A 57,671-nucleotide genomic window follows, 5' to 3' on the forward strand; every position below is an offset into this window, starting at 1 on the left:
ATGCCCACCTTCACCCTTACCCCCATCCCCCTCCCGACCGGCGTAACGCTCGACGTCGCCACCGCCGGCGACCCGGCGCACCCGCCGATCATCCTGCTCCACGGCTTCCCCGAATCGCACCGCACCTGGCGGCACGTCATCCCGCAGCTCAGCGCCGATCATTTCGTCATCGCGCCCGACCAGCGCGGTTTCGCGCGCTCGTCCAAGCCAGCAAATGTGTCCGATTATACCCCCGACAAGATGGTCGCCGACTTGCTCGCGCTCGCCGATCATTTCGGCCTCACCACCTTCACGCTGGTGGGCCATGATTGGGGCGGCGCGATCGCGTGGATGGCGGCGCTGCAAAACCCTAAGCGCATCACGCGGCTGGTGATCGTCAACGCGCCGCACCCGTTCGTCTTTCAGCGCACGCTGTTCGACGACATGGCGCAGCGCGCGGCGAGCCAATATATCCGCGCCTTCCGCAACCCCGATTTCGAAAAGCACGTTGCCGGTATCGGCCTGTCGGCGTTCTTCGACGGCAGCTTTTCGGCGCATACCGATCTCGCCAAGCTGGCCGAGGAAAAGCCCATCTATCTCGACCAATGGGGCCAGCGCGGCGCGCTCACCGCCATGCTCAACTGGTATCGCGCCAGCCCGATTATCGTCCCGGCAATGGACGAAACGCCCGAGCGCCCGGCCTTTCTCGACGCGCCGTTTCCCCCGATCCAGCAGCGACGCTGGTGGTGTGGGGCCTCAAGGACGCCGCCCTCCTACCAAGCCAGCTCGAAGGTCTCGACGCGCTCGTCCCCGACCTGACGCTGGTCAAGGTCGATGCCGGGCATTTCGTCCCCTGGGAAAACCCCGACGCGATCGTCGCGGCAATCCGGGAGTGGGAACCCTAATCCTCCCCGGTACGGGGACGCCACCTAAATCCTCCCCGGAACGGGGAGGGGGACCGTGAGCATTCAGCGAACGGTGGAGGGGGCTCTCCCCAAGCGGTCCGCCCGTGGCAGCCCCCCTCCACCACCAGCCTGAAGAAGGCTGGCGGTCCCCTCCCCGTGCCGGGGAGGATCAAACGCGCACCCGCGCCGCTTCAGGCAACGCGACCGAAGGCAGCGCATCCCCGGACTCTGCCCCCGTATCGACCCACGTCCCATGCGCATGCGCCGTCGCAACCGTCGCCCATTCCCCTGAGCCCGGCCACGACCGCGCCCGCACCACCTGATGCCCGAGCGCCCGATCGGGCTCCATCATCACCCAGCCGAGCGGCCGCTCCGCGCTCGCCCGCGCGCCCGCCGCCTTCATCGCAGCGCGGATGCGCTCGGCCACCGGCTCGGGCAGATATTGCCACACCACCGAATGCATCAGCACGCGCGTCACGCCCGCTTCCTGTGGCTCGGCCAGCCGCGCTTCGATCCAGTCGGCGGCATCGGCCTGCACCAGATCGACCCCGCGTTCGACCTGCATCGCGATCGCCGCGCGCACCCGCACCAGCCGTTCGGGCGTCTCGGGCCAGACATAGGCTGCCAGCCGCGCCGCCACCGTGGGATCGGTCGCATCGAGCGGCTGGACGTCGCAGCCACGCACCGACACGATCTCCAGCGGCACCACCGGCGCAGGCGGCCCGCCCCACTCAGGCGTAATCGTCACCGGCGAGTCGGCAGGCCCATAAAAGGTCCCGCCCAGATCGAAGCGATAGCGGTCGATCAGCAAATTCAGCCCCGCGCTCGACCCGATCTCGAGCAGCTCGATCCTCGGCCCGTGCCGCCGTGCGATCTCGATCAGCCCCAGCAGCAACGCCGCCGATCGCCCCGGCTCATTGGTCTGCGGCGGCCCGTCGAGCCACGGCAGCAGCGCCGCTTCGTGTTCGGCCAGCACCCGCTCCAGCGTGGCGATAATCTCGGCCTGTTCGGTCACGCGTCCCGCAAAGACCGCCGCCAGCCCGTCATCCCTGCCCGCCTGCACCAGCGCATGCAGCCCGCCAAAAAGCGCAGCGGCAACGCATCGCGCGTCGGCTCGCCCGGCCAATCGAGGATGCGCGCGCCCATCGCGGTGTCGCGCGTCAGCCCCGCCGCCACCGCCGCGCACATCCGGCCATAAATCGGCGCGGCATTGGCGTCGCAATAATGCTGCTGAATCAGGAACGCCCCGCGATTATTCTGCTCGCTCGCCATCTGCCATCTCCGTTTGCATATCCGTTCGTTTCGAGCGTCGTCGAGAAACCGGGCCTGGCGCGGCGCTGCTGTTTCTCGACTGCGCTCGAAACGAACGGGGGGGGGTATCGTCCGGCCCCGTTGTTGCGCCCACCCCCGCCCGCAAGTAAAGCCCGGCGGATATGGCCGATCCCATCATCATCGCCGTGCCCAAGGGCCGCATCCTCGCCGAGGCTGTTCCGCTGCTCGAACGCGCCGGAATCGTTCCCGAAGCCGCCTTTCGCGACGAGGATTCGCGCGCCTTGCGCTTCTCGACCAACAATCCCGGCATCGACTTGATCCGCGTCCGCGCGTTCGACGTCGCCACCTTCGTCGCACACGGTGCCGCGCAGCTTGGCATCGTCGGGTCGGACGTGCTGGCGGAATTCGATTATTCGGAGCTTTATGCCCCGGTCGATCTCGGCATCGGCCATTGCCGCCTGTCGGTCGCCGAGCCCGCCGCAATGGCCGCGCAGGACGATCCGCGCGGCTGGAGCCATGTCCGCGTCGCCACCAAATATCCGCACGTCACCGAAGCGCATTTCGCACGCCGCGGCGTCTCGGCGGAATGCGTCAAGCTGAACGGCGCGATGGAACTCGCGCCTTTTGCTCGGCCTCGCCCCGCGCATCGTCGATCTGGTGTCGTCGGGCCGCACGTTGAAGGAAAACGGCCTGGTCGAGGTCGAAGTGATTTGCGAGGTGACCAGCCGCCTGATCGTCAACCGCGCCGCGTTCAAGACGCGCGGGCAAGTGGTGCCGCTGGTCGAGGCGTTCCGCCGGGCGGTTGCGCAGGAGGTGGCGGCGTGAACGCTTGACCCTCACCCTTCCGTCGCTTCGCTCCTCCCTCCCTCTCCCGATGGAGAGGGGTTTTGGCAGCCCTCGACCACCGCGCCGATTTCCCCGCCATCCCCGCAGGCTGGGCGTATCTCGACACCGCCGCCACCGCGCAAAAGCCGCAAGCGGTGATCGATGCGATCACGCGCGGCTATGACACGAGCTATGCCACCGTGCATCGCGGCGTGTACCAACGCTCGGCCGACATGACGCTCGCCTTCGAGGCGGCGCGGCGGCGCGTGGCTGGCTTCCTGAACGCGGCTTCCGAAAACGAAATCGTGTTCGTGCGCGGCGCGACCGAGGGCATCAACCTCGTGGCGCAATGCTGGGCGGGCACCCAGTTGCAGGCGGGCGACCGCATCCTGCTGAGCCAGCTTGAGCACCATTCCAACATCGTGCCGTGGCAAATGGTGGCCGAGCGGCTGGGCGTGGCGATCGACGTCATCCCGCTGACGCCCGACCACAAGATCGACCTCGACGCGATGGCGGCGATGATCACGCCCGCCCACAAGCTGGTCGCGCTGGCGCATGTCTCCAACGTGCTCGGCTCGGTGCTCGATGCCCGTCATGCCGCCGATATCGCGCATTCGGTCGGGGCGAAACTCCTGCTCGACGGTTGCCAGGCGGTGCCGCGCATGGCGGTCGACGTCGCTGCGCTCGATTGCGATTTCTACGTCTTCTCCGGCCACAAGCTCTACGGCCCTACCGGCATCGGCGTGCTGTGGGCGCGGCCCGATTTGCTCGAAGCGATGCCGCCTTATCAGGGTGGCGGGTCGATGATCGACAAGGTCAGCTTCGCCAAGACGACCTATGCCCCCCCGCCGGGCCGGTTCGAGGCGGGCACGCCGCATATCGTCGGCGTGCTCGGGCTCCATGCCGCGATCGACTATGTCGAGAGCATCGGGCTCGACCGTATCCACGCGCATGAAACCGCGTTGGTCACGCTGACGCGCGAGGCGCTGTCGCAGATCAATTCGGTGGCGCTGTTCGGGCCCGAGGATTCCGCCGGAATCGTCAGTTTCAGCATCCAGGGGGTGCATCCGCACGACATCGGCACCATCTTGGACGAAGCGGGCGTCGCGGTGCGCGCCGGGCATCACTGCGCGCAACCGCTGATGGAGACGCTCGGCGTCGATGCGACGGCGCGCGCCAGCTTTGGCGTTTACAACACTGCAGACGATGTTGCCGCGCTGGTGCGCGGGATTGAACGGGTAACGAGGATTTTCGGATGAGCGACCGGATCGAAATCGAGGAAGTGAGCGCGGTCGAGCAGCGCCGCGCGCGCGGGTCGAGGCGGCGGAGGAAACGCCGGGCCAGACGCTCGAGCGCAAGCGCGACTATCTCGAAGGCTTTCTCGCGCAAAAGCCAGCGGGCGATGCGGCGGGCGAGCCTGGCGGCGCGCTGTACGAGGCGGTGGTCGAGGCGCTGAAGGGCATTTACGACCCCGAAATTCCGGTCAACATCTACGATCTCGGGTTGATCTACGGTGTCGATGTGACCGAGGCGGGCCATGCCGTCGTCACCATGACGCTGACCACGCCGCATTGCCCCGTCGCCGAATCGATGCCGATGGAAGTCGAGATGCGCGTCGGCGCGGTGCCCGGCATCGGCTCGTCCGAGGTCAATCTGGTGTGGGACCCGGCGTGGGACCCGGCCAAGATGTCCGACGACGCCAAGCTCGAATTGGGCATGCTATAAAATCCCCCTCCCGCTTTGCGGGAGGGGTTAGGGGAGGGCAGTCCTCGCGAAAGCCGCTGCTCCCCAGATGGAAAGCCCCTCCCCCAACCCCTCCCGCAGGCGGGAGGGGAGAAGAAGGACGAAGCCGATGACCACCACCACACGGGTACGCCCCGCCGCCTTGATCCTGACGGCTTCCGCCGAGGGTCGCATCGCCGCGCTGATGGCGAAGGCGCCCGAGGGCGCGATCGGCGTCAAGCTGTCGACGCCCAAGCGCGGCTGTTCCGGCCTCGCTTACTCGGTCGATTATGTGACCGAGGCCAAGCCGTTCGACGAACGCATCGATACCCCCGGCGGCACCTTGTTCGTCGATGGCGGGTCGATCCTGTATCTGATCGGATCGACGATGAACTGGGTCGAGGATGATTTTACGGCAGGCTTCGTGTTCAACAACCCCAATGCCAAGGGTGCATGCGGCTGCGGCGAGAGCTTCACCGTTTAACCAGGCGTCCGCTGCAACAACGCCGTCCGCAGGCACTCGCACACCAATTCGCTCCGCTGGTTGAACATGCGGTGCTTGAACACCACCAGCCCGGCATCGGGGCGTGATTTGCTCGCGCGCAGCTCGACCACCTCGGTTTCCGCGCGCAGCGTGTCGCCGACGAACACGGGCTTGGGCATCACCACCTTGTCATAGCCGAGATTGGCGACCAGCGTGCCGAGCGTGGTATCGCCGACCGACAGGCCGACCATCAGCCCGAAGGTGAAGATGCCGTTGACGACGATGCGGCCGAATTCGGTCGCGCCGGCATACTCCGCATCCAGATGCAGCGGCTGCGGATTGTGGGTGAGCGTGGTGATCAGCAGATTGTCGGTCTCGGTCACCGTGCGGTGAAGCGCGTGCTCGATCCGGTCGCCGACCGTCCAGGCGTCGAAAAAGCGCCCGCTCATGCCGCACGCCAGATCGCGGATCGAGCACGTGCGGTGTGCCTCACCCTGTATCGGCAGATGCCCTCGCACTCAATCTTCCGCATTCTGCATCCTTTCCTGACGCGCCTCGGCCTTGGCTTGAGGGGACGTCGATCGCATGTCATGGACCTGTCGATAAACCCCGCCCAAGTGGCGGCGTGATCGCGTTCCCGAGGCACCGGCCATGGCCAAGAAATACTATCTGACGGCTACGCTGTCCGACGGCTATGTGAAGACGATCGGTCCGACGTCGCTGGCGTTCACCCATTATTGGCGGATCGTTGCCCAGCTTGGCAATGGCAAGACCGAGGTATTTTGGGGGCACGCCAAATCGCTGGCGGAAGCCCGCAAGAAGCACACCGCCGCCCGCGACGCCGCCACCCAGCGGGGGTGGATCGATTACGCTTTCGAGGTGGTGGAACTGGCGCGCACGCCGGGATGACCGACGTGTCGGTATCATGTCCGGCGGTCTTCGGTGGAGCTGAGCTGCGCTGGTGACCCTCCTTCAGGACGTCTCGAACTTTTTTCAGAGTTCCCTCCATAAATTCGCGAAAGATAGTCGAGCGGTATCGCGCCGCATTTGCTGATGCAGCGTAGCTTTACTCGACATATGCTCAAGATATGGCTTTGGCTGCTTTCGTGGCACCGAACGCGAAGGGTTCATCACTCGGCGGAGCGAGCGTGTAGCACCTCCATACCCAAGTTCAATTGCACCTGCCTGTCCTGCGATATGTATCTGCTCAACCGACACCGCGCTTGATGGCTTCACCCCGCAACGGATGATTGTCGAGCCTCGAAATCGATCTGGGACGAAGATGGTGAGTCGCTTCCGGCCGCGCAAGGGGTAGGGCACTGACGTGCCGCTTTCGGCAGTCTGATGCCGATTTGCGTGGCATGGTGCGTTGCCGCCCCCCCGCCGCATTGATCGGCGCGTCCAACTTCTTCGAGCTGGCGGTCGCTGCCGCGATCAGTCTGTTCGGTCTCAACTCCGGCGCAGCGCTTGCTACCGTCGTCGGCGTGCTGGTCGAAGTTCCGGTCATGCTGTCCCTGGTCAGAATCGTGAAGGCGACACGCCCTTGGTATGAGCGTCGGGTAGCCTACGCCAACCTCGTGCTCATGGCTCAATGCCGTCGAGGTTTTCTTCGCCGGGCTGACCAACCACCGGCTCAAACGGGGCGTCTTCCATTCCTCGTCGACCTTCAGGTCGCCATCAACCGCTTCCTGGATGAGCACAACGAAAGCCCCAAACCCTTCGTCTGGACCGCCGATCCTGATAAAATAATCGCCGCCGTCAGACGCGGGCACCAAGTGTTAGATTCCAATCACTGCGGCCTGCGTCACGAGCTTCGAAATCAGGTATGAGTTGATGGCTTCCGAGCCGCCCTCAGACCCGTAACCGGAGTCCTTGACCCCGCCAAGCGGGAGTTCCGGCAATCCCAGAAGGGTATGGTTGATTGCCAGCATGCCAACTTCAAGCTCGGTCTGAAACCTTTGCGAATTGCGGATCGACGAGGTGAACGCATAGGCTGCAAGGCCATAGGGAAGGCGGTTCGCTTCAGCGATCGCCTCGTCGATCGTATCGAAGGGCGACAGCGTCGCGACCGGCCCGAAGGGTTCCTCGTTCTGGATGCGCGATGAAAGACTGACATCGGTGAGAACGGTCGGGGCTTGAAAGAACCCGGCCCGCGGTGCCGCATCGCCCTCGACCAGCACCTGCGCCCCCTCGCTCACTGCCTCCTGGATAAGGCCGGCGACGGCCTTGACCCGGCGCTCGCTGACCAGCGGGCCCATTGCCGTGGCCGGTTCGAGCCCCGATCCGGTCCGCACCTTCTTCACATGCTCCGCCAGCGCCGCGGCGAAGCGGTCGTAGATGCCCCGCTGGACCAGCACGCGTGTGGGCGAGATGCAGACCTGGCCCGCATTGCGGACCTTTTAAACCCGCAATGGCCGCGACCGCCGCCTCAACATTCGCGTCCTCGCAGACAATGACCGGATTGTGGCCGCCCAGTTCCATCGTGATGCGCTTCATGTGTTTGCCGGCCAAGGCCGCAAGCTGCTTGCCCACAGGCACCGACCCGGTGAAGGACACCTTGCGGATCACCGGATGTGGAATGAGATAGTTCGCGATGTCAGCCGGTTCGCCGTAAACGATGTTGAGAACGCCCGGCGGGAGCCCGGCGTCCAGCAGCGCCTGTGCAAGTGCCGCCGGCGAGGCCGGCGTGTCTTCGGGCGGCTTGGCGACGACGGTGCATCCGACCGACAGCGCCGGACCGAGCTTGCGCACCAGTTGCGACATCGGGAAATTCCATGGCGTGAAGGCCACGACCGGACCCACCGGCTGCTTGAGCACCATCTGGGTCACGTTCGGCGAGCGCGCCGGAATCACCTGCCCATAGGCGCGCTGGCCTTCGCCGGCGAACCAGTCGAGCAGATCGGCGGACGACATCACCTCGCGCGCGCCTCGGCAAGGGGCTTGCCCATTTCCATCGTCATGCACGGCGCGAGGGTATCGGCGCGCTCGCGCAGCAGCACGGCCGCCTGGCGCAGGATGCTGCCGCGCGCATAGGCGCCGGCATCCCGCCAAGCCGCGAAGGCGCTGCCCGCGGCCTGCACCGCCTCCTCCAGATCGGCAGGTTCGGCCATGGCATAATGGCCAATCACCTCTGCGGTTGCCGGATCATAAACGGCTGTTCGCCGCCCCAGCGCGCCATCGCGCCACCGTCCGTCGATCAGGAGTTGAGTATCAGGATAGGTCGTTTCCATGTTGATCCCCCGGGCGCCGCCTTCGTGGTGCCTTCAGTCGAGTCACTTACACACCGGCCAGAATTGCCCTGCCGACGATCTTGCCACCGGCGAGGCTGTTCAGCACGTCCTCAGCCTCGTCCAGCTTGTAGCAGGTGGTGGGAATCGGCTTGATCGCGCCATTGCGGGCAAGCTGCATCAGTTCCGCGAACTCTCCTGGGGAGCCCGTATAGCTGCCGCGGATCGTGAGCGCGCGCACGGCGATCAGGGGAAGCGCCCAGGGGGCAGCCCCGCCGAACAGCCCGACGATGACATAGGTTCCGCCCTTGCCCAGAGCGTCGAAGCCAAGCTCGGCCGTCGCCTCGGCGCCGACGAAGTCGATCGCCGCAAGGGGCGCCTCGCCGGCGGCGGCATGAATCTGCGCCACGGCATCCGCGGCGCGCGGATCGACCGCCGCACAGGCCCCCGCAGCAAGGGCCGACGCCCGCTTGACAGGGTCGATATCGACGAAGACGGGCGCTTGGCCCCCAGCGCCTGCAACAGTTGCGCGCACATCAGCCCAAGGCCGCCAGCGCCGATCACCAGAAGCGCATGGTCTTTCAGCGTGCTTTCCACCTTCTTGAGCGCGCCATAGGCCGTAAGCCCCGAACAGGCCAGCGGTGCGGCGTTTTTCGGGTGGGATATCTCCGATCTCATGAAGATATTTCGGATGCGGCACCCGGATCTGCGTGGCATAACCGCCATCGACATGCATGCCGAGAAACTGCGGTTTCATGCACAGCTGCTCCTGGCCCGAGGCACAGACAGCGCAGGTGCCACAGCCGATCCAGGGATAGACCACATATTTCTTTCCCCTGTCGAGCGTGCCGACATCCGGGCCAGCGGCGACCACTTCCCCGACCGTTTCATGCCCCATCACCAGCGGCAACGCGATCCCGCGCTGGGCGAATTCCAGCTTGCGGCCGTGACCAAGATCATACCCCCCCTCGCGAATATGCAGGTCGGTGTGACAGACGCCGGCGGCGGTCACGGACAAGATGACCTCCGTTCCGCGAGGGGTCATGTCCGGCCTGTCGTCTGGACGCAGGGGTTGACCGAATTCATGAACACATTGGCAATGCATGATGTTTTCCTCCGTTACAGCTCACCAATGATGTAGCTTTTGAATTTGCAGTTGCTGGAATGGGGTGGAAAGCATCACTCGTTTCCGGACGATCGACGCTTTCCGCCTTACCCAAGAATATTTCGATCCACCGCTCCCGCGCCGTTCAGAAGAATTTCGCGAGCCGGAGGGTCAGGGTTGTGTCGCGCTTGAACGTATTCTGTGCGTCCACATCGTGTCCAACTTCCATCATGAACTGCGTTGTCGGGTCGAGCATCTGGGACCAGGCCACTCGAACTGTGGTGGATTCCATGTCCGCGCCCTTGATGCTTCCTACCGTTTCGGCGCCCCCCCGGCTTGTCGTGGCCCCAGCCGAGAGCATCGTCTTATCGCTTGCATTGTAGTTGACCCAGCCGAGCGCGGTATAGCTTGCATCCTTCTCGACTTGCACGCCACCGGGGCCATCGTTGTTGTCCCCATAGATTGTGACCTCCCCCCACAACATCGACCGACCATTTGGGGGCGATATTGAACAGGAAGGCTGGCTGAACGGCGACAGACCATCGGTTGGACCCCAAGCTAGGCTTGGTGGCAGAATAGTTGCCGGTCGGCAGGGTGAGATAGGTGGCAATGCCAAAGTAGCGTCCGTTTTTGGCATCGTTCAGCGGCCAGATCGTACCGACAAGCGTAAGATCCCCGGAGGAGAAGTGCTTGGTGTCGATGTCGGTTCCGGCAATCCTCATATTGTTCAGACCTCCGAAGGGTTGCAGCACGTTCACGTCAACACGCATTCCCGCGAGGTCGAAATATTTGACATAGCGAAGAAGGGTCACGTTTGTGTCGAGATTGGAGTCCGCCACGTCGTCCCCATTCCCGTCAACCAAAGTGTCTGAGGTGCTGCCAAGATAATATACCAACGCAAGGTTCGTTCCCGCCGGTAAGGGCACGAAGTCGCGCGGCTGCGAATCCTGCCCATACGCGGCGGTCCCCGACATCAGGCACTGAACAGCAAACCCGGCCGCGACAAACAATGAATACCGAACCCTTTTTCTTGGCGCCAACATCATCACTTCTCCTATTGTTGACTGCGCTCTGCGACTGTCCCGATTGTTGACTGCCGACAGGCAAGCTGTCGGCAGATCTCAGGTTCAGGGCTGCGCATTCGCAGCGGATCCGGAACGGTCAGTTCGCGGTGTACCCGCCGTCGACCACCAACTCGGCACCGTGGACGAACGAGGCTTCATCCGAGGCCAGGAACAGCACCGCGTTCGAAACTTCCTCGGGCTGGCAGGGCCGATTCAGCAGCGTCGGGCCAAGGAGCGCCTCCCGCGCTTCCGGATCGGCATGCAGAAGATCCTTGGTCATCGGCGTGTCGATGACGCCCGGGTGGATCGAATTGACCCGGATGCCCGTATCCGCCAGATCGACGGCGCAGGATTTGGTCATCAGCCGCACCGCGCCCTTGGAGCTGATGTAGGCCCCCGCCATCGCGGCGCCAGCGATGCCGTAGATGGACGATATGTTGATGATCGAGGCCTTGCCCGATTCCTTCATCAGCGGCACGGCGGCACGGATGCCCAGATAGACGCCCTTCACGTTGACGTTCATCACCCGGTCAAATTCCTCGGGCGAGGTCTCGTGCAGCGCCTTCAGGATCAGGATGCCGGCGTTGTTCACCAGAATGTCCAGCCGTCCGGCCTTGGCGCGCACGGCGTCGATGAGCTTTGACCAATCATCCTCGCTGGTCACGTCATGCTTGATGAAATCGGCCTTGCCCCCGGCAGCCACGATGCCCTTGGCCACCGCTTCGCCCGCCGCTGCTTCGCGGTCGGTGACAAAGACATGCGCACCCTCGCGCGCCAGAAGTTCGGAGTGGGACTTGCCCATCCCCATCGCAGCGCCCGTCACGAGGGCGACTTTTCCCGATACACGTCCCACAGATTCTCTCCTTTGTTGCTCTCTTCTTGCTCTCTTCCGCAGAACCGGGCCTGGAACCATCGCCCCGGGCCTGCCGCCGATCCGCAGCCTCAGCCTGCGACCGTCTCGCGGTTGAAGATCATGGTCTGGTAGCCACCACCCTTCACCGCGTCGATCGCAGCGCGGTAGTTGCCAAGGCCCGCCAGGTAGAACATGACCGCGTTCTTCTTGCCGGGGATGTTGGCACCGAAGATCCAGCTGTCAGCTTTCGGGAACAGGGTCATGTCGGCAATCGTGCGGCACAGGGCGACCCATTCGTCGCGGGCAGCCTCGGTCGGCTCGATGCTCTTCAGACCCTTGGCCTCCATCATTTCGATGGTGTCCGAAAACCATTCGACCTGCGTCTCGATGCTTGGCGGCAAGTTTGTGAAGGGGCCGTTCGGGCCAAGGATCATGAAGAGATTCGGGAAATCCGCCTCCATCATGCCCAGATAGCCCAAGGGGCCGTCCTTCCACTTGTCGCGCATCGTCAGGCCGCCGCGGCCGCGCAGGTCCATCCTCGTGTAGTTGCCGTCCACCGCGTCAAAGCCGGTAGCGAAGATCACCACGTCCAGTTCATGCTCGGCGCCGCTTTCCTGACGGATGCCGGTCGGGGTAAATTCCGCGATCGGATCAGCTTTCACATCGGCCAGCGTGACGTTGGGGCGGTTGTAGACCCCGTAGTAGTCGCTCCCGCACAAGGGCCGCTTGGCGTAGAGGTCGGTCGGCGTCAGCTTCCTCGCGGTCTCGGGATCCTTCACGATCTGCCGGATCTTCTTCTTGATGAAGTCGGCCGCCGCGTCATTGGCGATCTGGCTGGTGGCGATGTCGCAGAAGGTGCCAAACATGAAGTAGAAACCGCCGCCGCGCTGCCATGCCGCCTCGAACACGCGCTCACGTTCCTCGGGCGTGGCTGTTTCCGCGGGGATGGTGCTTTCCTCGAAGCCGAACGCCACGGCCGACGATTTCACCTGTTTCCAGATGTCGTCATAGCTGGCCATCTGCGCAGCGATCGTCGCCTCGTCCTGCGGCGTGTTCCCGATCGGCACAACATATTGCGGCGAACGCTGGAACACCGTCAGGTGTTTCGCGATGGGGGCGGTGGCGGTGATTACCTGAGTCCCGGTCGAGCCGGTACCGATGATGCCCACGCGCTTGCCCTTCAGGTCGCCCCCCTCCGGCCAGGCACCGGTGTGCAGGATCTGTCCCTTGAAGCTGTCGATGCCCTTGAACGTCGGCAGGTTCGTCGCCGAGAGAAGGCCAAGACCGGTGATGAGGTATTTCGCCGTGACGGTCTGTCCCTTGTCGGTGGTCACATGCCAGAGCCCGGTTTTCTCGTTGAAACGGGCTGCGGTGACGCGGGTGTTGAACTCGTAGCTGCGGCGCAGATCGTAGGTATCCGCCACTTCGTTCATGTAGGAGAGGATCTCGGGCTGGGTCAGGTAGCGGGTCTTCCAGTGGCCTTTCTGCAGCAATTCGCCGCTGAAGGAATAGCGGTAGACGAAGCTTTCCGTGTCCGACAAGGCTCCTGGATAGCGGTTCCAGAACCAGGTGCCGCCGACATCGCCGGCGCGTCATAGGCCTTGACGTTCAGGCTTTGCTCATTGCGAAGTTTGTAAACGGAGTAGAGGCCACCGAAGCCCGCGCCGACGACGACAGCATCGAAATCGGCGCCTTTGGTCTTGGTGGTTTCAAGAGTCTTGGTCATTGATCTTTCCATATCATAGCTCCGAAGCCCCGTGCGATACGGGCCTGGTACCGGATTGACTGTCTTGACGCGTCAGGCCGCCCAGCGACGCTGGGCGGCGGGTTCACAGCGCGCGATACCAGGCGGCGATGCGGGCCAGTTCCTGATCGGCCTCGGGCGCACGGCCCGCCAGCGACGGAAAGACGTGCTGCATGCCGGGAACCACCGAAAGCGTCGTCTTCACGCCCGCGGCCTTGGCCTTGGCATAGAGCGCCTCCGAGTCGCTTTGCAGCGTCTCGGCGCTTCCGCAGGTGATGTAGAGCGGCGGGAAGCCGGTGAAGTCGTTCTCCAGCGGGTTGGCCAGCGGGTTGAGCGGGTCGGTTGCACCGCCCAGGAACATGCCCGCCATCCCTTCCAGGATGGCACGGCTGACAAGAGCGTCCGTCCCGGCATTGGTTTCCAACGTCTTGCCGCGCAGCGCCATATCGAGCCAGGGCGAATAGGCGATGACGGCACCCGGCAGCGACAGGCCAAGCTCGCGGAACTTCAAAACCGAGGCGACGGCAAGGTTGCCCCCTGCGCTGTCGCCCGCCGTTAGGATATTCTTCGCATCAAATCCCTTGGCCAGCAGCGCCTTGTAGGCGGCCACAGCATCCTCGATCTGGGCGGGGAAGGGGTGTTCTGGCGCGCGGCGATAGTGCAGGTTGCAGGCTGTCGCGCCAAGAGCCTTGGCCAGATGCCCGACCATCTTGCGGTGGCTGTCGGCCGACCCCACGCAAAAGCCACCGCCATGGGTGTAGAGGATCACGCGCTTGGTGTCGGCACCGGCGGGCAGTGCCCAGATCGCCTCGACACCGCCCACATGGTCGCTCTTGTAGGTAACGTTCTCAGGCTCCAGCGCCGGCTGACCCCATTCGTCGAACATGCTGCGCAGATTCAGGATAGTGAGGTTCGGATTTTCGACCATCTGGTCGGTCCAACTCTGATAGAGCGACCGTAGTTTATCGGCCTCCTTGCTGATTATCATGCTTCCTCTCCAAGAGATCGGTTTGTCTTGCAGATATCTTAGTCCGCTCGATCGGCATCCACGCGGCACACGCTGGCCACGGTGACGTCTTCCCAACATTTTCAACCTTGGAGGGGTTGAAGTGGCCTGTATTGAATAGTCTTGCTCGATACATTGTATATTCTTGCTGCCCGATCGAGGCGCGCTTCCGCGCGGCATGGGCTGGAACGGTCGCGCACCCGGTACCATGTTCGCGTCGCATGAGTGGAGGGGGTGTCTATTCCGACAGTCAGAATACTGTTCAGCAATCGGCGGTAGGATGAGGTATTCTGCAGTGCGGAAAAGTTTTCCGCACTATTGACAGGGGCGATAGCGCCACTAACCTTGTCATCTAAGGGCGGACCGCCGGGGAGGAGCGAACGTGCGACCACGCAAGGAGCGCGCAGAAGGCGATGGAAAGGACCGCGATTTCGTGGTCGCTCTTGCACGGGGTCTCGAAATTCTACGCGCCTTTCGGCGCGAGGGAGAAGCACTTGGCAACGGCGACTTCGCCATGCGCACCGGGTTGAGCAAGTCGACGGTCTCGCGCCTGACCTATACCCTCCACAAGCTCGACTATCTGAGCTGGAATCCCGACACCGCGCGCTATCAACTTGCGCCGCCGGTGCTTTCGCTGGGGTTCTCCTGTCTGGCTGGCATGCCGCTGCGCCAGATCGCAAGGCCCTACATGCAGGAGCTTGCCGACCACACCGGGATGCCTGTCGCCCTGGCAAGCCCGGATCGCCTGACCATGGTTTATCTAGAGCGTTGCCGCGGGGAAAATGCGGTAACGCTCGCCATCGAGGTCGGCGCCCATATCAAGATGGCAACCACCGCCGTCGGGCGCGCCTATCTTTCCGTCATCCCTCCCGAACAGCGCGCCGCTTTGTTCGAGCAGCTTGGGCAGCACGAAGGGGCCGCCTGGGCGGAAGTCAGGCGCGGGATCGAGGCTGCGATCGAATGCTATCAGGAGCGTGGCTATTGTATGTCGCTCACTGAATGGAAGCCGGACGTCAATGCCGTTGCCGTGGCGCTTGTGCCGCGGGATGGCTCGCCGGCCATGGCCTTCAACTGTGGCGGGCCGTCTCAGAACCTGACGCGCGACTGGATCGAAAGCGATGTCGCGCCCCGCCTTGTCGAACTCGTCCGCCGCGTGTCGGCGATCGCCCACTGAATTCAGGACTTCGAACGACATGCCACTAGACCCCGAAACGCTTGCACAATTTCTGGACACACTAGGCCGCTTTGTGAAGGAGCGCCTGATCCCCAACGAGGAACTGGTAGCGGAAGAAGATGCCATTCCGCCCGCGCTGATCGCCGAAATCCGTGACATGGGCCTTTTCGGCATGTCGATCCCCGAGGAGTTCGGCGGTCTGGGCCTGACGATGGCTGAAGAGGTAGCCGCGGCCCTCGTTCTGGGGCAGACGTCGCCTGTGTTCCGCTCGCTCGTCGGCACCAACAACGGCATCGGCTCGCAGGGGATCATCATCGACGGCACGCCGGAGCAGAAGGCGGCCTACCTGCCGAAGCTTGCAAGCGGTGAGATGATCGCTTCCTTTGCGCTGACCGAGCCCGACGCAGGCTCCGACGCCGGGTCGGTGCGCACCTCAGCGCGCCGTGATGGGGACCATTTCGTCCTAAATGGCACCAAGCGTTTCATCACCAACGCCCCGCACGCTCATGTCTTCACGGTCTTCGCACGCACGGACCCCACAACCACCGATGCCTCGGGCGTGTCCGCCTTTCTGGTCGAGGCCGGAACGCCGGGGCTGTCGGTCGGGCCGCATGACAGGAAGATGGGGCAGAAGGGCTCGCACAGCAGCGATGTCATCCTGCAGGACGTTCGCGTCCCTGCCGACAACATCATCGGCGGCCCCGGCCGCGAGAACCAGGGCTTCAAGACCGCGATGAAGGTGTTGGACCGTGGCCGGCTCCACATCTCGGCGGTCTGCGTCGGTGCGGCGGAGCGGCTGATCCGCGACAGCCTCGCCTTTGCAATGGAGCGCAGGCAATTCGGTGAACCCATCGCCGAAAAGCAATTGGTGCAGGCGATGCTGGCCGACAGCCGCGCCGAGGCTTTTGCGGCACGCTGCATGATCGAGGAAACCGCGCGCCGCAAGGATTTCGGTGCCAATGTCTCCACCGATGCGGCCTGCTGCAAAATGTTTGCCAGCGAGATGGTGGGACGGGTCGCGGATCGCGCCGTGCAGATTCACGGCGGGGCGGGCTATATGGCCGAATATGCCGTCGAACGCTTCTACCGCGATGTCCGGCTGTTCCGAATCTACGAGGGAACCACCCAGATCCAGCAGCTGGTCATTGCGCGGAACATGATCCGCGATGCCGCTGCCTGAACGTTACGAAGCCTTGCGGTGAACTTCAACTTGGCGGCGTCCAACTGAGCGAACAAGGGGGTGCCGGGGAAGGTACCTCGTCCTAGGAGGAGGAAAACATGAGCAATCTAATTCCACCTGATCTGATCCCGCGGTGGATACCCGGAAACAGAACGCTCGACAGTTCACGCCTCGGCTGGAGAGGCATCACGGTCATGGGCTACCAATACGATGAGCAGGAAGTCGACATCCCCGAGATGCGGGACTACATGATCGTCGTCTACCAGGGCGGGAAATCGACCATGCGGCGACGCAGCGGCGGCCCTTGGCAAACGGCGACCGTGGAGCGCGGCGTCGTGTCCCTGCTGACGCGGGCTGAGCAGTCGATCTGGCATTGGGACAAGCCGATCAACGTGAGGCATATCTATCTCAGCCATGACACCCTCGCCGAGACCGCGGAACAGGTTTTCGGGCGCGAGCCGGCATCGATCGAGATCGACGATCACCTCCGCCGCGTCGATACGGTCATTCCGCAGTGCCTTCAGGTTCTCGAGGATGAGATGGCGCATGGGGGTCCCGGTCAGAATCTTCTGGTCGACGCCGTCCGAACCCAGATCGCCGTTCATCTATTGCGCCGGTTCGCGAAGGTCGATCTGCCGAACCTGAATCCCACTGTCTTCAGCACACTGCAGAGCCACAGGATCCTCGAATTTATCGAAGAATATCTGGGTGAGAACTTCGGTCTCGAAAGCCTGGCAAGCACGGTCGGGCTGAGCCCTTTCCACTTTTCCAGGAAGTTCAAGGCCGAGTTTGGTCAGACGCCGCACTCTTTCATAATTCGCAAGAGGATCGAACGAGCAAAGACGATGTTGCAAAAGGGAAATATCTCCATGACGGCCGTGGCTCTCGACTGCGGGTTTTCAGACCAGAGTCATTTCTGCCGGACCTTCCGCAGGATGGTTGGCGTCACGCCCGCAGAATATCGGCGGTCCTCGGTGTGAATCGCGAACAAAACTGTAACGTTTCTGCGGAAAACCGAAGATACGGGAATTGTTCAAGGCGAACAACGTACTTCCGAATTCGCCCTAGAAATTGTATAATCGGCTTAAAAGTCGAACGGAGTGAGGCATGAAAGAGGTGCAAGGGGTCGCTGGCGAGAAAATGGCAAACGTAACGACGCGCGGCACTCAGAAGTTTGTCGGCGCAGTTGAGAATGCCATTTCCATCCTGCGTTTCCTGACCCATGACTATGCAGCGTCGGGTGTCGCCCGCATTGCTCGTGAAACCGGGATCAACGTTTCGACCACGTTCAACATCCTGCGTACCCTGGCGAATGAGGGTCTGATTTCGATGAATCCATCGACCAAGGAATATAGTCCAGGACTTGGACTTCTCGAGTTCTCTGTTCCCCTGTTGGGCACCAACCAGATCGATCTGTTGCACCCTGTCTTGGAGCAACTTTCGGTCGAGCGGCGGGCGTTGATCGGCCTGTGGAAAGTCACGCCCCATGACCGCATCGTGCTTGTGGATCGCGTGGTGGAAGGCAAGACGGTCCGTGTCGACATGGCGCTCGGGTCGCGACTTCCGGCTCTTGCCGGCGCGGTGGGCCGCTGCGTCGCGGCGACCCGCCGGCTGCCGAATTCGGAACTGCGGCGCCGGTTCAGGTCGCTACGCTGGCAGAACGCACCGACTTTCGAGGAGTATGCGGCAGACGTGGAGCGAGCCCAGCTGACCGGTTTCGCCTTCGACCACGGGAACCTCTTCCAAGGTCTCGACATTGCGGCCGCCGTTATCGTTGATCACGAGGGCCGGGTGCGCTTCGGTATCAGCGGCATTGCCATCATGGGCCAGATGACGAAGAAGGAACTCGACGCATTGGCCCGCGAACTGCGCGATACGACGAACCGCATTTCCGCTAATCTTTACGGAACCCACATTACTCATGCATGACGGCCGCCTAGATGGCGCGATGGGTCGGCCTTTCATTCGTAGCCAATTGGTTGGCTGACCGGCTCCTTGCCCTCCTTCGCTCCGACGTCTTCTCGGCCAGCGATCGGACTTACGCCGCCTTGGCCGGAGACTGGTAGACGCCGACCCGGAACTGCACACCGCCCGATCAGGTGGTCAGTCTCATCGCCTTCCACGCGATCTCGCGGATCGATCTTGGGAGGCTTTCCAGGCGCGTTTGGATGGCGGGGTTTACGCGAGCAGGAAAGCGACAGGACACATCGAAGAACGCAGTTGAATGGCGATTACGGCGGCGCGGTGGTACGGATCGGGCGCCCGGCGGTATCATCAGGGGCGTATTGACCGGTTTGGCGTGGCTCAGGCTGCCGGATCGGGCGTCATTCCGGTCAGGCAGGCGCAACTCAGGCGTCGAGCCAGGCAAGTCGGTTGAAGTTGTAGGCGAGGTTGACCTTGCCGATCTTCACCTCGGCGCGGGCAATGGCCACCATCGATGCCACCGACGTCAGCTCGGCTGAAATATCTTCGAAAAATCGAACTTCACCGTTCCGCTCACCTTCCGCGACCGCAACCGAGATCTTCAATTTCGACGTATCGAGTCCGATAAAACGTTCGCTATGCTCATCCATGGTTCGGCCTCGCTTAAACATGGTGCTCGGCTCCGGCCCATCCGGCGCAACCCCCGTTTCCTGCTTACTACGGGGGCGGGTCACCTTCACCGACCATACGGTCTTCTCCGGTTCAATGTCACACCGGCCGCGCGCGCTGTGTGCGGCTTCGGCAAGGATGGCGTGTGCCCGCTGGCGGAGGGGTTTGTCTACCATGGCACCGTCGATCCGGACCGCGCCATCGCCGCTGGCCAGGACGCGTCTGGCCCAGTCAATCTGTTCGGTCGTGGGGGCGAAGACGGCCAGCACGGGTTCGATCTGGCAGGGATGGATGCACAGCTTGCCGCCCATCCCCTGATCGCGCGCTCGTCCTGCGTCGCGCGCCGTTTCGTCCGGGTCATCCAGCGAGGTGGTCACCCCGTCGAGCGGCCCGGGCAGATCAGCAAGACGTGATGCGAGCACCAGTTCGGAGCGTGCAGGCAGCAGCACCTCGGAGGTATGCGCGCACCGAAGATCGGCGCAGAAGTCGACCGAACCGAAGGCAAGGCGGATCACGCCTGGCACAACGGCAATCGCCCGGCCTTGCGCAAGACCGCGGGCGGTTTCGACAAGGGCGACCAAGGGTATGTCGCCCAACGCGGCAGAGATGAGTTTGAGATCGTCGGGGGCCTCGGCCTTGGGAACCATGACGGCGGAGGGGTGAAGCGACGTTGCCGCCGCAAGGTCGTCTGCATGCCAGGCTGTCCCGGCAGCATTGATGCGCAGGATCACCGGCAGGGTGGTGAAATCGCAGCGCAGCGCAGCGCGGGCGGCGGCCTTGGCCGCGGGGGCCACGGCGTCCTCCAGATCGAGGATCACCGCATCAGCCCCCGAGGCCGCCGCTTTCCCGAAGCGTTCGGGCCGGTCGGCGGGCACAAACAGGGGTGCGCGAACAAGGGTCACCATTCCGCCCGCGCTTCCATCGCCACCGGCCCGCCCTCGGCCGCGGTCCAGAGCCGCAATGTGTTCGCCTCGTCCTGCGCATGCAGGGTGAAGCCGGCGGTGTCGAAGAGGGGGGAAAGGCCGCGAAAGCCGATCTGCGCGGGGCGCTTTCCGCGCAGGGCTTCGGCGAACTGCAGCAGAAGCGTGGCCTGCAGCGGCCCGTGCACGACGAGCCCCGGATAGCCCTCCTCCGCCCGGGCATAGGGCGCGTCGTAATGGATCCGGTGGCCATTGAAGGTCAGCGCCGAGTAGCGGAACAGGAGCGCCGGGCCTGCGTCGACCGCTTGGCGATACCGGCCCTGCGGCGCGGCCTCGGCAGTGGCAGACGAGGGAGCGCCAGACGGGGGGGCGGCGGGACCGGCTCCGCGATAGATGATGTCCTGGCGTTCGGTGATGGCAAGCGCGCCGCCGCTATCGATGCGATGCTCGACCGTGACGAGGCACAGCGGGCCGCTGCGGCCTTGCTTGACGGTCACATCGCGGACCACCGAGTGGCGGGTGACCGTGTCGCCGATCCGGATATTTTCGTGAAAGCGGAAATGTCCGCCCGCCCACATGCGGCGGGGCAGGGGCACGGGCGGCAGGAAACCGCCCCGGGCCGGGTGGCCATCGGGGCCAAGCGTCGAGGTCGGCGCAGTATCGGGGGCGAGGCAGAGGTGGATCAGGCTCGGGGCCGGTTCGCCTTCCGATGGGGCTTCGGGGCGGTCGAAGGTGGCATTGAACCGCGCGGCGATTGCGGCGGTCAGCCGCTCGGCCCGTGTCTCCTCGCGGCCAATCCATTGGCGCAGATGGTCAAGGTCGAGCGGGATCATGTCATCATGCCTCGGCAAGGGGTTGAAGCGGCGGGACGGGGCCATAGCTGCGGTCCTCGCCCGAAAAGATCGGTGCGGGCGCGGGAATCTGCACCGGGCCGTTCGGCGTGGCGACGGTCACCCGGCGCAGATGCGGGTGGTGCGACAGCTTTTCCATGTCATTGACCGAGGCCAGAGCGATATCGGCGGCCAGAAGAACCTCGATCGCGCCGGCCGCATCGTGGTTGGCAAAAGCTCTAGCGACCGCGGCATCGGTTTCCGCCCGGTTGGCAACGCGGGCGACATTGGTGGCAAAGCGCGGATCGATGCCCAGCGCCGGATCCCCCAGAAAGTCCTGGGCGAGGGCTCGCCATTCGCGGTCGCTCTGCACCGCGATCAGGATCGGCGCACCGTCGCGGGCGGTGAAGACGCCATAGGGGGCGATCGAGGGATGCGCCATGCCGATGCGCTTGGGGCTCTTTCCGCCTTCGTGATTCAGGAGCGGCACGGTCAGCCAGTCGGCCATGACATCGAACATCGAGACCGAGATCGCAGCCCCTTTCCCGGTGATGCCTCGGCCGATCAGCGCTTCAAGAATGGCCGAATAGGCGGTTGCGCCTGTCGCGATATCGACCAGCGATATGCCCACCCGCGCCGGTTCCGAAGGCCCGCCGGTGATGGAGCAGAGCCCCGCCTCGGCCTGGATCAACAGGTCATAGGCCTTGCGGTCGGCCATCGGCCCGTCATTGCCATAACCGGAAATCGAGCAGGTGATGAGCTGGGGAAAGTCCCGCGCCAGCCGCTCGACCGGAAAGCCTAGACGCGCCAGCGCGCCGCGCCTCAGATTCTGGACCAGCACATCGGCGTCGCCGATCAGCCGCGCCAGTTCGGCCCTGCCCCAGGCTGAGCCGAGGTCCAGTGTCACCGATGTCTTGCCGCGGTTCAGCCAGACGAAATAGCTCGACTGGCCCCTGGCCGCATCGTCATAGCCGCGGGCGAGATCGCCCTCGGGCCGTTCGATTTTGATCACCTCTGCCCCGGCATCGGCCAGACGGGCGGTAGCAAAGGGCGCGGCCACGGCCTGTTCGATGGCGACGACCTTCACTCCCTTTAGCGGCAAGCCCATCAGAACGACCTCGGCATGCCGAGGATATGTTCGGCGACATAGCTGAGGATCAGGTTGGTCGAGATCGGGGCAACCTGATAGAGCCGGGTCTCGCGGAACTTGCGCTCGACATCATATTCGCAGGCAAAGCCGAAGCCGCCGTGGAACTGGATGCAGGCATTGGCGGCCCCCCAGCTGGCCTTGGCAGCCAGGTACTTGGCCATGTTCGCCTGGGCCCCGCAATCAAGCCCCGCGTCATAGCGCCGACAGGCCTCCCACCGCATCAGATTCGCGGCCTCGACATCGATGAAGGCCTCGGCGATCGGGAATTGCACGCCTTGGTTCTTGCCGATCGGCCGACCGAAGACCTCGCGTTCCGAGACATATTTCGCGACCCGTTCGGTGAACCAGTAACCGTCGCCGATACATTCGGCCGCGATCAGCGTCCGCTCGGCGTTCAGCCCGGTCAGGATGTACTTGAACCCCTTGCCCTCTTCGCCGATCAGGTTCTCGACCGGGATCTCCAGATTGTCGAAGAACAATTCGTTGGTCTCGTGGTTGACCATGTTCGGGATCGGGCGCACAGCCATGCCCGCGCCCATCGCCGCCTTGATGTCGACAAGGAAGATCGAAAGGCCCTCGGATTTCTTCGCCACCTCGGCCAGCGGCGTGGTGCGGGCCAGCAGGATCATCAGATCCGAATGCTGCACTCGGCTGATCCAGACCTTCTGGCCGTTGATCACATAGCGGTCGCCCCTGCGGACCGCGGTAGTCTTGATCTTCGTGGTATCGGTGCCCGTTGTCGGCTCGGTCACACCCATCGACTGCAGCCGCAGTTCGCCTGCGGCGATCTTCGGCAGATAGCGGCGGCGCTGTTCCTCGGAACCGTGCCGGATCAGAGTGTTCATATTGTACATCTGGCCGTGGCAGGCGCCGGAATTGCCCCCCGAGCGGTTGATTTCCTCCATGATTACTGAGGCTTCCGTAAGGCCCAGCCCCGAGCCGCCGTAGGCTTCGGGGATCAGCGCCGCCATCCACCCCGCCCGGGTCAGCGCCTCCACAAACTCTTCGGGGTAGCCGCGGGCCTCGTCGACTCGGCGGTGATACGCATCGGGAAACTGCGCGCAGAGCGCCCGCACCGCATCGCGGATGTCCTGGAATGCCCCTTTTCCGGTCTCGATCACCTGTCTGCTCCTCTTTTTCGATGCCATGCAGTTAGTGGATGGGCGCCACATCGCACAAATATATAATCGCGACGGCAGCCATGCTAAAATATGATTGTTAGAGCGAGAGGAAGGACTGTCGGTGGACCTGCGACAGCTGCGCTATTTTCAGGCGATTGCCGAGACGGGGTCGATCTCGGCAGCGTCGCATCGGCTGAACGTCGCCCAGCCCTCGCTATCGCTGCATCTGCGCAACATGGAAGAGCATCTGGGTACCAAGCTTCTTTTGCGCGGTGCGCGCGGGGTGCAGCTGACCGAGGCCGGCGAGATGCTGCTGGCGCGGGCAAGGCGGCTCTTGATCGACATGTCGCGGATGGAGGACGACATCCGCAACCTCGGACGCGAGCCGCAAGGCGAGGTGCGGCTCGGCTTGCCCGGCACGATCGGCGGAATGCTGTCGCCGGATCTGGTGCTTGCGGCCAAGGCGCAGCTTCCCGGCGTACGGCTGACGATCTCCGAGGCGATGAGCGGCTTCGTGCTGGATTGGTTGCGCGAGGGCCGCGTTGACTTGGCCGTGCTGTATCTGCCAGCCACCGATGCCCGTTTCCGATCAGAGCTGCTTCTGCACGAAGAGTTGGTGCTGCTGGTCCCGCCCGGTCACGACCTCCCGGCCAAGATCGGGGCCTCGGCGCTTTTGGGCTTGCCGCTGATCCTGCCCGGCCCGGCGCATGGGCTGCGGCAGCTTCTGGAAGGCTGGGCCAGCGCCAAAGGGATCAGGCTGTCAGTGGATATCGAGCTGGACTCCTATCAGAACATCAAGGAGTTGGTCGAACGCGGGAAAGGCGCCTCAATCCTTCCCTTGCATGCTATCGCGCGCGAAGCAGCTGCCGGCACATTAAGGGTCGCCCGCTGGCGCGCTGCGGATTGCCTGCGCGAGGTATATCTGGTGGGGCCGCTGGCCGAAGCCTCAAGCCATGCTTGCGCGGCGGTGATGTCGCTACTGCGCGAGTTGATGCGCAAACAGGTTGACGTCGAGCGCTTGACCGGCACGCGCTGGCTTGGCTGTGGATCGGCCCTTTAATCCACTGTGGAAATCCCCCGGCTATGCCGGGGCGACTATGGACGTTTGACGTATGGGGGAAGCCAGCGGGAAGCTGCGAAGGTCTTTGGACTGAGCGGCGAGACGATATCGAAGATGTGCCGGTTCTCGCTGCCGCCGGGCTACACGCCGACCAAGCCTGTGGCGAAGCCGAAGTTGGGGCCACTGCTGCCAGTGATCGACGCGATCCTGGCAGCGGATCGCATCGCGCCTGTGAAGCAACGGCATAGCGCCAAACGGATATTTGAACGTCTGCGCGACGAGCATGGCTTTGGTGGGGGCTACACTGTCGTAAAGGACTGTCGTAAAGGATTATGTCCGGCTGTGCCGTGTGCGCGGGCGCTAGACGTTCGTGCCGCTGGCGCACCCGCCAGGACATGCGCAAGTGGATTTTGGCGAAGCGGTGGGCGTGATCGATGGTGTCCGCCGGAAGATGCATTTCTTCTGCATGGACCTCCTGCAATCGGATGCCTGCTTCGTGAAGGCCTATCCAGCCGAGATGACCGAGGCCTTTCTGGACGGGCATGTATCGGCGTTCGCCTTCTTCGGCGGTGTGCCGCTGTCGATCCTTTACGATAACACGAAGGTCGCGGTTGCCAGGATCTGCGGCGAACCCTGGACTCCGGTGCGCGTGGTGAAACGCTAAAGATCAGCTGTTGACGATGGCGATTAGAGAACGCGGTGGGACACGATATTTTCTCATAGACGAAATGGGTTCTTTATGCGAAAAAATGGCTCGATGATTGATTCTGCGTTGCAATGGGAGGTTGCGATGCTGTGGGCCACCGATCCTGGAACCGGGCAGGTTGCCTGGCACGCCCGCGCCAACCCTTCCCGAAGCGATGGAACTGGATGTGAAGGCATATCAGGCTGCTGGTCGGCATGATTGGCAAATGGGGCGTGCGCGCGGGCAGATCCGGTTCTGCCGCGCCAGCAGCCTCGTCCGAGGAGGGGAATGATGGGCGATACAGCCGCCGCAAAAGCAACCGCCGGGCCGCAGGCGATCTACGAGGCGTTCCTGGCCGAGGGACGTTTCATGATCCAGCGCAGTCGCGAGACGGGCGAGTACGTCTTTTATCCGAAGGTGATGGCGCCTTCCGGCGCGGTCGATCTCGACTGGGTCGAAGCCTCGGGCGGTGGCACGGTCTATGCCATCACGGTCAATCGCAAGCGCGAAGGTTCCTACAACGTGGCGCTCATCAACCTTGATGAGGGGCCGCGGATGATGGCCACGGTTGTCGGTGTCGAGACGCTGCCCATCGGGGCCCGCGTCAGGGCGCGGATCGAGGCGGGAGAAAATCCCCGCGTCGTCTTCGAGCCGGAGGAGAAGTGACATGAGCCATTCCATTCGCGGGAAAACAGCGATCGTCGGCATGGGTGTGGCGGGTGTGGGTGAGGCGCCCGGCTACTCGGCCATTGAACTTCTGGGGCTTTCCGTCCATGCGGCCCTGGCGGATGCCGGCCTTAGGCTCGGCGATATCGACGCGGTTTTCGCGGCGACCAGCAGCCACGCATTCGCCTCGATGAGCGTGACCGAATATCTTGGCCTGAAGCCGAAATACTTCGACAGCACGAATGTCGGCGGCTCCAGCTTCGAGATGCATCTCTTGCAGGCATCTCTCGCGCTGGACGCAGGGCTTTGCGACGTGGCGCTGATCTGCTACGGTTCCAATCAGCGCACGGCAGGCGGTCGCCTCGTCTCCATGTCGGAGCCGCAATGGCACGAGACGCCCTACGCGCCACGCCATCCGATCACGGCCTATGCGCTTGCCACCAGTCGGCATATGCACCAGTACGGAACCACTCGGGAAATGCTGGCCGATGTCGCGGTTTCCGCGCGCCATTGGGCGAACCTCAACCCCGATGCCTTTGCGCGTGGTCCATTGACCCGCGACGACGTATTGTCGATGCGCATGGTCAGCGATCCCTTGACTGCCGGCGACTGCTGTCTGGTGACCGATGGCGCCGCGGCCTGCATTCTCGTCCGTTCCGAGAGGGCCAGAGACTTCCCTAAAAAGCCCGTCTATTTCCTCGGCGCGGCCGGCGCGAATTGGCATAGATCGATTCAGGCCATGCCCGACCTTACCGTGACCGCAGCCAGTGAAAGCGGGCCGCGCGCCTTCGAAATGGCGGGTCTGGCCCGCAGTGAGGTCGATCTGGTCATGCTCTATGACGCCTTCACGATCAATACCATCCTCTTCCTGGAGGATCTCGGCTTTTGCCCGAAGGGCGAAGGCGGCCACTTCGTTCAGGACGGACGCATCGCACCGGGGGGCGAACTGGCGGTCAATACCAACGGTGGCGGCCTGTCCTGTGTTCATCCGGGAATGTACGGCATGTTTCTGATTGCCGAAGGCGTGGCCCAAATTCGGGGGGAAGGCGGCGAGCGCCAGTTGAAGGCAGCGGAGGTGGCGCTTCTGCATGGCAACGGCGGAACGCTGTCGAGCCAGGTTACGGCGTTTCTCGGTTCGGAGGTTGTGCTGTGAACATGAACGCGAAGCCTCGGACCTATGATTTCGCATCCCTTGGTGCGCTTCTGGCGCCGCGTTCCGTTGCGATCATCGGCGCATCCGCGGATCCTGCGCGTATCGGCGGACGCCCGATAGCCGCCATGCTGAGCGGCGGTTACAAGGGTCGAATCCTGCCGGTAAATCCCGGCCGTGACGAGGTGCAGGGGCTTGCCTGCTATGCTTCGGTCGCCGATCTGCCCGAGACGCCGGAGGCCGGCATCATCGCTGTCGCGGCGAAGCAGACGCCGGAGATCGTAAGGGCTCTTGGCGAAAAGGGATGCCGCTCGGTCACGCTGTTTTCCGCAGGATTTGCCGAAACGGGTGCGGCCGGAGAGAAAATCCAGGCCGAAGTGCTGGCCATTGCACATGGTTACGGCATGCGCGTGCTCGGTCCCAACACGTTGGGGGTCTACAATGTTGCCGTGGGGTATTACGGCACCTTTTCCTCATCGTTGGAAATGGCTTTCCCCTTGCCGGGCAATGTCGGCATCGCTAGCCAGTCAGGCGCTTACGGGGCTCATCTTTCGGCAGTGGCGCGCGTGCGCGGGCTTGGTGCGTCCGTTCTGGTCACCACCGGCAATGAAGCGGACGTGACGGTCGCTGACGCAATCGGCTGGATGGCCGGCAGTGACACGGTGGACGTGATCTGCGCCTATCAAGAAGGTTTTCGCGACGCGGACCGCATGATCGCCGCCCTCGATACGGCGCGAGCGGCCGGCAAACCGGTCTTTATGCTGAAATCCGGACGCAGCCCTCTCGGCGCTTCGGCGGCCGCCTCGCATACAGCCTCGCTAGCCGGGGACGATGCCGTGGCCGAGGCGGTTCTCGCCGAGCATGGCGTCATCCGGGTGCGTGATACTGAGCAGATGCTTGATTTCGCCTACGCGGCGCGGCAGCGGATCTATCCTGCCCAGAATAGTCTTGGCGTGATCACCATCAGCGGCGGCGCGGGTATAGTCGCCAGCGATGAGGCGGAACTGGCAGGCTTGCCGATGCCGGCCATGCCGGCCGAGGCGCAGGCCCGGTTGAAACAGCTTCTGCCCTATGGCGCTCCGGCCAATCCGCTCGACTGCACGGCCCAGGCGCTGAACGACATGTCATTGTTCGAGGAGTTCACCCGCGCGGCGCTCAGAGATGGCGGATACCGGTCGATCCTGTGTTTCATGACCTATGTGGCCGGAAGCGCGACGCTTGCGCCGAAACTGCGCGAAACCTTGCACAAGATCCGCACCGAGTTTCCCGACCGGCTGCTGGCGCTTTGCATCATCGCGGATGACACCGTCACCCGCGCCTACGAAGAGGCCGGTTTCCTCGTATTTTCCGATCCAAGCCGGGCCGTGCGGGCCATGGCGGCGATGGGACGGGTCGGCGAAATGATGGCGCGAAAGCCGAAGGTTCTGCCGGATCTGCCGAATGTCCACCTCCCGGCCGTCAGCCCCGACGAATTCGCGGCAAAGGCGCTTCTTGCGAAAGCCGGCATAGCGGCTGCGGCCGAGCGGATCGTGCACTCGGCGGAGGAGGCGGTAGCCGCCGCTGCCGAACTCGGATTCCCTGTCGTGATGAAGATCGTTTCGCCCGACATCGTTCACAAGTCCGATATCGGCGGTGTCAGGCTGAACCTGGTCGATACCGATTGCGTCCGTGCGGCCTATCAAGAAATTCTCGACACGGTCGGCAGGACGGCGCCCGCAGCGCGCATTGCCGGTATCCTGGTTGCCCGACAGCTTTCGGGGGGCGTCGAATGCCTGATAGGTATCAGCCGCGACCCTGTCTTTGGCCCCGTCGCCGTCTTCGGTCTTGGCGGGATCTTTGTCGAGATTCTCAAAGACGTGGCGATCCGTCCCTGCCCCTTCGACGAGGCGACGGCGCGGGAGATGATCCTGTCGATCAAGGCTGCGGCAATCCTGACCGGGGCACGCGGCCGCGCGCCCGCCGATCTTGATGCGCTTGCTTCCATGTTGTCACGGCTTTCCGCCTTTGCCGCCGCTGCGGGCCCGCGCCTGCGCGCGATCGATCTCAATCCGGTGCTCGCGCTGCCCGACGGGGCCTTCGCGCTCGACGCAGTGATCGAGTGCGATGATGAGGTTTTGCCGTGATCGACTACGAAAAGCTGATGGCCTACGACATTCCCGAGGTCCGTCAGAGCTATGGTCCGCGCGAGTGTGCCTTCTACGCCCTGTCCATCGGCGTCGGACAGGATCCGATGGACAGGGGTGATCTGCGGTTCGTCGGCGCAGGTCCGCTGACCCCCTTTCCGACCATGCCCCTGGTGCTCGGGCATCCGGGGTTCTGGCTTGCCAACCCCGATACCGGGGTCGATGCGCTGCGCCTCGTCCATGGTGAGCAGGGCATTACGCTGTATGGCCCGTTGCCGCCGGAAGGCGTGGTGATCGGCAAGACCCGCGTGACGGGAATCATCGACAAGGGCGCCGGGCGCGGCGCGCTGCTTTATAGCGAAAAGGAACTGCGCGACGCGGAGGATGGCAGGCTCTACGCGACGACCCGTGCCACCACCTTCCTGCGCGGGGACGGAGGTTTCGGGGGGCCGGCCGGTCCGGTGAAGCAGACCCATGCGCTGCCTGAAACGGATCCTGCGTTTGTGCGCAAGACGCAAACGCGGCCCGAGCAGGCGCTCTGGTACCGTTGGAATGGCGACGGGAATCCCTTGCACATTGATCCTGATGTTGCCGCCAAGGCCGGATTCGAGCGACCCATCCTGCACGGATTGTGCAGCCTGGGCATCGTAGCGCATGCTCTGATGAAGACGCTTTGCGCAGGCGATCCGACGCGACTGAAGGGGCTTGATGTTCGTTTCAGTGCGACGGTCCTGCCGGGGGAGACCCTGCTTACGGAAATCTGGCCGGACGGCTCGTTCCGCATTCGCGTGACGGAGCGCGACGTGGTGGTGCTCGCAAACGGTCTCGCCCAATTCGAATAAGGAGGAAACGGCGATGGCTGCAGCGCTCGCAACGGGCGAGGACAGGCTTGAGGGGGTGCGCCTGCTGGTCGAAAGCGCCGCAGGCATTGCCCCGCGCGATGGCGATCTCAAGGCGGTTCGACATCTGCGCTTTGGCAGGCCGGGAATGGATCGAGGACGCTGGAGCGAGATTTCCGCCATGGGGTGGCTTGGAATTCGGCTGCCAGAAACGGCAGGCGGGGCAGGTCTCGGCATGGCGGAATATGCGGCACTCGCCGGTGAAGTCGGAGCGGCGTTGCTGCCCGAGCCGTTCATCGAGGCCCAGCTTGCTCTCGATCTCATGGGCAAGGACGCACCCGCCGAAGCGTTGAGCGGTGACAAGCTTGTCTTGCCGGCCTGGCTCGATACCCCCGATGGCCTCACGCTCGCCGGAGGCATCACCGAGGCCGAGGGGCGGATATCGGGAAGACGGCGTTTCGTGCCAATGGCCGCCGCCGCCGATGTATTTCTGGTCGTTTCAACGGAAGCCTGCTGGTTGATCGACGCGAAAGCCGCGGGCGTGTCGCTTGAAATCGAAAGCACCCTCGACGGCGGTCACACGGCGACCTTGATCCTCGATGGGGTCGAGGCGAAACGGTTATCGGCGCCCGATGCGAAGGCGCTCGAAGCCGCGGCCCTGGCCACGGCGTCGGCATTGCTCGGACTCATGGAGCGCGCCTTTGCCATCACGCTTGACTACCTCAAGACTCGCGTCCAGTTCGGCCAACCAATCGGCTACTTCCAGGCGTTGCAGCACAAGGCTGTGGATATGGAAATCGAGATTGGCTTGACGCGGGCGGTGCTGCGCGATGCCGTCGAAACCTTCGATACGGGCGACGACTGCCGTCGTATCACCTCCAGGGCGAAGGCGCGGGCGGCCGATGCCGCCATGCTGGTCACGCGACAGGCGGTGCAGTTTCACGGTGCCATCGGTTACACCGACGAGGCCGATATCGGCTTGTTCCTGCGCCGCGCATGGTGCTGGCGCCGCGCTACGGCAGTGCCGGCTTTCATCGCCAACGTTACGGCGGCCTGAGGGAGGGACGGCCATGAGCGGGATCATGGCGACTGTTGAGGAAGGGCGCGCAGCCTTTTTCGGGAAACCCGCACCCATATCCGGGGAGAGCGACATGACAGCCATCACTAGCCCGACCGCGCCACAGCCGCATGCGGACCTGGACCCGCTCACAGACGCCGACTTCCGCGCGGCGGTCCGGAACTGGATCGCCGCCAGCTATCCGCAGAACCTGCGTAGTCCCCCCAAACGGTTGCACGCTGCAGAAGCCATGCCCTGGTACAGAATCCTGTCGCAGCAGGGCTGGCTGGCGCCTGGCTGGCCGCGCGAATATGGGGGGGATGGGACTGTCGCCCTCGAAGCTGCTGATCATGATCGAGGAAATGGAACGCTATGGTTGCGCCCGACTGCCTGATACCGGACTGACCATGGTAGGTCCTCTCCTGATCGCCCATGGAACCGATGCTCAACGCGCCTACCATCTGCCGAAGATCCTCTCGGGCGAAATCATCTGGTGTCAAGGCTATAGCGAACCCGATGCCGGCTCCGACCTGGCGGCGCTCCGTACCTCCGCTGTGCGCGAAGCCGATCAGTGGGTAATCAACGGCCAGAAGGTCTGGACGACGCTGGGCATGGACGCGCAATGGATTTTCGTGCTTGCCCGCACGGATCCTCAGGCCGCCAAGCAAAAGGGCATAAGCTTCTTTCTTATGCCGATGGATATGCCCGGCGTAAAGGTGCGTTCGATCGTCAACATCGACCTGCACGCCGAATTTGCAGAGGTCTTCTTCGACGATGTCCGCATTCCCGCTGACGCGATTGTCGGCGAGGTGAACGAGGGTTGGACCATCGCCAAGAACCTCCTTGGCTTCGAACGCCTGTTCCTGGGCTCGCCAAAGCAATCAGAAGGCGCGCTCGGCCATCTCGAGCGGCTTTGCGACCATCTGGGGAAGAGCGGCGACCATGCATCGCTCCTCAACGGATTGCGCATGGAACTCGAGGACCACAAGTCCTTCTACACGAGCTTCGCAGACAAGGTGCGACGCGGCGAAAGGCTCGGTCCCGACGTTTCCATGCTCAAGATCAACCAATCCGCGCTCTACCAGAAGATCACAGACCGCATCATGGACGTTGCCGGGGAACTGGGAACACTTGCCGGACAGTTGCCGGACACGCCGACGCTCTATCCTGGCAGCGTCTTCCTTCAGGCACGCCCGACGTCGATTTATGGCGGGTCATCCGAAATTCAGCGCAACATTGTTGCCAAGCAAGTGCTCGGTCTCGGCCGATAAGGCAGCCTGTTCAAGGAGGAAGTACGAAATGACAGTGGGTTTGGGACTTGAGGGCAAGGTTGCGGTCATCACGGGAGCGGGCGGCGGGATCGGTCGCGGCATCGCGCTGGAATTCGCCAAGGCGGGCACTCGCGTGGTGATCAACGATATCGGCGTATCACTGGGAGGAAGCGGCGAGCGCTCCAGCGCACCCGCGGAGGAAACCCGGGCGATGATCGAAGAGATCGGCGGGCAGGCGATCATCTCGGGCGAAAGCGTGTCCGAATGGAATGCCGCGCGCCGCACCATCGAGATGGCGATGGACAGCTTTGGCCAGGTCGATGTGGTGGTCAACAATGCCGGGATACTTCGGGATGTCATCTTCCACAAGATGGATCCGTCCGATTGGGAAGCGGTGATCAACGTCCACCTGAACGGCAGCTTCTACATGAGCCGTGCGGCGGCCGAGCCGTTTCGGGCCCAGGGCAGCGGCGCTTTCGTGCATATGACCAGCACCTCGGGGCTGATCGGAAATTTCGGTCAGGCGAATTATTCCGCGGCCAAGCTCGGTATCGTCGGCCTTTCGAAATCAATCGCTCTGGACATGAGCCGGTTCGGCGTGCGCTCGAACTGCGTCGCGCCCTTCGCCTGGAGCCGGATGACAAGTTCCATTCCTGCAACGACACCGGAGGAACAGGCGCGTGTCGAACGCATGAAGCGCATGACACCGGAAACCAACGCGCCGCTCGTCGTCTTCCTGGCCTCGGCGGCGGCAGAGGGTGTTACCGGGCAGGTCTTCGCAGCGCGTCTCAACGAGCTGTTCCTGTTCAACGCCATGCGACCGATCCGCAGCGTCCAATCGGGAGGTGGCTGGACGCCGGCCCTGATTGCAGAACGCGCCCTGCCTGCCTTCCGCGCGGCTTTCACCCCGCCGGAGCGTTCGGGTGACGTCTTCTCTTGGGATCCGATCTGAGGCACCGGGGCAGAAGACAACCGACGGGGCTTCCCCGGGCTTGTCGAAGGGACGGTCCCGACGGCAGGAAACACTGGAGCTTATCAAGCAGAACATCGTCATCGTCGCCGGCAAAATCGGTCAGGCTTGCGGATCGATGTCGTTGAGCTTTGCCGTGGCAATGAGGCTCATCATGACGGCGGTGCGCTGACCGCCGCGGTCTGAACCGGTGAAGAGCCAGGATTTTCAGCGCAGGGCAAAGGCTGATTCGTTGTGCACCCCCTTTTCAAATGTCGGAAAATAGCGATTCCTGGTTGTCGTCTTGGGCGCGACACGGGATTGGGCGCGCCAGTTTGGCCTTGATCCACTCGTCTTCGAGGTCGCTGGAGCGGATTTGATAGGCGCGTAGCGCATGACCTACTCGGCGGCGATATGCCATTCCTGATGAAGCGTTGGATCTTGACGTGCGGGACTCCGAGTTTGGCGGCCGCGTCCCACATCGTGAGCCATTCGCCGTTCTTGTCAGAAGACCGGTAACCCCTGATCTTGCGCACCGCATGGCTCATTGGCGTGTTCAGCCTGCCCAATTTAATTGTTAAGGCAATGATTGTATATTGAACGTAATCGGATGATGGACTAGGTAGCCGCGCATGCCCTGCGACCGATCCAGAACCAGCCCCGTCGCGCTTTTTGAACTCACGAACGCTTTGCAGCCGATCCGGCGTGTCTGGGTTCAGGCAGTCAGTCTCGCACTCGCCGACTTCGGACTTCCCGCATCGCTCATTTCGGCGCTCATTCTGGCGTCCCGTCATGGAGACAAGGGTGTCAGGCAGAACGCGCTGGCCGAGGAAGTCGGGGTCAATCCGGGCGGCATGGTGCGCATTCTCGACCAGGCCGAAGCCGCCAACCTGCTCGAGCGGCGCGATTCTCCCGACGACCGGCGCATCAAGACGATCCATGTCATGCCGAAAGGTCGTGACCTTGCAAGGAAGATGGAAAAGGCGGTCATGCGGCTCCGCGACGATCTCCTTGGTGATCTTCCTTCGCAGGACATCGAAACGACGACGCGCACGCTGCGTTTGTTCGAGGAACGGATCGGTCAGTTCCTGCAGCAGACGCGGACGGGCCGATGAAGGTCAGCGCCGATCAGCTGATCTTCTCTGTTAAGCTGTTCGTCGCGGGCATGATCGCATTCGCGATAGCGGTGCGGATCGGCCTGCCCAATCCTTACTGGGCACTTGTCACCTGCTGCGTCTGCATGAACCCCATGAGCGGGGCGATCCGGTCGAAGGCCGTCTATCGGTTCACCGGAACTTCCTGCGCCGGCTTCGTCACGCTTGCCATGGTCGCGCTATTTGCGAGCGCGCCGCTGCTGCTGATCGCGGCGTCGGGAATCGTGGCAACCCTGGCGTTCGGTATTTCTTTCCTCGACCGCACGCCGCGCAGCTACGGCTTCCAGCTTTTCGCGATCACGCTCATGCTGGTGGCGGTCGCCGGCGTGGATCATCCGGAGATCATGTTCGATACCGTTGTGGCGCGGGTCAGCGAAATCACCCTCGGCATCCTCGCGACGACCCTCGTTGACGGCGTGATCGCTCCGCGTTCTCTTGAAGGTGCGCTACGCGCGCGCCTGCATCGCTGGCTGCCCAGCATCGAGACCTGGGCGAAGGATGTCCTTGATGGCCATGAGGCGGACGCCCAAGGAGAGCATGACCGGCTAAAGACGCTGGCCGACATCACATCCCTGTCACAGCTGACCGGTGCGCTGCGCTACGATCCGACGATCCATCGCGATGACCTGCGGCACGCGCTCGCGATCCAGCAACGCCTGCTGCGCATAGTCCCGCTCCTTTCCGCGATCGGCAGCCGCATCGCGGGCCTTGGCGAAGCGGAGCGCTTGGCCCTCCGACCCTCTCTCGCCACGGCCAGGGCCCATCTCGATGCCGGTACGGAACCGCCACCCGATCTGGCCGATGCCGTGCGCTCGCTTCCGCTCGATGCCAGTCGCGCGCGCGCGTGGCAGCAACTCGTTCATGATGCGCTGGCCGACATGCTGACGGAAATGCTGACGCTCTGGAGCGAGGTTTCGCGGATCGAGGCGGCGTTGAGCGGAAAGGCGAAGCTTGCGCCCGCGCTCGCGCGAACAGTCAGCGAGACGCAGGCGTTTCCGCTCAACCCCGACATTGATCACGCTGCCCGGATCGCGGCGGGAATCCTCGTAACCTACGCCCTCCTCTGCGGGCTCTGGTATGCGACGGGCTGGCATCAGGGCGCGAACGCCGTCCTGTTCAGCACGATAGCGCTGGCCTTCTTCGGCGGCGGCGACGAGCCTGGCAGAGCGATCGGAATGTTCGCGCGTTTCGCCCTGCTCGCGACCCTGCTGGCGGGGATCCTGTGCTACGGCCTGCTCCCGCTCGCTGCCGATTTCGCGACCTTTGCGATGATGATGGGCCTGTTCATGCTGCCGCTGGGCGTCTGGGCGGCCGTCAGTCCGATGGCGACGCTGATCCTCGCCTTCGGGCTCAGCAACATCAATCTACAGGGCCATTATTCGCCGCCCGATTTCGGAACCTTCGTCGAGGCGAGCGTCGCCAGCATGCTGGGCATATTCACCGCCATTCTCGGCGCCGGCCTGTTCCGTACCTGGGGCGTGCAGCATCAGCTTCAGCGCGTCCTCCGCATCGAAGCGCGCGAGATCGCGCGGCTGAGCCGGTCGCCCAGCCGACGGTTGCGGGACAGCTATGTCCAGCGGGCGCTCGACCGCATTTCGGTGGTGACGGCGCGCCTTGCCGCAGCCGGGCAGGTCGAGCGGAGCGCCGGCCTGCTCATCCGGCTGCGGGTCGGCGCGAACGTCGCCGACCTGCGCTCGATGGGCAACGCGCTTCCCGCCGATGGGCGGCAGGCGACGGATCGGGTTCTCGATCAACTCCGCAGCGAGTTCGACAAGCCGCAGCCGTCGTCCCGTCTGCTCGCGCTCATCGACGAAGCACTTGATGCGCTCTGGCCGGGAGATGGTTCGCCCGGCGCTCGCCCCGACCGCGCCATTCATGCCTTAGCGGGTCTGCGCATCGCCCTGTTCGAGCGCGCGCCGGCCTGGGTACCGGCGACATGATCGGCGAAATCGACATCGCGGGCGTGTTCGTTTCGCCGCTGCTCCTCTGCGCGATCCTCGGCTTCGCGATGCGCCTGCTGCTGTCGCGGGTGCTCGAGTCCATCAGCTTCTACCGCCTCGTCTGGCAGCGCCCGCTGTTCGACACCGCCCTGTTCCTCATCCTGACCGGCACCGCCTTTCTGGCTCTACGCCTTGTCACCGCATCCTGAAGTGCCCGCCATGACCCTAGATCGCGATACCCTCCTCCGCCTGCTCAAGCCCTTGCTCACCCTGCTGGTGGTGGGTGCGGGCGTGTTCGTCTTCTGGCACCTCTATAATTACTACACCTACGCGCCACAGACGCGCGACGGGAAGATCAGGGCGGATGTGGTCCCTCTCGCGGCAGACGTGTCGGGCCGGGTCGAGCAGGTCCACGTTCGCGACAACCAGGTGGTCAGGCGCGGCGACATCCTGTTTACCATCGACCATGTTCGGCTGCGCAATGCCGTTGAGCAGGCCGAGGCCGCTGTCGCCACGGCACGGGCAACGTTGAACGCCGCCGAACGGGAGAACCGCCGCTATCAGGCCCTCTCTGATATCGTCTCGGGGCAGCAACGTGACGACCGCCGCTCCACCGCCGAGGAGGCCCGCGCACGCTATGCCCAGGCGATCGCTGATCGCGATCTCGCCCGCATCAATCTGGCGCGCGCCGAGGTGCGTGCGCCGGTCAACGGCATCGTCACCAATTTCTCGCTCCGCCCCGGCGCTATGCCGCCGCCGGGCAGCCCGTGATGACGCTGGTCGATTCCGACAGCTACTACGTTGCCGGCTATTTCGAGGAGACGAAGCTTTCGCACATCCGCCCCGGCGTCCGCGTCACGATCCGGGTAATGGGCGAGGATAGGCCGCTTTCTGGCCATGTTGAAGGCCGATCGGCGGGCATTGACGATCGCGAACGGACGACCGCGTCCGGAACGCTACTCGCGAATGTCAATCCCACCTTCAGCTGGGTCCGTCTTGCCCAGCGCATCCCCGTGCGGATCGCCATCGACAAGGTGCCGCCCGGCATCGATCTGATCGCGGGCCGGACGGTCACCGTGACGCTCAATGGCGCGGAAAATGCGCTCGGCCCCGGCCGGAGCGAATGACGATGGGGCGCGTCGGAACGAAAAGGCCGCTCGGACTGATGGGCGCGCTGATGCTCGCTGGCTGTGCCACGGTCGGCCCCAGCTATCGGGCGCCGCCCTTGCCCGCAGGCATCTCGGATCGGCCCGCGAGCTTTGCCGAAGGAAAATCGCCGGCCTATTCGGCTGAACCCTTGCCCCAGCGCTGGTGGCGCCTCTACGCTATTCCCCAGCTCGATGCGCTCGTCCAGGAAGCGATCGAGGCCAACACCGACCTCAGGGTCGCGGCGGCCAATCTCGAACGCGCGCGCGCGATTGTCCAGGAGGTCGAGGCCGGCGCGGGCGTCCAGACTTCCACGGCGGGCGGCGTATCGGTGGGCGAGCCGTCCAATCTCGGTCTCGGCTCGCCCAACGGGACCCATGCGACATTCGACGCCGGCGTCGGCATATCCTATGAACTCGACGTCGTGGGCCGGATTCGGCGCACGATCGAGGCCGCGCAGGCCGATGCGGAAGCGCAGGCCGCCGCCTATGACCTTGCGCGCACGACGGTCGTGGCCGGAGTGGTCGGCGCCTATGGAGATGCCTGCGCGGCCGGCGCGCGGATGACCGTTGCCCGCCATTCGGTCGAACTGCAGCGGCAAAGCCTCGCCCTCACCGAAAGAGGCGTGCGCGCCGGCCTCTACACGTCGCTCGACGCTACCCGCTCGCGCGCGCTTCTGGCTCAGCTCGAGGCAGCGCTGCCGCCGATCGAGGCAGGCCGCAAAGCTGCACTATTCAGTCTTGCCGTGCTGCTCGGCCGGACGCCCGAAGATTATCCGCCCAATCTCGCGACCTGCCGGATCATCCCTTCCGTCGACCGCCCCCTGCCGATTGGCGACGGTATGGCGCTGATCCGGCGCCGGCCCGACATCCGCGAAGCTGAACGCCGGCTCGCGGCTGCGACGGCGCGCATCGGAGTGGCGACGGCGGACCTCTATCCGAGCGTCAGCCTCGGCGCATCGCTCGGCACGACCTCGCGGAGCGTGGGTGGGCTGGTCGACGATTCGGCGTTGCGGTTCAGCTTCGGCCCGCTCATCTCGTGGTCCTTCCCGAACCGACGCGTCGCCAGGGCGCGGATCGCGGAAAGCGATGCAGCGGCGCGCGCGACGCTGGCGGCATTTGACGGCAGCGTCCTCGCAGCTCTCCGCGAAACCGAGACGGTCCTCAGCACCTATGCCCGCGATCTGGACCAGAATGCCAAGCTCAGGGTCGCGCGTGATGAGAGCGGGAGGGCTTTCGGGCTCCAGGCCCGGATGACTCGGGGCGGTCTTGGAACGGGTCTTGAACTGCTCGACACGCAGCGAAGCCTTGCCACAACCGAAGCGGCGCTGGCGGCCTCGGATGCGTCCATCGCCTCGGATCGCGTTCGGCTGTTCCTTGCGCTCGGCGGCGGCTGGGAAGGAGGGATGGCGGGGCCGTGATGGCCGAGCCTTCGCGAAGCGTACGCTCGGCCTGCCCACCAACGCCGTGCTGCGCGCCGATCTTGAAATCGTCACGGTTGCCGATGCCTGTGCGGTCAGGCGGGCGAAGGCGCAGCATCCGGTCCTGCGCAATTATGCCGAGACCACTACGGCGCCAAAAAATGGGCATGCCAGCGCCGCGTCCTCGCCCGCATCGAGGCCAGCACGATGGGCATGGACACCCTCGCGATGGCGCAGCGGCTTGGTACAGTGCGGCAGGCCGAACTTGCTGCCAACCTTGACCCCACCCAAAGCCGGCACCGTGCTGTCGGCACGACGGTCTGGGGGGGCAGGGGGCATTTCGCCCGAGATCGCCGGGCTTCTCGCCGCTGTGGGAGGCTGGGTGGGCCATCGGCTCGCCCTCCTCACGACGCGCGGGGCATTCGACAGCCCGCCAACGGCTGAGCACTGCGCGATCTCAGGGCCGGCCTTTCGCCCGCCGAACTGGCCGGGCTGAGATCAAGTCGTCCCAAAGACGCCCGGATCGAAGCGGATTCCATCCTTGAAGAGGCCGCGTGGCATTATCGCAATCTTGCGAGAAGGCCGGACCATGCGCCGCCAGCGGCGCTGCTGGAACATATCGACCACGCGACGTAAGCCGAATTGGAAGCCCCGCTACCGGGATCCGGCGCGCGGCGATCCTCGTGCTCGTCAGCCTGCGTCGCAAACGTCTTTCCTAGGGCCGCGGCATGGGACGGAAGCCTCATGCGCGCATGAGGCGCTCATAGAGGATCGGCACCACGAAGACAGTGAGCACGGTCGAGACGAGCGTGCCAAAGATCAGCGAGATCGCAAGGCCGCCGAACACGGGATCGGGGATCATGATCGCCGAGCCCAGCACGATGGCAAGCGTGGTGAGCAGGATCGGCCGCAGGCGGACCGCGCCGGCCATCCGCGCCGCCTCCGCCAGCGGCATGCCATGTTTCTGGTTATCCTGGATGAAGTCGATGATGAGCAGCGAGTTGCGGATCACCACGCCGGACAGTGCGATGATGCCCACGATGGAGGTCGCCGAAAAGTCGGTTTTCAGCAGCCAGTGGCCCGGAAAGATGCCGATGACCCCCAGAGGCACTGCGGACATGGCAATCAGCGGGGTGAGGAACGAGCGATAATAAGCAACCAGTAGGAAATAGATCGCCGTCAGCGCCGCCCCGAGCGCCATCAGCATGTCGCGGTAGATATCGAGCGTCATCCGCATTTCGCCGCTCCATAGCAGTTGGTAGCCGTCGATGATGTCAGGTGCCTTTTCGCTGAGGCTGAGATTGCCGGTGGCGAGCGGCTGCCCGTCCGGGGTGCGCAATCTCGACAAGCGCCGGTTGAGATCGAGCACCGCATAGACCGGCACGCTCTGCGCAAGTTCTCCTCCGATGAAGATCACGCGCTCATTGTCCTTGCGCTGGACCGGCTTGTCGGCGGTCGATGGTGTGCGCCGGACCAATTCGGCCAGCGGTATCTGGCGGCCGTCCCTGCTGGTCACGTAGAGGCCTTCGAGCCGTGCGGGGGCGGGCTGATCCGCGCGCGGCACATAGGCGCGGATCGGAACGGGGTTGCGCTCTGGATCGATATGGGCACGCCCGACCACCTGGCCATCATAGACAAGTCCCAGAACCTCGGCAATATCGGCAGCTGACACGCCGGAGAGCGCTGCTTTCTCGCGGTCAGGAACAAAGCGCCATTGCGACACGTCGGTAGGCTCGCTGTTCGAGATATCGACCATGTCATAGGTGTTGGCGAACTCGGCTTCCACCTGCTTCGCCAGCCGGCGCAAGCCCACGAGATCTTCGCCGTGCAATTCGGCGAGCACCGTCGCACGCACCGGTGGCCCCGGCGGATCCTCGACCAGTCTCACCCGGCGCGCGGATAGCGGGTCCGAATGGCTTCGATCTTCAGACGCAATTCGCGGACGAACGTGATCGAGCTTTCCGAACGCTGGTGCTTGTCCAGGAGGTTGACGCGGATTTCGGCGACATTCTCACCCGTGCGAGCCGCCGTTCCCTGCATCAATCCATTGAAATCCGGGACCCCAGCCTGGCCGATCCAGTTCTGGTAGTTCACCACCAGCGGATTGGCGGCAAGCAGGCCGTCGATCTCGTGAACCATCCGGGCCGTATTCTCGACGGGGCTGGCTTCGGCCATGGTGATCACGATGTTGAAGGTGTTCTTGTTGTCCTTGGGAAGGAAGCCCATGGCAACCCCAAGCGGCGGCACCGGCCCGCCGACGCCCGCCGGGCGGATGAACTGCCAGCCGCCTTGCGCGATCGAAAGGAGCAGGGCAACGACCGCGCCGATCATCAGGGCACGACGTGCCTTTGAGTGCTCCTGAAGCGGTCGGATCAGCCAGAGATAGGCGTCCCGCAACTTGTCGGGCTTGCGCTCCGCATGAGCACCGGCCTCTTCCGCGCTTCCATCATCCAATATGCCGCCGGTAGAGGCAGGTCGCTTGACCCAGCGGTTCGCTGCCCAGGGCGTGACGATATAGGCGACAATGATCGACGCGAGCATCGCGATCGGCACATTATAGGCGATGGGATAGAAATAATCGCCCGCCATGCCGGTCACGAGCAGCAGGGCCGCGAACACCAGCATCACGGCAAATGTCGCGAGATTGGTGGCGCCGCCGATCTCGTTGGTGGCAAGGACGGTCACATCCTCCTGCGAAGCGTCGGAGCGCTCGTGATGGTAGTGGCGGTGGATGTTCTCGATCACGACGATCGAGGCATCGACGAGCAGGCCCAGCGCCAGGATAAGCGCGAACAGGGTGATGCGGTTGATCGTCACCCCGCCGAGCAGGTCCGCTCCGAGCGTGATCGAGAAGATGACCGGAACGGTGACGGACACGATCAGCGCCTCGCGCCAGCCGAGGAACAACAGCATGATGAAGCTGACGGTAATCAGCGCGATCGCCAGATGCTCCATCAGCGCGTTGACGGCCTCGTCGGCTTTCTGGCCGTCGTCGCGGGTGGTTACGACATGGACCGCGCGCGGGATGAAGCTGGCCTGCATCCGCGCGACCCGATTGGCCACGGCTTCGGACACGGTGACCGCATTCTCACCCTTCTTCTTTGCAATGGCGATGGTGACGGCGGGCATTTCGCCTTCACCGAGCTTGGCGCGCGGGTCGCCCGCCGCAAATCCGAAACGGCTGAGGCGCGTGATTTCGACATGCGGGCCGTCGGAGATGGTTGCGACATCTCCGATCTTGATCGTGCGGCCATTGCGCACCCCGATCACGAGATCGCGTACCGCCGCCACCGATCCCAGCTCGCCGGAGTAGCGCAGTCGTTCCAGTCGGCCCGCCCGTGCCGGCCCAGAGAGGTTGAGGCCCACATCGGAGGCGCCCAGCGCTCCGCGTGCCTCGGCGAGCGAGATCGAGAAGGACTGCAATCGGACCGGATCGAGCGCGACATCAATCTCTCGGTTGCGCCCGCCATAGACGGAAACCACCGAAACGCCCGGCGTGCTGCGCAGGCGCTCAGCCATCGAATCCGCCAATCGCTTGAGGCCGAAGTCGTCATAGGCGGAGGAAGCGAGGGTCACGGTAACGATGGGCACATCGTCGGCATCGACCGCCTGGATCAGTGGGATAGCCGCATCGGCGGGAAGCCTGCCGCGGTTGGCGATCACCCGGTTGTAGAGCTTGACCAGCGAATCCTCGGGCGGCTGGCCGACCTTGAACTGCACCTGCACCGTGCCGAGGCCGGGTTGGGCAGTGCCGTAACTGTGGTCGAGCCCGGTCATCTCGCTGAGCACGCCTTCAAGCGGTGCCACCACCAGCCGGTCCACCTCTTCGGCGGTGGCGCCGGGCAGGGCGACCGTGACCATCGCACCGGGCACCACGATCTGGGGATTTTCCTCGCGCGGGGTCAGCAACACGGCGAGCGCGCCGAGCAGCAGCGCGGCCAGCAGGAAGACGGTCGTCAGCTTGGAGGTGATGAATGTCCTGGCAAGGCGGCCCGCTAAATTGAGCGGCGCCTCGGTCATCGCGTGGCTCCGCCGGCGAGGCGTGCGCCGTCCCGAACGGTCCGATCGACACGGGCGAGGATGCGTTCACCAGCCGACAGGCCGGAGGTTACGGTGACCCGATCGCCCAGCCGGTCACCCGGCCGCACCCAGCGGAAGGTGAGACGCTTGTCCTGGCCCACCACGAAAACCCCGGTCAGCCCGCCGCGGTCGGTGATCGCGGCGGCAGGCACCGCGACGGTATCTCCGCTGACCCCGTGATTCGTCGCCGATGGGAGCCGGACGCGACCGAACATGCCCGGCATGATTCCGCTATCGGCGGGAAGAACGATCTCTACCGTGTAGCGGCGGGTAGCCGGGTCCGCGGAGGGGACGACGCCCCGGACCTTGCCGGTTACGGGGCGATCTTCGCGCCCGTCGAGCAGCACGGGAGTCGCCGCTCCCGGCACGAACATCCCGAGACTGGCCTGGGGCGCGGCAAAGCGGAACACCAATTGGCCACGGCTCTCCACCGTCACCAGCGGCGATCCTGGCATCACCATGTCTCCGTCGCGGATTTGCCGGGAAACGACGAAACCGTCGAAAGGGCTGGCAACCGAGGTGTAGGCGAGGTCCACCTGGGCAGCGGTGAGTGCCGCCTGTGCCTGGGTGACTCCGGCGGCGGCCGCGCTGTCTCGAAGCTGTTCTTTGCGATAGGCATCCATCGCCAAGGCACCGCTTTGGGCGAGCGGTGCATCGCGCGTGACATCCCCATGCGCATTGCGTTGTTCGGCCAGCGCCGCATCCAGCGCGGCGCTGGCGCGCCGAACAGCGGCCTCGGCCTGCCGCGCGTCGATGGTCGCAAGGATTTGCCCGCGCCTGACGGGCTGGCCGTCATAAAGGTCGGGTGCCCGGATAGTGCCCGAGGCGCGGGCCACGAGTTGCACGCGATCATCGGATTCGACCGTGCCGCTCGCGGCAGTTCCGTCCATGGATGTCGTCAGGGATGCAGTCGTCACGGGCAGGTTGACGGCGGGAGGTTCCGCCGATTGCGATGTCTGGTCCCCACCGCCGCAGCTTGCGAGAAGGATAGGAAACGACAGGGCGATCGCCTTCGCCACACGGTGCTTGCGCTCCATGTCAGCCAACCACCGAAGCGGACTGGATCAGGGCGAGAAGTTGAGAGGCCACCTGATCCACGGATTCGGACCTCTCGCTGTCTCCGGTCAGGCCGGGGGGCGAGGGGCAGGATCAGGACCTGTCCAAGCGCGAAGCCAACCAGCGACAACGCGACCTCCTTGGCAGATATGTCCGTTCTGCCTTGCTCCACTGCAGCGACGATCGATTGGAATGGTTGCCGAAGTACCGTGCGTGAAAGGGTGGCGATGCGGGCTTCGTCTCCATCCAGCAGTTCTCGATACAGCAGGCGGGCGAATATCCGGTCGGTCATCAGCCTCCGGACGAACCATCGCACAAAAGCCTCGAGCTGGTTCGAAGGGTGCTGGGCCAGCCACGCATCCAGATCGCGGGCGCAAGCCTCGAACACCGAGGCGAGGGTGGCCTCGATCAGGTCGGCCTTGTCCCGGAAGTGATAATAGAGGTTCGCCTGGGTCACCCCGACCAGTCTGGCGATATTGCGCATCGACACGGCTTCGTAGCCGCGCTCGGCGAAAAGCCGGGCGGCGGTTTCGAGTAATTGGGACCGCATGTCGGACATGGAATGCTCACTTGTTGAACGACCGTTAAGTCGGTTAGTAAGTGATTCGTCCGTGGCTGTCCAGCAAGCTTGCGTCGCTACGGCCCTGAACCGGAGATACTGTCGATGCGTGCGCTTGTCTTTGTCCCTCCGCTCCTGCTGTTGCCCACACTCGGCGGATGTATGATGGGGCCGAATTACAAAGGTGCACCGCCACCCCCCGCCTCGATGGGCAATTCCTTCTTGCGGACGGATCAGGTTTCGATGCCCGCCACGCCGCAACTGACGCCATGGTGGCGGGAATTGAACGATCCGCTGCTCGATCAACTGATCGGGCGGGCGCTGTCCTCCAACCCGGCGATCGATATCGCCGAAGCGCGTGTCCGGCAGGCGCGGGCCCATCTGCGAAGCTCGCGCGCGGCATTGGCGCCGGGTGTCGGCACCGGGGCAGGGGCCGGGAATATCCAGGCATCGAGATTGGTGACGGGTGGAGAGGCCAAGTCCTCGTCGCTCTTCCTCGCAGGCTTCGACGCCCTTTGGGAAATCGATCTATTCGGTGGAGCGCGGCGGAATATCGAGGCCACGCGCGCGCAATTCGAGGCCGCGCAGGCCGATGCGGAGAATACCCGCCTCAGCCTGACTGCGGAGATCGCGCGCCAATATCTTGCCCTGCGCGCCAGCCGACAACGTCTGGACCTCGCGCGCCGTCTGCTTGCCAACCAGCAGAAGATCGCGAACCTCACGGCGCAGCTTGAAGGCGCGGGCAAGCTGTCGCGCATCGAGCGCGATCAGGCCGATCGCACCGTGGAAGTCCGGCGGCAAGCCATCGCGGCTCTGGAAGCGGACCGGAACGATCGCAAGGACGCGATAGCCGTGCTGCTGGGAGAAGCCCCTGGCGCGCTCGATGCCATGCTCGATGGCACGGGCCCGGTTCCGCTTCCCCCCGCCGCCGTCCCGGTCGGCGATCCCACCGCCATGCTCGCCCGCAGGCCCGATATCCGGGCGGCCGAGCAGCACCTGCATGCCGCCAATGCCGGGATTGGCGTGGCGGAAGCCGCGCGGATGCCCAAGGTCAGCCTGGCAGGCGTGGTCGGTCTTGGCAGCGCCATGAAGGGCGATATTGCGAGTGCCGACAATCTCTGGTCGCTCGCCGGTCCGACGATCCAATGGAACCTTGCCGATTTTGGACGCGGGCGGGCGGGCGTGTTGCAGGCCGTCGCCGGTCGCGATGAGGCGGCGGCAGCGTATCGCGCCGCCGTGCTCGTGGCCCTTCAGGATGCGGAAAGTTCACTCAACAGATTCGGCCAGGCGCGCAAGGCATTCGCGATGCAGACGCGCAACTCTCTGCTGGCGGACCACAGCGCTGGCCTCGCCCAGCAATCCTGGCGTGCAGGGCGGTCGTCCGCGCTTGCCGCGCTTGCCGCCGAAAACGATCAGTTGGCGGCTGCGGATCTACAGATTCAGGCCCGGATGGCCCTGACGACACAGTTCGTCGCGCTGCAAAAAGCACTAGCGATGGGGGTGAGTGGATAAACCAACTGAGCCAAGAGACGACAGGCGAGCTTGCAGCTTTGTCGATTGGATGTGTTGTCGATGAAGCTTTCGATGTCCTCGATTAGCGCCCTCCTGGAGCTATCGGCCCCTCGTTTTGATCCTCTTTTCGGTCAGCAGGGCGAAGAAGCGCTCGACCTGATTGGGCCAGCACGATGATGTGGGGCTATAGGCAGACTTGCCGGCGATCTCGCGCTCGATGTCATAGAGCTGCCCGATACGCTCGAGCGCCTCGTGTGCGATCTCGGATTTTTGGGACGTCCAGATGTCGTGGAAATCGCGTCGCCAATGGGCAAAGCAGGCTGCTTCCCGGAAACGCGGGCTCCCATCCGCGCCAGGTTCGTAGAGCTTCGCATAGATTCCATGAGGAGGTCAAACAGCGAGCGGCGCTCTGCCAGACTGGTCTCGCTAAAAAACTCACTCTGGAGATCGACATGCCGGTTGCAGCTCATCGTTCCCAAGCGCCGTCCGCTGTTCGCACCGAGCTTACCGCGATTTTTATCTCGCTGGAACTCTCGCAATCGAAATGGTTGGTCACGTCCCTGGCGCCGGGGAACGGCGAGAAGATGTCGAAATTTGTCGTAGCCACAAAGGATGTTGCCGGTCACGTCATCGACAATCGTCGCGCTCGCCCGCAAGTTGCTCGTGGCTCTATGGAAATATGTTAGCGCTGGCGTGATCATCGAGGGCGCCGAATTGACCACCGCGTAGCGCTCCGTACGCCCTTTTTGGAATTCTCCCACGGCTTCGAGCCCTGGGTGGATGCTCGGATGACGAACCGCGTAATTACAGGGCCTGAAAAGCCGCTCGCTGAGATTGGTCTCGTCGATGAACCCAAGTCCGCCGAATGCGGAATGCTGGCGATGCTGCCTCGAGCAGCGACCGTATATAAGTTGGATCAGGCTCGGTATCGAGTCGCGTCATGCAACGGGTTCTCTCCTTGGATCCAGCCAATGATCAGGATTTACGAAATGCCGCCATAATGCTATCCCGGATAACTCCTCCCCATATAAGTAATTACCTCGTCGAGGATTTCGGCGGTCAGCGCATCATGCGCCGCCTGATGTCTGCGACCCGAAGGAAGTTCTGCTACTGTCCGTGCCATGCCAATGCCTCCCGATGCCTAGCACCGGCTACTATCATAGCAAATACCATAGCAAAGATTATCTTAAGTGAACAGTATTGACCCTAACCGGACCAGGGCAATCGGGTGAAGAAGTTCGTGACAAAGCGCTGATGTGCTGAATCAGTGGGGCTCCTTTCTACAGGAGGAGCGGCAGGGAGGATGGCGAGCGGACGGGTGGATGAAGGGGCTTTCGCGGAAGCGGGTCTATTTCTGGGGTATTTTGAGGATCTTCCCGACGCGCGACAGCCGGGCAAAGTGCGTTATCCGCTAACCGAGGTTCTTCTGCTGTGCCTGCTGGCGGTGTTGTCGGGGGCGGAGACGATCACGGACATCGCCAATTTTGGAGCTCGCAAGCTGGCGTTCCTACGCCGGTTTCGGTCGTTTGCGGGTGGCACGCCGTCCCATGATCATCTCGGCGACATACTGGCGACCCTCGATGCCGATGCGTTTCAGCACTGTTTTGTCGCCTGGGTATCGTCACTGACCGGCATGGCATCAGAGGTGATTGCCATCGACGGCAAGACGGTGCGGCGATCCAAGGGTGCGAAGGCAGCGATCCACATGGTATCGGCCTTTGCCGCGCGCCAACGATTGGTGCTGGGTCAGGTCAAGGTCGCCGACAAGGCTAACGAGATTGTCGCCATCCCCCGGCTTTTGGAGATGCTGGAGATCGAGGGTGCGATCATCACCATTGATGCCATGGGCTGCCAGCGCGCCATCACGCGGCAGATCATCGATCAGAAGGCCGACTATGTCCTCGCGCTCAAAGGCAATCAAAGCGCGCTTCACGACGACGTCAGGCTGTTCGCCGCCGAGCAGAAAACCAGGAATTTTGCCGACACCAAAATAAGCCGCCATGAGACGGTCGATGGCGATCACGGCCGGATCGAGACCCGGGTCGCCACGGTCATCCACGACATCATCTGGCTACAAGAGCGCCACAAATGGCCCGGATTGAAGACCATCGTCATTATTGAAAGCATCCGTGAAACCGGCAGCAAGATAGAGCGCGAAACCCGCTTCTATATCAGTTCCCTGAACCTGCCGGCCGACAAACTCGGGCCGATCGTCCGCAGCCATTGGGCCGTCGAAAACAGCCTGCACTGGGTTTTGGATATGGTGTTCCGTGATGACGAATGCCGCGTCAGAACCGACAACGCTCCCGCCAATTTCACCACCATCAAGCACATCGCGACCAATCTCCTGCGACTGCCCAACACCAGCGATTCGCTTCGATCGCGACGCAAAATCGCCGCATGGGACGATGACTTCCTCGCAGGTCTCATCGCCGCTTGATGCCTTCACCCGATTCCCCTGCTAACCGGACTAATACCAAATCTCGTGATCGGTGACTCATAGGGGATTCCCAAACGGTCTGAAGTTCGATTCAATGGTCGCGAACCTGAGGGAGGTTTGCGATGGCAGCGGCAGTGGCGCTTCGGGCTGATTTTACGGCGACAAGGATGCGCGCGCTGGCGCGATCGAGCGGTGACGCGAACCAGGTGCGTCGGCTGCTGGCGCTGGCGACGATTTACGAGGGCGGGACGCGCAGCGATGCGGCGCAGCTTGGCGGCGTTGGTCTTCAGACGGTTCGCGATTGGGTGCTGCGGTTCAACGCCGCCGGGCCTGATGGCCTGATCGATGCGGTGCCACCTGGTGGTGTGCCGCTGCTCGATAACGCGCAGCGTCGGGCCCTGGCGCAGATCGTCGAGAGTGGTCCGATCCCGGCATCGCACGGTGTCGTGCGTTGGCGCTTGATCGATCTGGCGCAGTGGGTGTGGGACGAGTTCGCCATCAGCGTCAGCAAGCAGACATTGAGCCGGGAGTTGCGCGCCATGGGGTATCGCAAGCTGTCGGCGCGCCCGCGGCATCATGCGCAGGACGATGATGCCATCCCGACGTTTAAAAAAAAACTTCTCCGCCGAGGTGGCGACGATCCGGGCAACGCTCCCGCGCGGCACGGCAATAGAGCTTTGGTGGCAGGACGAGGCGCGGGTCGGCCAAAAGAACGGGATCACGCGGCGCTGGGCACGTCGCGGAACCCGGCCCTCGGCACCGAAGGACCAGCGCACGGCATCAGCCTATATCTACGGAGCGATCTGCCCGGCCGAGGGCAAGGGCGCGGCGCTCGTGCTGCCGCGATGCAACACCCAGGGGATGGCCTTGCATCTGGCGGAAATCTCCGCCGCCGTCGCGCCGGGCGCACACGCCATACTGCTCCTCGACCAGGCGGGATGGCATGGCTCTGGCGCGCTCATCGTCCCCTCCAACATCACCTTGCTGCCGCTGCCGTCGAAATGCCCCGAACTCAACCCGGTTGAAAATGTCTGGCAGTTCATGCGCGACAACTGGCTCTCGAACAGGATCTTCAAATCTTACGCCGACATCCTCGATCACTGCTGCTTTGCATGGAACCGTCTCGTCGATCAGCCGTGGCTCATCATGTCCATCGGCCTGCGATCATGGGCACATGGGTGACCGTCCGTGGGACTTGGTATAAGCCGTAGGCCGAGAATATGGCAGCAGCCAAATCACGCGCCTTGTGCTGATGCGTCGCCTGATCTCGGCGAGACCGCGCTGCAATGTCCGTCTTGGTGGGTCGTTGGAGCCAATTGCCATGATGGTCATACCATAGTTCTTTGCAGGTTTACGCCATGCCAGAATCTGCTCGGCGGAGGCGCGCTCGACTGCCATGACATCGCAGTGCAAGGCACGACGCGCATTGATCGCTTGCGCCATACCCACACCGATGCTGTCGCCGAGAATGAGGCACTCGAACATTTCTCTATGCCCCAGGGCCAGGCGCCGCGCCGCTCCTATGGGTTCGCTCAAAAGTTGGCACATTTACCCCGACAAAGTGATTCGAGCTGCGCCTCGAGATCAGCCAATTCTGTCTCGGCAATGATATAAAAGTCTTCCTCCGCCGCGAAGAATCGATGGAGATGGTCTTCCTCTCGCGAAGCCATCAGGGCGGGCCTCTCACCGAGTTGTTCGGGCCATCGACTGACGACGAACTCCACGAGAGCGGCGTGCGCCGCCGCATGGTTGTCGTGGATCGTAATGAACTCCGCGCCTTGGTGTATAATCACCAGAACGGTCGCCTCCACAGTCTCGCTCCCTAGCAACCAAAGCCGATCGGCAAAAAGAGGTCTACCGCAATTCCCTGAGGCCTCGCACGGTACGGCGCCTGTCTGATGCTGTGGATCCCGCGCGGTAGATCAGCGTCTCGACAACGGCGACGGCTATCGCAGCGTGCGCGACCGCTCCTCAGGAGCGCCAGCAACGGATCCAAATCCTCCATGTAGCCTCCAGCACATAATTTCTAATACGCAGCCCGAGGAACGATCCCTCATGGAACTGCGGAAACGTTTACTTCGAACGGAACCAATTTCGACGGCCGCGATAGCACCAGTTTCGCCGGCTGACCGGCCGGCTGCACATCGATAGTCCGCCAAATGCCCGCCCCACTGTCGATGACCGTCATGCCAGCAAGTGCTGACCACCATCGACCGGGATGATGGTGCCGGTGATGCGATGTGCGGCGTCGCTGACCAGAAACGCCGCCAGCGCGCCAACGTCTGCGATATCGACGCGGTGGCGGGCCGGTGCGCTGGCGGCGGCGCGTTCGAGCAGTTCGTCGAACCTTTCCAGGCCACTTGCCGCGCGCGTGGCGATCGGCCCCGGCGAGATCGCATGCGCCCGGATGCCCTTGGGTCCGAGTTCTGCCGCCACATAGCGCGTCACGCTTTCCAGGGCAGCCTTCACAGGCCCCATCAGGTTGTAATTCTCCACGACCAGTTCCGAGCCGTAGAAGGTGACACAAAGCAGACAGCCGCCATCGGTCATCAGCGGTTCGGAAATCCGTGCCATGCGCAGGAAGCTGTGGCACGACACGTCCATCGCGGTCGCAAAGCCCTCGGCCGAACTGTCGACGACGCGGCCATGAAGATCCTCGCGCGGCGCATAGGCGATCGAGTGCAGCAGGAAGTCGAGCCCGCCCAATGCGATCTGACCTGTTCGAACAGCGCTTCCAGCTCACCCGGAACCCGCACGTCGCATGGTGCCATCCACTCGATGCCGAGCTGTTCGGCGACGGGGGGGCGACATGGCTTTTCGCCTTCTCGTTGAGATACGTTGCGGCCAGCCGCGCGCCGCAATGTGCAAAGCCTCCGCGCACCCGGCCGCAATACTGCTTTCGTTGGCGATCCCGACAATCAGCCCGCGCTTGCCCGAAAGGTCGACGAGCGGCTTCATAGCTGAGCCCCTGCACCAGGTTCGAGAAGCGCGACGACGTGATCGGCGATCACGCGTTCCTCATCGGTTGGGATGACGCGTACGATCACCTTGCTGTCCGGCGCGCTGATGACAGGCGCGTTCGTCGCATTGGCGTCGGGATCAAGCATCACCCCAGCCCAGGCCAGGCGCTCGCAAATCGCAGCCCGGATCATCGAATCATTCTCGCCAATGCCGGCGGTAAAGACGAGGCCGTCGAGACCGCCGAGCGCGGGAATGAGAGCGGCAGCCTGACGGCCGGCTTGCTGGACGAAGAGGGCTACCGCCTCCTTCGCTTCCGGCGCGTCGCTTGCATGCAACGTACGCATATCGCCTGAAATCCCGGACACACCGAGCAGGCCCGATTGCTCGTAGAGCAACGTCTCCACCGCCTGTGCGGCCATACCGACCTGAGTCTGAAGATGAAGCACCACGCCAGGGTCGATCGCCCCCGAGCGCGTGCCCATCATCAATCCGTCAAGCGCCGTGAAGCCCATTGTCGTATCGACGCTCGCGCCGGCACGCATTGCGCACATGCTCGCACCGTTGCCTAGGTGCGCCGCGATGACGCGGCCTGCGGCCAGAGCAGGGTCGATCTCGCGGAGGCGGCCCGCGATGTATTCGTAGGACAGACCGTGGAAGCCATACCGGCGCACGCCCTGGCAGTGAAAGGCGCGCGGAATCGGCAGGCGCGTCGCCAATGGCGGCATGCCATGGTGGAAAGCGGTATCGAAGCAGGCGATCTGCGGGAGCAAAGGCGCCAGCACGCGCAAGGCCTGGACTGCGGCGAGGTTATGCGGCTGATGGAGCGGCGCCAGTGGGATGAGGGCTTCCAACGCATCCAGCAAAGTATCATCGATGATCTGCGGCCCGGCGAAGCAGACGCCGCCATGGACGATACGATGGCCGATCGCGGTGACCTTGCGGTCTCCCAATTGGGTTACCGCCCAGGCAAAGAGGTCCTCAAGCAGATTCTTGTGGGAGAGTGCGTCCCCGCCCGGCCACGTCTTTTCCACGATGGTCTCGCCACCCGAGTCGCGCGCGAGGAGCCGGGGGCTAGTGCCGATACCCTCGATCTTGCCGCCCGCATCGAAGTCGAGCTGTCCACCCGACAAGCGATAGAGCGCGAACTTGATGCTCGACGAGCCGGCATTGAGACTGACGATCGCCTTCATGAACGCTTCGCGATCGGGCCGGGCGTGGCCTTGGGAGTGGCTCGCGCCAGCAACACCGCGATTGCGCAGGACGCTACGCTGGTGCGGAGCGAATCCGCCCGGCTGGTAAGAATGATGGGTACCCGCGCGCCCAGCACCACGCCGGCCGCGTCCGCGCCGCCGAGAAAGGTCAGCTGCTTGGCGAGCATATTGCCGGCTTCCAGATTGGGAACGACGAGGACTTCGGCGCGCCCTGCAACGGGGGAGACGATGCCCTTGTCCTTTGCCGCCTTCTCGCTGATGGCGTTGTCGAAGGCGAGCGGGCCGTCAAGGACGCCGCCGATGATCTGCCCGCGATCGGCCATCTTACACAAGGCGGCCGCATCGAGCGTCGAGCGGATCGCCGGATTGACCGTCTCCACGGCAGACAAGATCGCAACCTTCGGACAGGCGATGCCGATGACATGCGCGAGGTCGATCGCATTGCGGATGATATCGGCCTTGTCTTCCAGGCTCGGCTCGATGTTGATCGCCGCGTCGGTGATGATGAGCGGCGCCGGATGCCCGGGCACGTCCAGCAGATAGGCATGGCTGATGCGGCGCTCGGTTCGCAGGCCCGTCGCAGCCGGAACGACAGCACCCATGAGTTCGTCGGTGTGCAGCGATCCCTTCATCAGCAGCAGCGCTTCGCCCGAGCGGACCAGTTCGACCGCGCGCGTCGCGGCGGCATGGCTGTGGGGCACATCGATCAGGCGGAAGGCACCGATATCCTTGCCGGCGTCCATGGCAGCCGCATGGATGCGGGCCTCGGGGCCGATCAGGATCGGCACGATCAGGCCGGCTTCGGTCGCGGCTGCCGCAGCCAGGATCGCGGCGGCGGTGCAGGGATGTGCGATCGCCGTGGGAACGGGCTCGCCGCTTCTCGTCATCTCGATCAGCCGGCGGAAGCCGTCATGATCCGAGAGCTGGATATCGGGCAGCGCCATGCGCGGGCGCCTTACCTTCTCGGTTGGCGCTTTGACCTCGGCCTCGCCGCTGATCACCTCCTCGCCGGCCTGGTTGATGCAGCAACAGTCGAAGACGACGATATGATGCTCGGCGCGCTTCTCGCGTACCGTGACCGACGCGATAATCGTGTCCCCCAGCCCTACGGGTCGCTTGAACCGAAGGCTTTGGCTCAGATAGATCGCGCCCGGCCCCGGGAGTGCGTGCCGAGCACGGCGGAGATCAGACCACCACCCCATAGGCCGTGCGCGATCACCCGCCCGAACATGTCACCGGCGGCATATTCGGCATCAAGATGAGCCGGGTTGACGTCGCCCGAGACCAGGGCAAACAGCTGAATGTCCTGTTCGCCCAGAGTGCGCGTCACGCTCGCGGTCTCGCCCACGACGATTTCGTCGAAGGTCCGATTCTCGATCATCTCGAGGCTGCTCACCGCTCAGCGCTCCAGCACATACTGGCCGGGTGCGTCGCAGAGCGGCGTCAGGCTCTTTTCAGCATTGCCCATCGGCGGCGGCGCCTGCGGACGGCCCGAATGGTCGCCGAGCCAAGCCGCCCATTCGGGCCACCACGATCCCTCGTGCGCCTCGGCCTGGTCCAGCCAATCATCCGGATCGAGCGCGGGGCCGTCAAGGACGCGGGTCGCGACATGATAGCTGCGGTGGCGATGCCCGGGCTCGGAAACGATGCCGGCATTGTGCCCGCCGCTGGCCAGGACGAAGCGAATCTCGGCGCTGCTCAGCCAGTGCAGCTTGTGGACCGACCGCCAGGGTGCGACATGATCGCGATCTGTCCCCACTACAAAGATTTGCTGACGCAGCGACGAAAGCGTGATCGTGCGGCCCTCGACCTTGAACCGGCCTTCGGCAAGATCGTCGTCGAGAAAGAGCGTGCGCAGATATTCGCTGTGCATGGCGTAGGGCATGCGCGTTCCGTCCGCATTCCATGCCATCAGGTCGGTCATGGGTTCGCGCTCGCCCATCAGATAGGTGCCGAGGATCTGCGACCAGATCAGGTCGTTGGATCGCAAAATCTGGAAGGCGCCGCCCATCTGTTGGCTGTCAAGATAGCCACGGCTCCACATCATGTTGTCGAGCAGATTGAGCTGTGCCTCGTCGATGAACAGGCCGAGTTCGCCCGGCTCGCTGAACTCGGTCTGTGCGGCGAACAGGCTGAGCGACGCCAAGCGTTCATCTCCGTCGCGGGCCATGGCCGATGCGGTGATCGCCAGCAGCGTCCCGCCGAGACAATAGCCGACACCGTGGACCTTGGCCGAGCCCGTGATCGCCGTGACAACGTCGAGCGCCGCCATCGGTCCGAGGCGTCGATAGGCGTCGATGTCGAGATCACGATCGGCGCTCACGGGATTATGCCAGGACAGGACGAACACGGTATAGCCCTCGGCCACCAGCCAGCGGATCAGGGAGTTTTCCGGCGAGAGGTCGAAGATGTAATATTTCATGATCCAGGCGGGAACGATGAGGATCGGCTCGGGGCGGACGATCCCGGTCGTCGGCGCATATTGGATGAGCTCCACCAGCGCATTGCGGAACACCACCTTGCCGGGCGTGACCGCGACCGTCTCCCCGGCGCGGAACGCCTCCGTCCCTAAGGGCGGCTCGCCTCGGGCGCGCCGCTCCGCATCCTCCATCCAATGCTTCGCACCCTCGACCAGGCACTCACCACCGGTCTCGATGATCTTGCGCTGGAGCACGGGATTGGTCGCGAAGAAGTTGGTTGGCGCGATGACGTCGAGCATCTGCCGTGCCGCGAACGCCACCATCTCTTCATGATGCCTGGACACGCCGCTGATGCCGGTGGTCGCCGCATGCCACCATTGCTGCGTGAGAAGGAAGGATTGCGAGATCAGGTCGAAAGGGAACTGCCGCCAGGCCGGACCGATAAAGCGCCGGTCCTGCGGTAGCGGCTCGATCGCCGGCGCGGCATCGACCTGCCCCACGCGTCGCACGGCATAATCGGTAATCCGCTGGACCTTTCGCCCTGCCTTGCCGGCAAGCTGCAGCCGCTTGCCCGGCGATATGGTGAGATGAGCACACCAGTCCAGCCCCGCCTGCATCATTGTCACCGGCGACAGGCCAGAGGTCATCTGCGCGATTGCCGCGGCCGAGGCATGGTCGAGCGTCTGGGCGATGCCGTCGAGCGGGTCGCACTTGGCACAGTCTGCGGACGTATCGATCATGGAGCGTTTCTCCGGGGGACGTCGCGGCATGCCCGGCATGGCTCGAAACAACATTACGTAATGTCCCCATATGCTTGTCCGTTAACGAGCGCACGCGCAGAATGCCTGCCATGTCTCCCGGGGCGCGGCTCTCCCAAACCGCCCGTCTCGGTGACCCATCAGGCTCCGGAGGGCCACCGCCAGTCGCGAACGGCAGGCATATCGATCCCGTGTGCCGCAATGTACCGCTTGTGCTCGACCAGCTGATCATCGATCGTCTGCTTGGCGTAGGCGGCCGCGCTATCGGGCAGCTCCACATGGTCGATAACCTTCCCCATGAGATGGAAGCGGTCGAGATGGTTGCGGACCACCATGTCGAAAGGCGTCGTCGTCGAGCCCTCCTCTTCGAACCCGTGGACGTGGATATTCTGGTGGTTGGTGCGCTTGTAGGTGAGCCGATGAATTAGTGCCGGATAACCATGATAGGCGAAGATTACCGGCTTATCCGTCGTGAAGAGCGCGTCGAACGCGCTGTCGCTGAGCCCATGAGGGTGCTGGCTGTTGGGCTGCAACGTCATCAGATCGACGACGTTGACGACGCGGACCTTAAGGTCGGGGAGTTGCATGCGCAACAGGCCGACCGCGGCCAGTGTCTCCAGCGTAGGAACGTCGCCAGCACACGCCATGACGACATCCGGCTCTCCGCTGCGATCGTTGCTGGCCCAATCCCAGATACCGATGCCGCGCGTGCAGTGCTTGATCGCCGCATTCATGTCGAGCCACTGGGGCGAAGGTTGCTTGCCGGCGACGATGACATTGATTCGGTCCCAGCTGCGCAGGCAATGGTCGGTGACAAAAAGCAGGGTATTGGCGTCGGGCGGGAAATAGACCCGCACGATGTCAGCCTTCTTGTTGACGACATGATCGACAAATCCGGGATCCTGATGGCTGAAGCCATTATGATCCTGGCGCCAGACGTGAGAGGTCAGCAGATAATTGAGCGAAGCGATCGGGCGACGCCAAGGCACCTCCTTTGCCGTCTTCAGCCATTTGGCGTGCTGGTTGACCATCGAATCGACGATGTGGATGAACGCCTCGTAGCAGGAAAACAGGCCGTGGCGGCCCGTCAGCAGATAGCCTTCCAGCCATCCCTGGCAGCAATGTTCGCTCAGCACCTCCATGACGCGTCCGCTGGGATCGAGATGGACATCGTCCGCAATCGTCTCCGCATCCCAACTCCGGTCGGTGGCTTCGAAGATCGTCTGCAACCGGTTGGATGCTGTCTCGTCCGGGCCGAAAACGCGGAAGTTGCGGGCTTGGGCGTTCTCCCGCATCACGTCGCGCAGGAACGTGCCCATCACCTGGGTCGCCTCGCCGTCGGTCTGGCCGGGATGAACGACCGGGACCGCGTAGGACGCGAAGTCGGGTAACCGCAGAGGGCGCATTAGAGCCCCGCCATTGGCATGCGGATTGGCACTCATCCGCCGGTCGCCGCGCGGAGCCAGAGACGCGATTTCGGGCCGAAGCCGCCCGCCATCGTCGAACAGTTCTTCCGGATGGTAGCTGCGCATCCATTCCTCGAGCAGCCCAAGATGCTCGGGCTTGTCCATCGTGAACGGAACCTGGTGCGCGCGCCAGAAGCCTTCACTCTTCTGCCCGTCGACGATCTTGGGCCCGGTCCAACCCTTCATGCTGCGCAGGACGATCATCGGCCAGAGCGGACGCGTCGTGACCCCACCTTCGCGCGTGGCCTTCTGGATCGCGTGTATCCGATCGACCGCATCGTCTAGCGCGGCCGCCATCGCCTGGTGCATCGCGTCCGGCTCCTCGCCGTCGACCAAGATCGGCAGGTAGCCATAACCGCGAAACAGCGCGTCGAGCTCGGTGTGCGAAATGCGCGCAAGGACAGTCGGACTTGCGATCTTGTAACCGTTGAGATGCAGGATTGGCAGAACGGCCCCGTCGGTCGCGGGATTAAGGAACTTGTTGCTGTGCCACGAGGTCGCCAGCGGTCCGGTCTCCGCTTCGCCGTCGCCGACGACGCAAGCAACGATCAGATCGGGATTGTCGAAGGCGGCGCCAAACGCATGCAGAAGCGAA

50 protein-coding genes and 10 pseudogenes (1 of these 60 running past the window's edge) are annotated in these 57,671 nt (G+C 63.7%); 33 read left to right on the top strand and 27 right to left on the bottom strand.

What is annotated here, in order from left to right:
* Positions 1-884: pseudogene (locus tag NW75_RS00250) on the top strand (alpha/beta fold hydrolase); the annotation flags it as partial.
* Positions 885-1,053: 169 nt separating this feature from the next.
* On the opposite strand, the gene NW75_RS00255 reads toward NW75_RS00250, so the two are convergent.
* Together NW75_RS00255 and NW75_RS25540 are read right to left on the bottom strand one after the other, a co-directional pair.
* A complete protein-coding gene (locus NW75_RS00255) occupies positions 1,054-2,010 on the bottom strand; it encodes a DUF2332 domain-containing protein (protein WP_231564806.1) in 957 nt (318 codons plus the stop codon).
* Complete coding sequence (locus NW75_RS25540) at positions 1,896-2,156, bottom strand: hypothetical protein (protein WP_231564808.1); 261 nt, start codon at positions 2,154-2,156, stop codon at positions 1,896-1,898. Before NW75_RS25540 ends, NW75_RS00255 begins: the two co-directional genes overlap by 115 nt.
* Positions 2,157-2,317: 161 nt before the next feature.
* Between NW75_RS25540 and hisG the strand changes: the two are divergent.
* The 4 genes and pseudogenes from hisG (at position 2,318) to NW75_RS00275 (ending at position 5,187) form a co-directional block, all read left to right on the top strand.
* Positions 2,318-2,981, top strand: a pseudogene (hisG, locus tag NW75_RS00260) (ATP phosphoribosyltransferase).
* A gap of 62 nt (positions 2,982-3,043) precedes the next feature.
* Positions 3,044-4,240 (top strand): cysteine desulfurase, encoded by a 1,197-nt coding sequence (locus tag NW75_RS00265; RefSeq protein WP_033962997.1) that lies wholly within the window; start codon positions 3,044-3,046, stop codon positions 4,238-4,240.
* Positions 4,237-4,706, top strand: a pseudogene (locus tag NW75_RS00270) (SUF system Fe-S cluster assembly protein). The gene NW75_RS00265 and the pseudogene NW75_RS00270 overlap by 4 nt, the downstream one beginning before the upstream one ends.
* A 127-nt stretch (positions 4,707-4,833) precedes the next feature.
* Entirely contained in the window at positions 4,834-5,187 is a 354-nt protein-coding gene (locus NW75_RS00275) for a HesB/IscA family protein (protein ID WP_033963000.1), read from the top strand.
* Here the strand turns inward: NW75_RS00275 and NW75_RS00280 are convergent.
* On the bottom strand, positions 5,184-5,636 hold the full coding sequence (locus NW75_RS00280) for a MaoC family dehydratase (RefSeq protein WP_033963003.1): 453 nt from the start codon (positions 5,634-5,636) through the stop codon (positions 5,184-5,186). The two genes, NW75_RS00275 and NW75_RS00280, sit on opposite strands and share 4 nt — an antisense overlap.
* A gap of 202 nt (positions 5,637-5,838) precedes the next feature.
* On the opposite strand from NW75_RS00280, the gene NW75_RS00285 reads away from it, so the two are divergent.
* The 3 genes and pseudogenes from NW75_RS00285 to NW75_RS23310 form a co-directional block, all read left to right on the top strand.
* Entirely contained in the window at positions 5,839-6,096 is a 258-nt protein-coding gene (locus NW75_RS00285) for a hypothetical protein (RefSeq protein WP_033963006.1), read from the top strand.
* Between the two features lie 447 nt (positions 6,097-6,543).
* A pseudogene (locus NW75_RS23305) lies at positions 6,544-6,749 on the top strand (arsenical-resistance protein); the annotation flags it as partial.
* Between the two features lie 4 nt (positions 6,750-6,753).
* Positions 6,754-7,016: pseudogene (locus NW75_RS23310) on the top strand (hypothetical protein); the annotation flags it as partial.
* Here NW75_RS23310 and NW75_RS27130 read toward each other — a convergent pair.
* From NW75_RS27130 to NW75_RS00325, 8 genes and pseudogenes are all read right to left on the bottom strand, one after another.
* Positions 6,966-7,544, bottom strand: coding sequence for an aldehyde dehydrogenase family protein (locus tag NW75_RS27130; protein WP_269430238.1), 579 nt, complete (start codon positions 7,542-7,544; stop codon positions 6,966-6,968). The pseudogene NW75_RS23310 and the gene NW75_RS27130 overlap by 51 nt on opposite strands.
* A gap of 109 nt (positions 7,545-7,653) precedes the next feature.
* Positions 7,654-8,417: pseudogene (locus NW75_RS27995) on the bottom strand (aldehyde dehydrogenase family protein); the annotation flags it as partial.
* Positions 8,418-8,463: 46 nt separating this feature from the next.
* On the bottom strand, positions 8,464-9,519 hold the full coding sequence (locus NW75_RS00300; RefSeq protein WP_331385949.1) for an alcohol dehydrogenase catalytic domain-containing protein: 1,056 nt from the start codon (positions 9,517-9,519) through the stop codon (positions 8,464-8,466).
* 145 nt (positions 9,520-9,664) lie between these two features.
* Positions 9,665-9,811 (bottom strand): hypothetical protein, encoded by a 147-nt coding sequence (locus NW75_RS24820; RefSeq protein WP_197057665.1) that lies wholly within the window; start codon positions 9,809-9,811, stop codon positions 9,665-9,667.
* Between the two features lie 73 nt (positions 9,812-9,884).
* Positions 9,885-10,565 carry a transporter gene (locus NW75_RS00310; protein ID WP_156142941.1) on the bottom strand — a complete coding sequence of 227 codons (681 nt, stop codon included), beginning with the start codon at positions 10,563-10,565 and terminating at the stop codon, positions 9,885-9,887.
* Between the two features lie 115 nt (positions 10,566-10,680).
* Complete coding sequence (locus tag NW75_RS00315; RefSeq protein WP_033963016.1) at positions 10,681-11,436, bottom strand: SDR family NAD(P)-dependent oxidoreductase; 756 nt, start codon at positions 11,434-11,436, stop codon at positions 10,681-10,683.
* 89 nt (positions 11,437-11,525) lie between these two features.
* Positions 11,526-12,977 carry a flavin-containing monooxygenase gene (locus NW75_RS00320; RefSeq protein ID WP_197057666.1) on the bottom strand — a complete coding sequence of 484 codons (1,452 nt, stop codon included), beginning with the start codon at positions 12,975-12,977 and terminating at the stop codon, positions 11,526-11,528.
* Positions 12,978-13,265: 288 nt separating this feature from the next.
* Positions 13,266-14,168, bottom strand: coding sequence for an alpha/beta hydrolase (locus NW75_RS00325; RefSeq protein ID WP_025549975.1), 903 nt, complete (start codon positions 14,166-14,168; stop codon positions 13,266-13,268).
* Positions 14,169-14,568: 400 nt separating this feature from the next.
* On the opposite strand from NW75_RS00325, the gene NW75_RS00330 reads away from it, so the two are divergent.
* The 4 genes from NW75_RS00330 (at position 14,569) to NW75_RS00345 (ending at position 18,469) form a co-directional block, all read left to right on the top strand.
* Positions 14,569-15,360 (top strand): IclR family transcriptional regulator, encoded by a 792-nt coding sequence (locus tag NW75_RS00330; RefSeq protein ID WP_025549976.1) that lies wholly within the window; start codon positions 14,569-14,571, stop codon positions 15,358-15,360.
* 19 nt (positions 15,361-15,379) lie between these two features.
* Entirely contained in the window at positions 15,380-16,540 is a 1,161-nt protein-coding gene (locus tag NW75_RS00335; protein ID WP_025549977.1) for an acyl-CoA dehydrogenase family protein, read from the top strand.
* Positions 16,541-16,638: 98 nt separating this feature from the next.
* A complete protein-coding gene (locus NW75_RS00340; RefSeq protein WP_033963020.1) occupies positions 16,639-17,520 on the top strand; it encodes a helix-turn-helix domain-containing protein in 882 nt (293 codons plus the stop codon).
* 127 nt (positions 17,521-17,647) lie between these two features.
* Entirely contained in the window at positions 17,648-18,469 is an 822-nt protein-coding gene (locus NW75_RS00345; RefSeq protein WP_156142942.1) for an IclR family transcriptional regulator, read from the top strand.
* Positions 18,470-18,888: 419 nt separating this feature from the next.
* Here the strand turns inward: NW75_RS00345 and NW75_RS00350 are convergent, their stop codons facing one another.
* From NW75_RS00350 to NW75_RS00365, 4 genes are read right to left on the bottom strand one after another with little or no spacing between them, the layout of a single operon-like run.
* Positions 18,889-20,037 (bottom strand): HpcH/HpaI aldolase/citrate lyase family protein, encoded by a 1,149-nt coding sequence (locus NW75_RS00350; RefSeq protein WP_197057667.1) that lies wholly within the window; start codon positions 20,035-20,037, stop codon positions 18,889-18,891.
* On the bottom strand, positions 20,031-20,885 hold the full coding sequence (locus NW75_RS00355) for an FAS1-like dehydratase domain-containing protein (protein WP_197057668.1): 855 nt from the start codon (positions 20,883-20,885) through the stop codon (positions 20,031-20,033). The genes NW75_RS00350 and NW75_RS00355 overlap by 7 nt, the downstream gene beginning before the upstream one ends.
* A gap of 4 nt (positions 20,886-20,889) precedes the next feature.
* Positions 20,890-21,990 (bottom strand): CaiB/BaiF CoA transferase family protein, encoded by a 1,101-nt coding sequence (locus NW75_RS00360; RefSeq protein ID WP_025549983.1) that lies wholly within the window; start codon positions 21,988-21,990, stop codon positions 20,890-20,892.
* On the bottom strand, positions 21,990-23,153 hold the full coding sequence (locus tag NW75_RS00365; RefSeq protein WP_231564823.1) for an acyl-CoA dehydrogenase family protein: 1,164 nt from the start codon (positions 23,151-23,153) through the stop codon (positions 21,990-21,992). The genes NW75_RS00360 and NW75_RS00365 overlap by 1 nt, the downstream gene beginning before the upstream one ends.
* Positions 23,154-23,274: 121 nt before the next feature.
* Here NW75_RS00365 and NW75_RS00370 point away from each other — a divergent pair, with 121 nt between their 5' ends.
* The 17 genes and pseudogenes from NW75_RS00370 to NW75_RS23315 all read left to right on the top strand — a co-directional run.
* Positions 23,275-24,213, top strand: coding sequence for a LysR family transcriptional regulator (locus NW75_RS00370; RefSeq protein ID WP_052191955.1), 939 nt, complete (start codon positions 23,275-23,277; stop codon positions 24,211-24,213).
* 6 nt (positions 24,214-24,219) lie between these two features.
* Positions 24,220-24,844 (top strand): annotated as a pseudogene (gene istA / locus NW75_RS00375) (IS21 family transposase); the annotation flags it as partial.
* Between the two features lie 345 nt (positions 24,845-25,189).
* Positions 25,190-25,564 carry a Zn-ribbon domain-containing OB-fold protein gene (locus tag NW75_RS00380; protein WP_025549987.1) on the top strand — a complete coding sequence of 125 codons (375 nt, stop codon included), beginning with the start codon at positions 25,190-25,192 and terminating at the stop codon, positions 25,562-25,564.
* Position 25,565: 1 nt separating this feature from the next.
* Positions 25,566-26,717, top strand: coding sequence for a thiolase (locus tag NW75_RS00385; protein WP_033963023.1), 1,152 nt, complete (start codon positions 25,566-25,568; stop codon positions 26,715-26,717).
* 2 nt (positions 26,718-26,719) lie between these two features.
* Complete coding sequence (locus NW75_RS00390; protein WP_033963026.1) at positions 26,720-28,837, top strand: acetate--CoA ligase family protein; 2,118 nt, start codon at positions 26,720-26,722, stop codon at positions 28,835-28,837.
* A complete protein-coding gene (locus NW75_RS00395) occupies positions 28,834-29,679 on the top strand; it encodes a MaoC/PaaZ C-terminal domain-containing protein (protein WP_231564824.1) in 846 nt (281 codons plus the stop codon). The genes NW75_RS00390 and NW75_RS00395 overlap by 4 nt, the downstream gene beginning before the upstream one ends.
* A gap of 145 nt (positions 29,680-29,824) precedes the next feature.
* Positions 29,825-30,733, top strand: coding sequence for an acyl-CoA dehydrogenase family protein (locus NW75_RS00400; protein WP_269430244.1), 909 nt, complete (start codon positions 29,825-29,827; stop codon positions 30,731-30,733).
* A 13-nt stretch (positions 30,734-30,746) separates the two neighbouring features.
* Positions 30,747-31,127, top strand: a complete 381-nt coding sequence (locus NW75_RS27140; RefSeq protein ID WP_197057670.1) for an acyl-CoA dehydrogenase family protein — start codon at positions 30,747-30,749, stop codon at positions 31,125-31,127.
* Entirely contained in the window at positions 31,084-32,004 is a 921-nt protein-coding gene (locus NW75_RS27145) for an acyl-CoA dehydrogenase family protein (RefSeq protein ID WP_269430239.1), read from the top strand. The genes NW75_RS27140 and NW75_RS27145 overlap by 44 nt, the downstream gene beginning before the upstream one ends.
* Positions 32,005-32,032: 28 nt before the next feature.
* Positions 32,033-32,956 (top strand): SDR family NAD(P)-dependent oxidoreductase, encoded by a 924-nt coding sequence (locus NW75_RS00410; protein ID WP_025549993.1) that lies wholly within the window; start codon positions 32,033-32,035, stop codon positions 32,954-32,956.
* A 686-nt stretch (positions 32,957-33,642) separates the two neighbouring features.
* Positions 33,643-34,068, top strand: coding sequence for a MarR family winged helix-turn-helix transcriptional regulator (locus NW75_RS00415; protein ID WP_197057672.1), 426 nt, complete (start codon positions 33,643-33,645; stop codon positions 34,066-34,068).
* Positions 34,065-36,047: an FUSC family protein gene (locus tag NW75_RS00420; RefSeq protein ID WP_025549996.1), complete on the top strand. Its 1,983-nt coding sequence runs from the start codon at positions 34,065-34,067 to the stop codon at positions 36,045-36,047. The genes NW75_RS00415 and NW75_RS00420 overlap by 4 nt, the downstream gene beginning before the upstream one ends.
* Positions 36,044-36,256: a DUF1656 domain-containing protein gene (locus NW75_RS00425; protein WP_024018728.1), complete on the top strand. Its 213-nt coding sequence runs from the start codon at positions 36,044-36,046 to the stop codon at positions 36,254-36,256. Before NW75_RS00420 ends, NW75_RS00425 begins: the two co-directional genes overlap by 4 nt.
* A gap of 10 nt (positions 36,257-36,266) precedes the next feature.
* Positions 36,267-36,818, top strand: a complete 552-nt coding sequence (locus tag NW75_RS25560) for an HlyD family secretion protein (RefSeq protein ID WP_231564828.1) — start codon at positions 36,267-36,269, stop codon at positions 36,816-36,818.
* Positions 36,818-37,174 (top strand): hypothetical protein, encoded by a 357-nt coding sequence (locus NW75_RS25565; RefSeq protein ID WP_231564860.1) that lies wholly within the window; start codon positions 36,818-36,820, stop codon positions 37,172-37,174. Before NW75_RS25560 ends, NW75_RS25565 begins: the two co-directional genes overlap by 1 nt.
* A 2-nt stretch (positions 37,175-37,176) precedes the next feature.
* The gene (locus tag NW75_RS00435; RefSeq protein WP_197057673.1) at positions 37,177-38,613 is read left to right on the top strand and encodes an efflux transporter outer membrane subunit; all 1,437 of its coding nucleotides are present in this window, start codon (positions 37,177-37,179) and stop codon (positions 38,611-38,613) included.
* Positions 38,614-38,641: 28 nt separating this feature from the next.
* Positions 38,642-38,862, top strand: a pseudogene (locus NW75_RS23315) (IS1380 family transposase); the annotation flags it as partial.
* A 493-nt stretch (positions 38,863-39,355) separates the two neighbouring features.
* Here the strand turns inward: NW75_RS23315 and NW75_RS27150 are convergent.
* From NW75_RS27150 to NW75_RS22580, 4 genes are read right to left on the bottom strand one after another with little or no spacing between them, the layout of a single operon-like run.
* Positions 39,356-40,501, bottom strand: a complete 1,146-nt coding sequence (locus tag NW75_RS27150) for an efflux RND transporter permease subunit (protein ID WP_197057674.1) — start codon at positions 40,499-40,501, stop codon at positions 39,356-39,358.
* Positions 40,498-42,633 carry an efflux RND transporter permease subunit gene (locus NW75_RS00445; protein ID WP_197057675.1) on the bottom strand — a complete coding sequence of 712 codons (2,136 nt, stop codon included), beginning with the start codon at positions 42,631-42,633 and terminating at the stop codon, positions 40,498-40,500. Before NW75_RS00445 ends, NW75_RS27150 begins: the two co-directional genes overlap by 4 nt.
* The gene (locus NW75_RS00450; RefSeq protein WP_197057676.1) at positions 42,630-43,610 is read right to left on the bottom strand and encodes an efflux RND transporter periplasmic adaptor subunit; all 981 of its coding nucleotides are present in this window, start codon (positions 43,608-43,610) and stop codon (positions 42,630-42,632) included. Before NW75_RS00450 ends, NW75_RS00445 begins: the two co-directional genes overlap by 4 nt.
* Entirely contained in the window at positions 43,607-44,308 is a 702-nt protein-coding gene (locus NW75_RS22580; RefSeq protein ID WP_052191961.1) for a TetR/AcrR family transcriptional regulator, read from the bottom strand. The genes NW75_RS00450 and NW75_RS22580 overlap by 4 nt, the downstream gene beginning before the upstream one ends.
* A 105-nt stretch (positions 44,309-44,413) precedes the next feature.
* Here NW75_RS22580 and NW75_RS00460 point away from each other — a divergent pair, with 105 nt between their 5' ends.
* Positions 44,414-45,820: an efflux transporter outer membrane subunit gene (locus NW75_RS00460; protein WP_033963035.1), complete on the top strand. Its 1,407-nt coding sequence runs from the start codon at positions 44,414-44,416 to the stop codon at positions 45,818-45,820.
* A 99-nt stretch (positions 45,821-45,919) separates the two neighbouring features.
* Here NW75_RS00460 and NW75_RS28000 read toward each other — a convergent pair whose 3' ends face one another.
* Positions 45,920-46,198 (bottom strand): IS66 family transposase, encoded by a 279-nt coding sequence (locus tag NW75_RS28000; protein ID WP_375336197.1) that lies wholly within the window; start codon positions 46,196-46,198, stop codon positions 45,920-45,922.
* A gap of 74 nt (positions 46,199-46,272) precedes the next feature.
* Between NW75_RS28000 and NW75_RS24840 the strand changes: the two are divergent.
* From NW75_RS24840 to NW75_RS23330, 3 genes and pseudogenes are all read left to right on the top strand, one after another.
* Positions 46,273-46,437, top strand: a pseudogene (locus tag NW75_RS24840) (IS110 family transposase); the annotation flags it as partial.
* A gap of 686 nt (positions 46,438-47,123) precedes the next feature.
* Positions 47,124-48,260, top strand: coding sequence for an ISAs1 family transposase (locus tag NW75_RS00470; protein ID WP_052191964.1), 1,137 nt, complete (start codon positions 47,124-47,126; stop codon positions 48,258-48,260).
* 122 nt (positions 48,261-48,382) lie between these two features.
* A protein-coding gene (locus tag NW75_RS23330) for an IS630 family transposase (protein ID WP_156142943.1) occupies positions 48,383-49,442 on the top strand; the annotation gives its coding sequence in 2 pieces (ribosomal slippage) (positions 48,383-48,868 and positions 48,870-49,442; 1,059 coding nt in all).
* Here NW75_RS23330 and NW75_RS24175 read toward each other — a convergent pair.
* From NW75_RS24175 to NW75_RS00505, 7 genes and pseudogenes are all read right to left on the bottom strand, one after another.
* On the bottom strand, positions 49,425-49,745 hold the full coding sequence (locus NW75_RS24175) for a hypothetical protein (protein ID WP_231564829.1): 321 nt from the start codon (positions 49,743-49,745) through the stop codon (positions 49,425-49,427). The two genes, NW75_RS23330 and NW75_RS24175, sit on opposite strands and share 18 nt — an antisense overlap.
* 47 nt (positions 49,746-49,792) lie before the next feature.
* On the bottom strand, positions 49,793-50,071 hold the full coding sequence (locus NW75_RS00480; protein ID WP_010405671.1) for a hypothetical protein: 279 nt from the start codon (positions 50,069-50,071) through the stop codon (positions 49,793-49,795).
* A 373-nt stretch (positions 50,072-50,444) separates the two neighbouring features.
* Positions 50,445-50,966 (bottom strand): SDR family oxidoreductase, encoded by a 522-nt coding sequence (locus tag NW75_RS00485; RefSeq protein ID WP_010405670.1) that lies wholly within the window; start codon positions 50,964-50,966, stop codon positions 50,445-50,447.
* Between the two features lie 248 nt (positions 50,967-51,214).
* The gene (locus tag NW75_RS00490) at positions 51,215-52,411 is read right to left on the bottom strand and encodes an acetate/propionate family kinase (RefSeq protein ID WP_033963042.1); all 1,197 of its coding nucleotides are present in this window, start codon (positions 52,409-52,411) and stop codon (positions 51,215-51,217) included.
* Positions 52,408-53,813: pseudogene (locus NW75_RS00495) on the bottom strand (bifunctional enoyl-CoA hydratase/phosphate acetyltransferase). The gene NW75_RS00490 and the pseudogene NW75_RS00495 overlap by 4 nt, the downstream one beginning before the upstream one ends.
* A gap of 18 nt (positions 53,814-53,831) precedes the next feature.
* Complete coding sequence (locus NW75_RS00500; protein ID WP_010405662.1) at positions 53,832-55,592, bottom strand: PHA/PHB synthase family protein; 1,761 nt, start codon at positions 55,590-55,592, stop codon at positions 53,832-53,834.
* A 158-nt stretch (positions 55,593-55,750) separates the two neighbouring features.
* Positions 55,751-57,671, bottom strand: the 3' portion of a protein-coding gene (locus NW75_RS00505) for a phosphoketolase family protein (protein ID WP_033963140.1). It continues 461 nt past the right edge of the window; 1,921 of the gene's 2,382 nt are visible here — the last part of the coding sequence; its start codon lies beyond the right edge, outside the window; the stop codon is at positions 55,751-55,753.

The organism is Sphingomonas sp. Ant H11, from assembly GCF_000797515.1.
In the GTDB taxonomy this organism is placed as follows: Bacteria; Pseudomonadota; Alphaproteobacteria; order Sphingomonadales; family Sphingomonadaceae; genus Sphingomonas.

Bases quoted from the DNA above. Each gene is read 5' to 3' on its own strand.
- NW75_RS25540 (WP_231564808.1), bottom strand. From the start codon at position 2,156: ATGGCGAGCGAGCAGAATAATCGCGGGGCGTTCCTGATTCAGCAGCAT.
- NW75_RS00275 (WP_033963000.1), top strand. From the start codon at position 4,834: ATGACCACCACCACACGGGTACGCCCCGCCGCCTTGATCCTGACGGCT.
- NW75_RS00280 (WP_033963003.1), bottom strand. From the start codon at position 5,636: ATGAGCGGGCGCTTTTTCGACGCCTGGACGGTCGGCGACCGGATCGAG.
- NW75_RS00285 (WP_033963006.1), top strand. From the start codon at position 5,839: ATGGCCAAGAAATACTATCTGACGGCTACGCTGTCCGACGGCTATGTG.
- NW75_RS00300 (WP_331385949.1), bottom strand. From the start codon at position 9,519: ATGCATTGCCAATGTGTTCATGAATTCGGTCAACCCCTGCGTCCAGAC.
- NW75_RS24820 (WP_197057665.1), bottom strand. From the start codon at position 9,811: ATGGAATCCACCACAGTTCGAGTGGCCTGGTCCCAGATGCTCGACCCG.
- NW75_RS00310 (WP_156142941.1), bottom strand. From the start codon at position 10,565: ATGATGTTGGCGCCAAGAAAAAGGGTTCGGTATTCATTGTTTGTCGCG.
- NW75_RS00325 (WP_025549975.1), bottom strand. From the start codon at position 14,168: ATGATAATCAGCAAGGAGGCCGATAAACTACGGTCGCTCTATCAGAGT.
- NW75_RS00335 (WP_025549977.1), top strand. From the start codon at position 15,380: ATGCCACTAGACCCCGAAACGCTTGCACAATTTCTGGACACACTAGGC.
- NW75_RS00340 (WP_033963020.1), top strand. From the start codon at position 16,639: ATGAGCAATCTAATTCCACCTGATCTGATCCCGCGGTGGATACCCGGA.
- NW75_RS00345 (WP_156142942.1), top strand. From the start codon at position 17,648: ATGAAAGAGGTGCAAGGGGTCGCTGGCGAGAAAATGGCAAACGTAACG.
- NW75_RS00350 (WP_197057667.1), bottom strand. From the start codon at position 20,037: ATGGTGACCCTTGTTCGCGCACCCCTGTTTGTGCCCGCCGACCGGCCC.
- NW75_RS00355 (WP_197057668.1), bottom strand. From the start codon at position 20,885: ATGATCCCGCTCGACCTTGACCATCTGCGCCAATGGATTGGCCGCGAG.
- NW75_RS00360 (WP_025549983.1), bottom strand. From the start codon at position 21,990: ATGGGCTTGCCGCTAAAGGGAGTGAAGGTCGTCGCCATCGAACAGGCC.
- NW75_RS00380 (WP_025549987.1), top strand. From the start codon at position 25,190: ATGGGCGATACAGCCGCCGCAAAAGCAACCGCCGGGCCGCAGGCGATC.
- NW75_RS00385 (WP_033963023.1), top strand. From the start codon at position 25,566: ATGAGCCATTCCATTCGCGGGAAAACAGCGATCGTCGGCATGGGTGTG.
- NW75_RS00390 (WP_033963026.1), top strand. From the start codon at position 26,720: ATGAACGCGAAGCCTCGGACCTATGATTTCGCATCCCTTGGTGCGCTT.
- NW75_RS00400 (WP_269430244.1), top strand. From the start codon at position 29,825: ATGGATCGAGGACGCTGGAGCGAGATTTCCGCCATGGGGTGGCTTGGA.
- NW75_RS27140 (WP_197057670.1), top strand. From the start codon at position 30,747: ATGAGCGGGATCATGGCGACTGTTGAGGAAGGGCGCGCAGCCTTTTTC.
- NW75_RS27145 (WP_269430239.1), top strand. From the start codon at position 31,084: ATGATCGAGGAAATGGAACGCTATGGTTGCGCCCGACTGCCTGATACC.
- NW75_RS00410 (WP_025549993.1), top strand. From the start codon at position 32,033: ATGACAGTGGGTTTGGGACTTGAGGGCAAGGTTGCGGTCATCACGGGA.
- NW75_RS00420 (WP_025549996.1), top strand. From the start codon at position 34,065: ATGAAGGTCAGCGCCGATCAGCTGATCTTCTCTGTTAAGCTGTTCGTC.
- NW75_RS00425 (WP_024018728.1), top strand. From the start codon at position 36,044: ATGATCGGCGAAATCGACATCGCGGGCGTGTTCGTTTCGCCGCTGCTC.
- NW75_RS25560 (WP_231564828.1), top strand. From the start codon at position 36,267: ATGACCCTAGATCGCGATACCCTCCTCCGCCTGCTCAAGCCCTTGCTC.
- NW75_RS25565 (WP_231564860.1), top strand. From the start codon at position 36,818: ATGACGCTGGTCGATTCCGACAGCTACTACGTTGCCGGCTATTTCGAG.
- NW75_RS00435 (WP_197057673.1), top strand. From the start codon at position 37,177: ATGGGGCGCGTCGGAACGAAAAGGCCGCTCGGACTGATGGGCGCGCTG.
- NW75_RS00445 (WP_197057675.1), bottom strand. From the start codon at position 42,633: ATGACCGAGGCGCCGCTCAATTTAGCGGGCCGCCTTGCCAGGACATTC.
- NW75_RS22580 (WP_052191961.1), bottom strand. From the start codon at position 44,308: ATGTCCGACATGCGGTCCCAATTACTCGAAACCGCCGCCCGGCTTTTC.
- NW75_RS00460 (WP_033963035.1), top strand. From the start codon at position 44,414: ATGCGTGCGCTTGTCTTTGTCCCTCCGCTCCTGCTGTTGCCCACACTC.
- NW75_RS00470 (WP_052191964.1), top strand. From the start codon at position 47,124: ATGGCGAGCGGACGGGTGGATGAAGGGGCTTTCGCGGAAGCGGGTCTA.
- NW75_RS24175 (WP_231564829.1), bottom strand. From the start codon at position 49,745: ATGTTCGAGTGCCTCATTCTCGGCGACAGCATCGGTGTGGGTATGGCG.
- NW75_RS00490 (WP_033963042.1), bottom strand. From the start codon at position 52,411: ATGAAGGCGATCGTCAGTCTCAATGCCGGCTCGTCGAGCATCAAGTTC.
- NW75_RS00500 (WP_010405662.1), bottom strand. From the start codon at position 55,592: ATGATCGATACGTCCGCAGACTGTGCCAAGTGCGACCCGCTCGACGGC.